Annotated in this window: 54 protein-coding genes and 1 tRNA gene (2 of these 55 only partly in view); 32 read left to right on the forward strand and 23 right to left on the reverse strand. The window is 71.7% G+C overall.

Going from position 1 to position 56,644, the window contains the following annotated elements:
• The 3 genes from IE069_RS11325 to IE069_RS11335 all read right to left on the reverse strand — a co-directional run.
• A protein-coding gene (locus IE069_RS11325; RefSeq protein WP_189350569.1) for a class II fumarate hydratase crosses the window boundary here: on the reverse strand, positions 1 to 291 show its beginning. It extends 1,125 nt beyond the left edge of the window; only the first 291 of its 1,416 coding nucleotides appear in the window; the start codon lies at positions 289 to 291; its stop codon lies beyond the left edge, outside the window.
• Between the two features lie 103 nt (positions 292 to 394).
• Positions 395 to 1,021: a carbonic anhydrase gene (locus tag IE069_RS11330; protein ID WP_189350571.1), complete on the reverse strand. Its 627-nt coding sequence runs from the start codon at positions 1,019 to 1,021 to the stop codon at positions 395 to 397.
• Between the two features lie 55 nt (positions 1,022 to 1,076).
• On the reverse strand, positions 1,077 to 1,655 hold the full coding sequence (locus IE069_RS11335) for a DUF4245 domain-containing protein (protein ID WP_189350573.1): 579 nt from the start codon (positions 1,653 to 1,655) through the stop codon (positions 1,077 to 1,079).
• A 54-nt stretch (positions 1,656 to 1,709) separates the two neighbouring features.
• Between IE069_RS11335 and glpX the strand changes: the two genes are divergently transcribed.
• On the forward strand, positions 1,710 to 2,789 hold the full coding sequence (gene glpX, locus IE069_RS11340; protein ID WP_189350575.1) for a class II fructose-bisphosphatase: 1,080 nt from the start codon (positions 1,710 to 1,712) through the stop codon (positions 2,787 to 2,789).
• Between the two features lie 9 nt (positions 2,790 to 2,798).
• On the opposite strand, the gene manA is transcribed toward glpX, so the two are convergent.
• The 4 genes from manA to IE069_RS11360 form a co-directional block, all read right to left on the reverse strand.
• Positions 2,799 to 4,085 carry a mannose-6-phosphate isomerase, class I gene (manA, locus tag IE069_RS11345; protein WP_189350576.1) on the reverse strand — a complete coding sequence of 429 codons (1,287 nt, stop codon included), beginning with the start codon at positions 4,083 to 4,085 and terminating at the stop codon, positions 2,799 to 2,801.
• Positions 4,086 to 4,126: 41 nt separating this feature from the next.
• Complete coding sequence (locus IE069_RS11350; protein ID WP_189350579.1) at positions 4,127 to 5,821, reverse strand: LCP family protein; 1,695 nt, start codon at positions 5,819 to 5,821, stop codon at positions 4,127 to 4,129.
• 10 nt (positions 5,822 to 5,831) lie between these two features.
• Positions 5,832 to 6,371, reverse strand: a complete 540-nt coding sequence (purE, locus tag IE069_RS11355) for a 5-(carboxyamino)imidazole ribonucleotide mutase (RefSeq protein ID WP_189350581.1) — start codon at positions 6,369 to 6,371, stop codon at positions 5,832 to 5,834.
• Between the two features lie 64 nt (positions 6,372 to 6,435).
• Positions 6,436 to 7,596, reverse strand: a complete 1,161-nt coding sequence (locus IE069_RS11360; protein WP_189350583.1) for a 5-(carboxyamino)imidazole ribonucleotide synthase — start codon at positions 7,594 to 7,596, stop codon at positions 6,436 to 6,438.
• Between the two features lie 188 nt (positions 7,597 to 7,784).
• On the opposite strand from IE069_RS11360, the gene IE069_RS11365 reads away from it, so the two are divergent.
• Complete coding sequence (locus IE069_RS11365; RefSeq protein WP_189350584.1) at positions 7,785 to 8,327, forward strand: GtrA family protein; 543 nt, start codon at positions 7,785 to 7,787, stop codon at positions 8,325 to 8,327.
• Positions 8,328 to 8,344: 17 nt separating this feature from the next.
• On the opposite strand, the gene IE069_RS11370 is transcribed toward IE069_RS11365, so the two are convergent.
• Positions 8,345 to 9,082 (reverse strand): TIGR03089 family protein, encoded by a 738-nt coding sequence (locus IE069_RS11370; protein WP_189350586.1) that lies wholly within the window; start codon positions 9,080 to 9,082, stop codon positions 8,345 to 8,347.
• A 307-nt stretch (positions 9,083 to 9,389) separates the two neighbouring features.
• On the opposite strand from IE069_RS11370, the gene IE069_RS15660 reads away from it, so the two are divergent.
• The 3 genes from IE069_RS15660 (at position 9,390) to IE069_RS11385 (ending at position 15,009) form a co-directional block, all read left to right on the forward strand.
• Positions 9,390 to 9,938 (forward strand): WhiB family transcriptional regulator, encoded by a 549-nt coding sequence (locus IE069_RS15660; protein ID WP_229791103.1) that lies wholly within the window; start codon positions 9,390 to 9,392, stop codon positions 9,936 to 9,938.
• Between the two features lie 68 nt (positions 9,939 to 10,006).
• On the forward strand, positions 10,007 to 13,357 hold the full coding sequence (locus IE069_RS11380; protein WP_229791115.1) for a glycosyltransferase family 2 protein: 3,351 nt from the start codon (positions 10,007 to 10,009) through the stop codon (positions 13,355 to 13,357).
• Entirely contained in the window at positions 13,354 to 15,009 is a 1,656-nt protein-coding gene (locus tag IE069_RS11385) for a DUF5719 family protein (RefSeq protein WP_189350588.1), read from the forward strand. Before IE069_RS11380 ends, IE069_RS11385 begins: the two co-directional genes overlap by 4 nt.
• Here the strand turns inward: IE069_RS11385 and IE069_RS11390 are convergent.
• Positions 15,006 to 15,536: a metallopeptidase family protein gene (locus IE069_RS11390; RefSeq protein WP_189350590.1), complete on the reverse strand. Its 531-nt coding sequence runs from the start codon at positions 15,534 to 15,536 to the stop codon at positions 15,006 to 15,008. The two genes, IE069_RS11385 and IE069_RS11390, sit on opposite strands and share 4 nt — an antisense overlap.
• Positions 15,537 to 15,605: 69 nt before the next feature.
• On the opposite strand from IE069_RS11390, the gene IE069_RS11395 reads away from it, so the two are divergent.
• From IE069_RS11395 to ahcY, 3 genes are all read left to right on the forward strand, one after another.
• Positions 15,606 to 16,043 carry a DUF3499 domain-containing protein gene (locus tag IE069_RS11395; protein ID WP_189350592.1) on the forward strand — a complete coding sequence of 146 codons (438 nt, stop codon included), beginning with the start codon at positions 15,606 to 15,608 and terminating at the stop codon, positions 16,041 to 16,043.
• A gap of 80 nt (positions 16,044 to 16,123) precedes the next feature.
• Positions 16,124 to 16,297: a Trm112 family protein gene (locus IE069_RS11400; RefSeq protein ID WP_189350594.1), complete on the forward strand. Its 174-nt coding sequence runs from the start codon at positions 16,124 to 16,126 to the stop codon at positions 16,295 to 16,297.
• A 34-nt stretch (positions 16,298 to 16,331) separates the two neighbouring features.
• The gene (ahcY, locus tag IE069_RS11405) at positions 16,332 to 17,801 is read left to right on the forward strand and encodes an adenosylhomocysteinase (protein ID WP_189350595.1); all 1,470 of its coding nucleotides are present in this window, start codon (positions 16,332 to 16,334) and stop codon (positions 17,799 to 17,801) included.
• Between the two features lie 73 nt (positions 17,802 to 17,874).
• Here the strand turns inward: ahcY and IE069_RS11410 are convergent, their stop codons facing one another.
• Positions 17,875 to 18,282: a VOC family protein gene (locus IE069_RS11410; protein WP_189350597.1), complete on the reverse strand. Its 408-nt coding sequence runs from the start codon at positions 18,280 to 18,282 to the stop codon at positions 17,875 to 17,877.
• A 99-nt stretch (positions 18,283 to 18,381) separates the two neighbouring features.
• Here IE069_RS11410 and IE069_RS11415 point away from each other — a divergent pair, with 99 nt between their 5' ends.
• Positions 18,382 to 19,314: a helix-turn-helix transcriptional regulator gene (locus IE069_RS11415; protein WP_189350599.1), complete on the forward strand. Its 933-nt coding sequence runs from the start codon at positions 18,382 to 18,384 to the stop codon at positions 19,312 to 19,314.
• Positions 19,315 to 19,417: 103 nt separating this feature from the next.
• Positions 19,418 to 20,548 (forward strand): lipoprotein intramolecular transacylase Lit, encoded by a 1,131-nt coding sequence (locus IE069_RS11420; RefSeq protein WP_189350601.1) that lies wholly within the window; start codon positions 19,418 to 19,420, stop codon positions 20,546 to 20,548.
• Between the two features lie 4 nt (positions 20,549 to 20,552).
• On the opposite strand, the gene IE069_RS11425 is transcribed toward IE069_RS11420, so the two are convergent.
• Positions 20,553 to 22,457: an AMP-dependent synthetase/ligase gene (locus tag IE069_RS11425; RefSeq protein WP_189350602.1), complete on the reverse strand. Its 1,905-nt coding sequence runs from the start codon at positions 22,455 to 22,457 to the stop codon at positions 20,553 to 20,555.
• Between the two features lie 83 nt (positions 22,458 to 22,540).
• The gene (locus tag IE069_RS11430; protein ID WP_229791104.1) at positions 22,541 to 24,295 is read right to left on the reverse strand and encodes a dolichyl-phosphate-mannose--protein mannosyltransferase; all 1,755 of its coding nucleotides are present in this window, start codon (positions 24,293 to 24,295) and stop codon (positions 22,541 to 22,543) included.
• A gap of 164 nt (positions 24,296 to 24,459) precedes the next feature.
• On the opposite strand from IE069_RS11430, the gene rsmI reads away from it, so the two are divergent.
• The 3 genes from rsmI to IE069_RS11445 all read left to right on the forward strand — a co-directional run bounded on the left by rsmI (position 24,460) and on the right by IE069_RS11445 (position 27,873).
• On the forward strand, positions 24,460 to 25,281 hold the full coding sequence (rsmI, locus tag IE069_RS11435) for a 16S rRNA (cytidine(1402)-2'-O)-methyltransferase (protein WP_229791116.1): 822 nt from the start codon (positions 24,460 to 24,462) through the stop codon (positions 25,279 to 25,281).
• A 99-nt stretch (positions 25,282 to 25,380) separates the two neighbouring features.
• Entirely contained in the window at positions 25,381 to 26,862 is a 1,482-nt protein-coding gene (locus tag IE069_RS11440) for an NAD-dependent succinate-semialdehyde dehydrogenase (RefSeq protein ID WP_189350604.1), read from the forward strand.
• A 57-nt stretch (positions 26,863 to 26,919) separates the two neighbouring features.
• Entirely contained in the window at positions 26,920 to 27,873 is a 954-nt protein-coding gene (locus IE069_RS11445; RefSeq protein WP_373287817.1) for a TatD family hydrolase, read from the forward strand.
• Here the strand turns inward: IE069_RS11445 and IE069_RS11450 are convergent.
• The gene (locus IE069_RS11450) at positions 27,870 to 28,997 is read right to left on the reverse strand and encodes a TlpA family protein disulfide reductase (RefSeq protein WP_189350608.1); all 1,128 of its coding nucleotides are present in this window, start codon (positions 28,995 to 28,997) and stop codon (positions 27,870 to 27,872) included. The genes IE069_RS11445 and IE069_RS11450 overlap by 4 nt on opposite strands.
• A gap of 272 nt (positions 28,998 to 29,269) precedes the next feature.
• Between IE069_RS11450 and IE069_RS11455 the strand changes: the two genes are divergently transcribed.
• The 4 genes from IE069_RS11455 to IE069_RS11470 all read left to right on the forward strand — a co-directional run bounded on the left by IE069_RS11455 (position 29,270) and on the right by IE069_RS11470 (position 34,297).
• Complete coding sequence (locus tag IE069_RS11455) at positions 29,270 to 30,448, forward strand: resuscitation-promoting factor (RefSeq protein WP_189350611.1); 1,179 nt, start codon at positions 29,270 to 29,272, stop codon at positions 30,446 to 30,448.
• A gap of 132 nt (positions 30,449 to 30,580) precedes the next feature.
• On the forward strand, positions 30,581 to 31,495 hold the full coding sequence (rsmA, locus tag IE069_RS11460; protein WP_229791105.1) for a 16S rRNA (adenine(1518)-N(6)/adenine(1519)-N(6))-dimethyltransferase RsmA: 915 nt from the start codon (positions 30,581 to 30,583) through the stop codon (positions 31,493 to 31,495).
• The gene (locus IE069_RS11465) at positions 31,492 to 32,412 is read left to right on the forward strand and encodes a 4-(cytidine 5'-diphospho)-2-C-methyl-D-erythritol kinase (RefSeq protein ID WP_189350615.1); all 921 of its coding nucleotides are present in this window, start codon (positions 31,492 to 31,494) and stop codon (positions 32,410 to 32,412) included. The genes rsmA and IE069_RS11465 overlap by 4 nt, the downstream gene beginning before the upstream one ends.
• Positions 32,413 to 32,467: 55 nt before the next feature.
• A complete protein-coding gene (locus IE069_RS11470) occupies positions 32,468 to 34,297 on the forward strand; it encodes an ABC-F family ATP-binding cassette domain-containing protein (RefSeq protein WP_189350617.1) in 1,830 nt (609 codons plus the stop codon).
• Between the two features lie 27 nt (positions 34,298 to 34,324).
• On the opposite strand, the gene IE069_RS11475 is transcribed toward IE069_RS11470, so the two are convergent.
• Positions 34,325 to 36,343, reverse strand: coding sequence for a beta-galactosidase (locus IE069_RS11475; protein WP_189350618.1), 2,019 nt, complete (start codon positions 36,341 to 36,343; stop codon positions 34,325 to 34,327).
• A 94-nt stretch (positions 36,344 to 36,437) separates the two neighbouring features.
• Between IE069_RS11475 and IE069_RS11480 the strand changes: the two genes are divergently transcribed.
• The 9 genes from IE069_RS11480 (at position 36,438) to IE069_RS11520 (ending at position 43,694) form a co-directional block, all read left to right on the forward strand.
• Entirely contained in the window at positions 36,438 to 37,451 is a 1,014-nt protein-coding gene (locus tag IE069_RS11480) for a LacI family DNA-binding transcriptional regulator (RefSeq protein WP_189350620.1), read from the forward strand.
• 54 nt (positions 37,452 to 37,505) lie between these two features.
• A complete protein-coding gene (locus IE069_RS11485; RefSeq protein WP_189350621.1) occupies positions 37,506 to 37,727 on the forward strand; it encodes a hypothetical protein in 222 nt (73 codons plus the stop codon).
• 174 nt (positions 37,728 to 37,901) lie between these two features.
• Complete coding sequence (locus tag IE069_RS11490; RefSeq protein ID WP_189350622.1) at positions 37,902 to 38,462, forward strand: helix-turn-helix domain-containing protein; 561 nt, start codon at positions 37,902 to 37,904, stop codon at positions 38,460 to 38,462.
• On the forward strand, positions 38,459 to 39,505 hold the full coding sequence (locus tag IE069_RS11495; RefSeq protein ID WP_189350623.1) for a heparan-alpha-glucosaminide N-acetyltransferase domain-containing protein: 1,047 nt from the start codon (positions 38,459 to 38,461) through the stop codon (positions 39,503 to 39,505). Before IE069_RS11490 ends, IE069_RS11495 begins: the two co-directional genes overlap by 4 nt.
• A gap of 148 nt (positions 39,506 to 39,653) precedes the next feature.
• Positions 39,654 to 40,223, forward strand: a complete 570-nt coding sequence (locus tag IE069_RS11500; protein WP_189350624.1) for a hypothetical protein — start codon at positions 39,654 to 39,656, stop codon at positions 40,221 to 40,223.
• Positions 40,224 to 40,357: 134 nt separating this feature from the next.
• Positions 40,358 to 40,429: transfer RNA gene (locus IE069_RS11505), tRNA-Gln, on the forward strand.
• Positions 40,430 to 40,514: 85 nt separating this feature from the next.
• Positions 40,515 to 41,969, forward strand: a complete 1,455-nt coding sequence (gene glmU / locus IE069_RS11510) for a bifunctional UDP-N-acetylglucosamine diphosphorylase/glucosamine-1-phosphate N-acetyltransferase GlmU (protein ID WP_189350625.1) — start codon at positions 40,515 to 40,517, stop codon at positions 41,967 to 41,969.
• A gap of 43 nt (positions 41,970 to 42,012) precedes the next feature.
• Entirely contained in the window at positions 42,013 to 42,993 is a 981-nt protein-coding gene (locus tag IE069_RS11515; protein ID WP_189350626.1) for a ribose-phosphate diphosphokinase, read from the forward strand.
• Positions 42,994 to 43,082: 89 nt separating this feature from the next.
• A complete protein-coding gene (locus IE069_RS11520) occupies positions 43,083 to 43,694 on the forward strand; it encodes an arsenate reductase/protein-tyrosine-phosphatase family protein (protein WP_189350628.1) in 612 nt (203 codons plus the stop codon).
• 78 nt (positions 43,695 to 43,772) lie between these two features.
• Here the strand turns inward: IE069_RS11520 and IE069_RS11525 are convergent, their stop codons facing one another.
• The 3 genes from IE069_RS11525 to IE069_RS11535 form a co-directional block, all read right to left on the reverse strand.
• A complete protein-coding gene (locus tag IE069_RS11525; protein WP_189350630.1) occupies positions 43,773 to 44,870 on the reverse strand; it encodes a tyrosine-protein kinase domain-containing protein in 1,098 nt (365 codons plus the stop codon).
• Positions 44,871 to 44,891: 21 nt separating this feature from the next.
• Positions 44,892 to 45,320 (reverse strand): YveK family protein, encoded by a 429-nt coding sequence (locus tag IE069_RS11530; protein ID WP_189350632.1) that lies wholly within the window; start codon positions 45,318 to 45,320, stop codon positions 44,892 to 44,894.
• 129 nt (positions 45,321 to 45,449) lie between these two features.
• Entirely contained in the window at positions 45,450 to 45,761 is a 312-nt protein-coding gene (locus tag IE069_RS11535) for a PqqD family protein (RefSeq protein ID WP_189350634.1), read from the reverse strand.
• 263 nt (positions 45,762 to 46,024) lie between these two features.
• On the opposite strand from IE069_RS11535, the gene IE069_RS11540 reads away from it, so the two are divergent.
• The 5 genes from IE069_RS11540 (at position 46,025) to lepB (ending at position 49,897) form a co-directional block, all read left to right on the forward strand.
• Positions 46,025 to 46,642, forward strand: a complete 618-nt coding sequence (locus tag IE069_RS11540) for a 50S ribosomal protein L25/general stress protein Ctc (protein WP_189350635.1) — start codon at positions 46,025 to 46,027, stop codon at positions 46,640 to 46,642.
• 14 nt (positions 46,643 to 46,656) lie between these two features.
• A complete protein-coding gene (gene pth / locus IE069_RS11545) occupies positions 46,657 to 47,238 on the forward strand; it encodes an aminoacyl-tRNA hydrolase (RefSeq protein WP_189350637.1) in 582 nt (193 codons plus the stop codon).
• A gap of 207 nt (positions 47,239 to 47,445) precedes the next feature.
• Positions 47,446 to 48,699: an aminotransferase class V-fold PLP-dependent enzyme gene (locus IE069_RS11550; protein ID WP_229791119.1), complete on the forward strand. Its 1,254-nt coding sequence runs from the start codon at positions 47,446 to 47,448 to the stop codon at positions 48,697 to 48,699.
• Positions 48,696 to 49,142 (forward strand): Fe-S cluster assembly sulfur transfer protein SufU, encoded by a 447-nt coding sequence (gene sufU, locus IE069_RS11555; RefSeq protein ID WP_189350641.1) that lies wholly within the window; start codon positions 48,696 to 48,698, stop codon positions 49,140 to 49,142. The genes IE069_RS11550 and sufU overlap by 4 nt, the downstream gene beginning before the upstream one ends.
• 8 nt (positions 49,143 to 49,150) lie before the next feature.
• Positions 49,151 to 49,897 (forward strand): signal peptidase I, encoded by a 747-nt coding sequence (gene lepB / locus IE069_RS11560; RefSeq protein ID WP_189350643.1) that lies wholly within the window; start codon positions 49,151 to 49,153, stop codon positions 49,895 to 49,897.
• Here the strand turns inward: lepB and IE069_RS11565 are convergent.
• Positions 49,894 to 51,027 (reverse strand): hypothetical protein, encoded by a 1,134-nt coding sequence (locus tag IE069_RS11565; RefSeq protein WP_189350645.1) that lies wholly within the window; start codon positions 51,025 to 51,027, stop codon positions 49,894 to 49,896. The two genes, lepB and IE069_RS11565, sit on opposite strands and share 4 nt — an antisense overlap.
• 1 nt (position 51,028) lies before the next feature.
• On the reverse strand, positions 51,029 to 51,529 hold the full coding sequence (locus tag IE069_RS11570) for a DUF2505 domain-containing protein (RefSeq protein ID WP_189350646.1): 501 nt from the start codon (positions 51,527 to 51,529) through the stop codon (positions 51,029 to 51,031).
• Between the two features lie 252 nt (positions 51,530 to 51,781).
• Here IE069_RS11570 and mfd point away from each other — a divergent pair, with 252 nt between their 5' ends.
• A complete protein-coding gene (mfd, locus tag IE069_RS11575; RefSeq protein ID WP_189350648.1) occupies positions 51,782 to 55,387 on the forward strand; it encodes a transcription-repair coupling factor in 3,606 nt (1,201 codons plus the stop codon).
• Between the two features lie 21 nt (positions 55,388 to 55,408).
• Here the strand turns inward: mfd and IE069_RS11580 are convergent, their stop codons facing one another.
• The 4 genes from IE069_RS11580 to deoC form a co-directional block, all read right to left on the reverse strand.
• Entirely contained in the window at positions 55,409 to 55,744 is a 336-nt protein-coding gene (locus IE069_RS11580) for a hypothetical protein (RefSeq protein ID WP_189350650.1), read from the reverse strand.
• Between the two features lie 136 nt (positions 55,745 to 55,880).
• Positions 55,881 to 56,150, reverse strand: coding sequence for a YtxH domain-containing protein (locus tag IE069_RS11585; protein WP_189350652.1), 270 nt, complete (start codon positions 56,148 to 56,150; stop codon positions 55,881 to 55,883).
• Between the two features lie 98 nt (positions 56,151 to 56,248).
• Positions 56,249 to 56,497, reverse strand: coding sequence for a hypothetical protein (locus tag IE069_RS11590; RefSeq protein WP_308425387.1), 249 nt, complete (start codon positions 56,495 to 56,497; stop codon positions 56,249 to 56,251).
• Positions 56,498 to 56,554: 57 nt separating this feature from the next.
• Positions 56,555 to 56,644 carry the 3' portion of a deoxyribose-phosphate aldolase gene (gene deoC, locus IE069_RS11595; protein ID WP_189350654.1) on the reverse strand. 582 nt of this gene lie beyond the right edge of the window, so 90 of the gene's 672 nt are visible here — the last part of the coding sequence; its start codon lies beyond the right edge, outside the window; it ends in the stop codon at positions 56,555 to 56,557.

A 56,644-nucleotide genomic window follows, 5' to 3' on the forward strand; every position in this document is an offset into this window, starting at 1 on the left:
GAAGACGTCGATGGGGAAGTGGGCGTCGAACTCGCCCGCGGCGACCCGGTCGGCGGAGGCGATGATCGCGTCCGCGACGTCGCGGTCGATCACGCCGAGCACCGCATTGGCCCCGGCCGCGGCCTTCTTCACGCGGGCGAGCGCCTCGATGTGCTTGCGTTCGAGCCGTTTTCCGGAGATGGGGAAGTTCTCCACGGCGCGCTGCGTCTGCGCGCGGTAGAGGGCGTCGGCGGGGACGCGCACCTCGCCCATGGTGTCGTGTTCGATCCGGTACTTGTCACTGGTGGTCATGCCCCAACCGTAGACCCGCCGGCGCGGGCGGCACCAGAGGCCCCGTCACAGGGTCCCGCGGTGCCGCCCACACGGATGTGTGACGCGGGCGACGCCGCCGGTGTCAGAGGGAGCCGTGTCCGGAGACCAGCTCCGCTTTGCCCTCGGCCAGACGGTAGGTCACGCCGATGACGGCCGTCCGGCCGGCCTCGACCGCGTCGGCGAGCGTCCGTGAGGACTCGACCATCCGGGCGGTCGTCTGCTTGACGTGCTCGACGACGGTCTCGTTGATGTCGGTGATGCCGGCCCGGTCGGCGGTCAGGACGCTCGGGGTGATGCGCTCGACGAGGTCGCGGATGAAGCCGGGCGGCATGACACCCGAGTCGTAGGCCTCGCGGGTCGCCGTCACGGCGCCGCACGAGTCGTGCCCCAGGACCACGATGAGCGGCACGTCGAGGACGGCCACGGAGTACTCGAGCGACCCGAGCACGGCGTCGTCGATGACCTGACCGGCGGTGCGGACGACGAAGACGTCGCCGAGCCCGACGTCGAAGATGATCTCGGCGGCGAGCCGGGAGTCGGAGCAGCCGAAGATGACGGCGAACGGGTTCTGGGCGTTCACGAGCTCGTCGCGCCGCGCGGCGTTCTGGTTCGGGTGGGCGGTGTCGCCGGCGACGAAGCGGGCGTTGCCCTCCTGCAGGAGCTGCCAGGCCTCGGCGGGGGTCAGCGCGGTATTCTTCACATCAGACATGGCTCCCAGATTACCGGCCGGCCGCCCGTGCGCGGATTTCCGTGACTGCGCGTCTCTAGCGCGGCTCCAGAACGGCCAGCGCCGCCGCCTCGAGGGTCTCGGGGCCGGAATCGCTGGAGAGCAGCACAGTCGTCCCGTCCACGGTGCCGACAAGCGTCACCTGGGGCGCGCCGTCGTCCTCGCGCACCGAGCGCTCCTCCCACGTGGTCCCGCCGATCTGCCGCTGTCCGGTCACGGGGGCGGACTCGGCGTGCTGCGCGATCCAGGTGGGGTTCGCGGCGTCGGTCTGCTTGAGCCAGACGAAGCCCTCCTGGTCCGTCACGTACCCGGCCTCCCAGTAGGCGACGCCGTCCGTGCTGCCGGCCTGCCAGCGGGCGAAGTTGGGGTACCAGCCCTCGGGCATGTCCGGATCGAGGGGCGCGAAATCCGCGGACTGCGCCGCCTGGGCGGCCACCGCGGAGACGTCCACGTCGGGTTCGAAATTATTCTCCTGGTTGAACGGGTTCATGAGCATGACGGGGATCACGACCGCCAGGGTGAGCAGCACCGAGATCACCATGCCCTTGAGGGACTGGTTGGCGCGCTTGGCCTGGGATTCGGTCAGGATCGGCTTGGGAAGCTGTTCGTCACTCACTTAACTATTGTGACTGATCCTCGTCCGCGTGGGCGACGCCGGGTCGGACTCGATATGATCGAATCTGCGGGGAGCGCCCGCAAACCTATCTCAAGGACGAGGACCGTAGTGACTGAAGACACGAATTTCGCCCAACTGTCCCCACGACTCTCGCTCGGCGACGCCGAGCCGGACCGCAACCTCGCACTCGAACTGGTGCGCGTGACCGAGGCGGCGGCGATCGCCTCCAGCCCGTGGGTTGGCCTCGGGGACAAGAACGCGGCAGACGGCAGCGCGGTCGACGCGATGCGCTCGCTGCTCTCGACGGTGAACTTCAACGGCGTCGTCGTCATCGGCGAGGGCGAGAAGGACGAAGCCCCGATGCTCTTCAACGGCGAGCACGTCGGCAACGGCGGCGGCGGGCCGGAGGTCGACGTCGCGGTGGATCCGATCGACGGCACCCGGCTGACGGCCCTCGGCATCAACAACGCGCTCTCCGTCCTGGCCGTCGCCGAGCGCGGCTCCATGTTCGACCCGTCCGCCGTGTTCTACATGGACAAGCTCGTCACGGGCCCCGAGGCCGCCGACCTGGTGGACCTGCGCCTGCCCACGAAGCAGAACCTGCACCTGATCGCCAAGGCCAAGAACAAGCCGATCAGCCAGGTCACCGTGTGCGTCCTGGACCGCCCGCGCCACCAGGGCCTCATCGAGGAGATCCGCGCGGCCGGCGCCCGCACCAAGATCATCCTCGACGGCGACGTCGCCGGCGCGATCGCCGCGACCCGCGAGGACACCGGCGTCGACGCGCTGATGGGCGTCGGCGGCACCCCCGAGGGCATCGTGACCGCGTGCGCCATCCGCGCGCTCGGCGGCGTCATCCAGGGCCGGCTGTGGCCGCAGGACGACGAGGAGAAGCAGCGTGCGATCGACGCCGGCCACGACTTGGACCGCGTCCTGACGACCACGGACCTGGTCACCAGCGACAACTGCTACTTCGCCGCGACCGGCATCACCGACGGCGACCTGCTGCGCGGCGTCCGCTACAAGGACAACACGATCCGCACCCAGTCGATCGTGATGCGCTCCAAGTCCGGCACGATCCGCTTCGTGGACGGCGAGCACCAGGCCCGCAAGTGGGAGCCCTACACCCGCTGATCGGAGCGGCTATCCCGCAGGCGGCGGCAGGGTCACGGCGAAGGCTGTGGCGCTGCCGCCGTCGTCGTCTCCGAACCCTGTCCGGGCGCTCTGCGCCAGGCGCGCGACAACCGGTGCCGCCGTCGCGGGCAGGAAGACGGACTCGCCGCGGTCGACCATGACGTCGCCGGTCGGCGAGTCGAGCACGAGCGCGCCCGCGGTCACCAGCACGACGGCGGGGCCGCGCTGGCCGACGGGCACGTCCGCTCCGGGGCGCACGTCGAGGACCTGGAGCTCGAACTCGTCGAAGCCGGGCCGGTAGACGCGCTGGCCGAACTCGGTCTCGACCGGCTCGACGTAGGGGACCGGCAGCGGACGGAAGTCCACGGTGGCGAGCAGCTCGGCGACGTCGACGTGCTTCGGCGTCAGCCCGCCGCGCAGCACGTTGTCCGAGCTGGCCATGACCTCGATCCCGAGCCCGCGCAGGTAGGCGTGGACGTTCCCGGCCGGCAGGGCGATCGCCTGCCCCGGGCGCAGCGTCACGTGGTTCAGCAGCAGTGAGATGAGCACCCCCGGATCGCCCGGGTAGTGCCCGGCGAGCGATTCCAGCTCGGCCAGCCCGGGATCGAGGTCCGGCGGGCCGGGCTGCAGCAGTGCGACGGCGCCCGGCGCCTGGTCGACCAGGTCGCGGATGGGCGGTGGGACGTCGCGTTCGCGCCCGCCCAGCAGCGCCGTGAACGCGCCGGCCAGGTCGCCCCCGTCGAGGAGGGCGCGGATCCGCTCCGCGGCGCCGCGGGCCGGTTCCGAAAGGCCTTGCGAGGCGGCCAGCCGGCCGAAGAGGGCGGACGAGACGCGGGGCTCGCGGAAACCGCAGAGGGCCGTGAGCTCGGTCAGTGCCAGAAGCATCTCCGGCTTGTGGTTGTCGTCCTTGTAGTTGCTCTCCGGCGCGGCCGGATCCAAGCCGGCGGCCTGCTGGGCGGCGAAGCCGGCGCGCGCCTGCTCGAGCGTCGGGTGCACCTGGAGCGACAAGGGGGCGGCGGCGGCCAGCACCTTGGCCAGGAACGGCAGCCGGCCGAAGCGTGCGCCGGCCTCCTCGCCGAGGCGCGCGGCGGGATCGGCGGCGATGAATTCGTCGAGGCGCGGGGCGCCGTCGTGCTGGGCCCCGTCCGCGCCGCGCAGACGCGAGGGGGCGCCGGGGTGGGCGCCGATCCACATCTCGGCCTCCGGGCCGCCGGAGGGGGCGCGGCCGAGCAGCGAGGCGATGAGATCCGTGTCCCCCCACGCGTAGTCCCGGACGGTGTTCTCGAGGTGGTACAAAACGCCTCCTTGGAGCCGGTCCTCACGGTGCGGGGGAGCGGTCAGGTCGTGCATTCGCTGTTGTTGGACGCGATCAGCTCGAGGAGCCCGGTCTGGCCGGTCTGCTCCAGGTAGATCAGGTACTCCTCGGTGAGCGGCGAGCCGTCCGGCTGCGTGGTCGGGGCCTCCGCGGCCCAGCTCTCGATCGCCTCCGACTCCTTCGACGCGTCGGCGCCGCTCGAGTCCTCCGGGGAACCGCCGCCGTCCGTCCCGCCGTCAGCAGTCTCTCCGGAGCCCGAATCCTCGGCGGGCGCGGCCGAGTCCTCCTCGGCGGCCCCGTCGTCGTCGGGCTCCGGCTGCTCCTCGGGTGCCGGCTCCTCGGCGTCGCCGGAGGCCGTGAGCAGGAGCTCGTCGACGCGTGCGGTGATCTGGTCGAAGTCCGGGTACGTCGAGAACCTGTCCGCGCTCGTGCCGAAATCGGGGGCGCCGAGGGTGAGGCGCTCGAACGGGGTATCGCGGGCCTTGTCCGCCAGGTTCAGGAAGCTGCCGAGCTGGTCCTGCGGGATGTTGGTCTCCACCAGCTGCTCGCCGGCCGACATGATGTCGCCGAACCGGGTCAGCACGGTCTGCGGGTTGAACTGCTTGATCATCGCCTGCTGCAGGCACTGCTGCCGGCGGATGCGGTGGTAGTCGGTGGTGAAGTAGCGGGAGCGGGCGAACCACAGGGCCTCCGCCCCGTCCAGGTTCAGCTCGCCCGGCTCGAACCAGCGGGTGCGCACGACCATGTCGTCGCGGGGCGGGCCGCGGAAGGGAACCCACCCGCCCGACTGGACGGTGACGCCGCCCATGGCGTCGATGAACTGCTCGAACCCCGCCATGTCGACGAGGACGTACCCCTGGACCGCGACCCCGGTGATGCCTTCGGCTGCGTCCATCATGGCCTCGGCGCCGGCGTTGGCCCCCTCCGGGTAGAGGTCGGCGTGGTTCTGCTGGACCGTCGGGTAGAGCGCGTTCAGGATGCACTCGTCGCCGCAGTCGTAGCCCGTCGGATAGACGTCTTTGAGGGGGGAGTCGTCCGGGAACGGGGCGTTCTGGAAGTTGCGGGGGAAGGAGATGACCGCGGTCTTGCCGGTCTCCGCGTCGACGCTGAAGAGCATCATGGTGTCAGGGCGCAGGCCCGTGCGGTTCTCGCCGGCGTCACCGCCCATGACCATGATGTTGTAGCGGCCGTCGACCGGTTCCATGTCCGGGCCGGAGGCGAAGACGTTCTGGATCGTGTCGCGGCCCGTGTTGAGCACGAAGGAGCTGTACCCGAGGGCGCCGGCGGTGCACACGAGGGCGAGCACCGTGGTGCCGACGAGGACGGCCCGGGCACCCGGCGCCAGCAGGGTCGGGCGGATGATCGCGAGGGTGTTGACGAACAGCAGCAGCCATCCGACGGCCAGGAGGAGCAGCACGATCGCGAGCGTGAGCTGGATCCCCGGCCGGGCGAGTACCGAGATCAGAATCGCCCGGTTGAGCACGAAGACCGCGGCGGCGACGATCAGCAGGGCCCAGCACGCCAGGGTGACGACGAGGGCGCGGCGGCCGACCTTGCGGTTGCCGGCGACCACCTGGGCTCCGCCGGGCACGAAGATCGTCAGCAGCAGGAGGAAGAACGCACGCTTGGTGCGGACCGGGGCGGGCGCCTGCTCGGGGTTGCGGACGGGATCGGTGAGACGGCTGCCGGGGTTCGGCGGGTTCGTTGAAGGCTGCATGGGGTCCCGGCTACCGCCCGTCGACCGGCCGTTGTTCGGCGATCTTCGCGCGGAGTGCGGCGCCCTTGTCCATGGCGATCCGGCGCAGGTCGGCGGAGAAGTCGACGAGCTTCGACCGCAGTGCCGCGGCCTCATCGCCTTCGCCGGAGGCCAGCATGCGGGCCGCCAGCAGGCCGGCGTTGCGGGCTCCGTTGATCGAGACGGCGGCGACCGGGACGCCGGCGGGCATCTGGACGATCGAGAGCAGGGAGTCCATGCCGTCGAGCGTCTTCAGCTGCACCGGGACGCCGACGACCGGCAGGGGGGTGACGGAGGCCAGCATGCCCGGGAGGTGGGCGGCGCCCCCGGCGCCGGCGATGATCACGCGCAGCCCGCGTTCGTGGGCCGCCTTGCCGTATTCGATCATGTCCTCCGGCATCCGGTGCGCGGAGACGACATCGGCCTCGTAGGTGATGCCCAGCTCGTCGAGGGCCTCGGCGGCGAGTCGCATCGTCGGCCAGTCGGAGTCGGACCCCATGACGACGCCGACCAGTGGCTGCGTGGTGCTCATGCTCAATCCTTCGTTGTTGGACCGGCCGTGGTGACGGTGGCCGGCCTGCGGAGTCGGGAGGTGCCTACTGCCCGTCACGGATGAGGGCGGCGACGCGGTTCGCGCGCTCCCGGAGGGACCCGATGGTCTCCCCGGGTTCGGCGACGACGTTGACGTGCCCGATTTTACGGCCCGGACGCACGGACTTGCCGTAGGCGTGCACCTTGGCGCGTGGCTCGGCGGCCAGGGCGGCGGCGAACATCGAGTAGAGGTCCTCGTTCGCACCGCCGAGGTAGTTCTTCATCACGGTGCGCTCGCCCAGCGGGGTCGTGTCGCCCAGCGGCAGGTCGAGCACGGCGCGCAGGTGCTGCTCGAACTGGCTCGTCACGCACCCGTCCATCGTCCAGTGGCCGGTGTTGTGGGGGCGCATCGCCAGTTCGTTGATGACGAACCCGGCGCCGTGGCCGGGGGTCTCGAAGAGCTCGGCGGCCATCGCCCCGGTCACGCCGAATTCGCGGGCGATCGTCAGCGCGGCCTCGCGGGCGGCCTTCTCGACTGCGGGGTCGAGCTCCTCGGCGGGGGCGATGACCTCGTCGCAGACGCCGTCGACCTGGATGGTGTGCACGACGGGCCAGGCGCTCGCCTCGCCACCCGGGGTGCGGGCGACCATGGCCGAGAGCTCGCGGGAGAAGTCGACCTTCTCCTCGGCGAGGAGGGCGTCGAAACGACCCGAGTCGAACCAGTCTGCGCAGTCGTCGGCGGCCGCGGCGGAGTCGACGATGCGGACGCCCTTGCCGTCGTAGCCGCCGCGGGGCGTCTTCAGGACGACGGGCCAGCCGGCCTTGTCGCCGAAGGCGACGAGGTCCGCCACGGAGGAGACCGCCGCCCAGCGCGGGTTCGGCAGCCCGAGCCGCTCGATGGCGCGGCGCATGACCAGCTTGTCCTGGGCGTGCACGAGCGCGCCGGGACGGGGCTGGACGTTGACTCCCTCGTCGATGAGGGTCTGGAGGTGCGCATTCGGCACGTGCTCGTGGTCGAAGGTGACCACGTCCTTGCCGCGGGCGAACTCCCGCAGCGTCTCCAGGTCCTTGTAGTCGCCCACGGGAGCGGAGGACACCGCCTTCACCGCGGACACGTTCGGGCCCTCGGCCAGGACATGCAGATCGAAACCAAGGTGGACTGCTTGCGGGGCCATCATTCGGGCCAGCTGTCCACCACCGACAACGCCAATCACAGGAAAACTCACCCGCCCAGCCTACCGAAGGCGACGGCCCGGGCCCGCCCGGTGACGTACGACACCGGGGATTCGGCCCGGATTCACAGAAAACGTGCAGTGGACGCCCCTAGACTGTTCGCTAACGTGCCCTCCGGCTGTCACGATGGTCCACCCACCGCGGCAGGGTCCCGGTCGGGCGACCGAATGCGTGGAGGAACATGTTCAACGGACTCGTCGATCGCGTCCAGGGCCTCGTCTCGATGCTCTGGCGCGAGGTCATGAAGTTCGGCGTCGTCGGGGCGGCGGCGTTCGTCGTCGACACCGGCATCTTCGTCTGGCTCATGGGCGGCCCGATGACCGGTTCCGAGGTCAAGGCCAAGATCGTCGCCGGCGTGGTCGCCACGTTCTTCTCGTGGGGCGCCAACCGCTACTGGACGTTCCGCCACCGCCGCCAGGCGAACATCGCCCGGGAGCTCGTGCTGTTCCTCGTGATGAACGCGATCGGACTCGGCATCGCCGCGGCCTGCGTGTGGGTGACCAAGTACATGCTGCACCTGACGGACACCACCAGCCTTTTCATCGCGGGCAGCGTCGTCGGCCTGATCCTCGGCACGATCTTCCGCTTCTTCGCATACCGCTTCTGGGTGTTCACCGCGGAACTGGACGAGGAGCCGGAGTTCGCCCACGACCACGAGCTGCTGCACCACCAGGAGCAGGGCTCCGCGGCCGACCTTCCCGCAGCAGGCGGCCGGGGCGCCTGACGTCCCGTCCGGCGCGCCTAGACGCGCCGGACGGCCCGCTCCTGGGCGAGCAACCGCTCGCTCGCCTCGACGCCCCGTCCGAACAGGACCAGGGCGTCGCCCTGCTTGAACAGCACGACGGCGGCGCGCAGCGCGGCGCCCAGCGCCGGCTCGTCCCCGGAGGCCTCGTGCTCGTCGGCGACGAACGCCGCGGTGCCGGTCGCGCCGGCCCGCTCCGGGGCCAGCAGCTCGCCGAACGTCGTCGTGCCGCAGCTGGTGGACAGCGCCTCGGCGTCGGCAGCGACTTGCTCGGGGAAGGCGACGTCGGCGAAGCTGCGCACCTCGGCGGCGTAGTCGAGGGCTCCGGCCGGCAGCTCCGCCCCGAAGTCCAGGGCCAGGGAGCCGAGTGCGACGGCGAGGATCTCGTCGGCGACGACCTGGTCCGGCGCGTCCGTCACCACGACGTCGGCGGCCGTGCCCGCCGCCTCGGCGGCCTCGACGACGCTCACGCGGGCCCCCAGCTGCCACGCGGCGAAGGCGAGGGCCAGGGTCTTCCAGTGGGCCGGGGCGGCGAAGGCGACGGAGGTGCCGGGGCCGGCGTCGTACTCCTCCGCGAGGAGGTTGGCCGATTTGGCGACCCAGTTGTCGAAAACCCGCCCGGAGAGCTCCACGCGCTCGCCCGGGGCCCCGTGCCAGACGAGCAGGGGGGAGGCGCTGGCGCGCAGCGGACCCAGGATGGACTCGACACCGTGCAACGGACTGTTCTGTGACGACATCGGAAAACTCCTCGTGATGCTGTGAAAACCCTGAGAATCCGCGGAAGTAGCGTCTACCGTGGTCTGGCGGGCATTTCGCCCGGCGTGGCGTGCGACGACACGCAGTCATGTGGTCTATAAAATCACCCGCCCGCTTGACGGAAGGCGAGTTACACAAGTGTAATTAGATCCGTGGAACACTTATGAGCTTCCCTCATACGTTCTCACGACATGACTCGCACTCGAGTTGATGGCCAAGGCGCCCCCGTGCGCCAGCAGCACATACGAGAAGCAAGTACAGCCGAACAGCACGTCGAAGGGCTCAACAATGGGGACACCAGAACGCATTCACGAGCACAACACCAGCCAGGCGCAGGCCTCCAAGCACTACGGCTCCCGAGGGGTGCCCGCGGATTGGTTCCTCGATCCGGCGGACGACGCGGCGGCGGAACGCTTCCGAGAGGCCTCGAACTTCAAGCTCGAGGACCAGGCGACCGCCTTCCTCGCCGCGCACCAGGCCGACGAGCCCGAGCCGGCCGTCGAACCCGCCGAGGGCCTCGTCGCCCCGGTGCGCGAGCTCCCGGTCGAGAAGGACGCCGAGAGCGCCCCCGACCGCGGCCTCTGGCTCAACCTGCTCGGCTACGAGGAGGACGAGGGCGAACTCGGCTGGCAGACCGAGGCACTCTGCGCGCAGACCGACCCCGAGGCCTTCTTCCCCGAGAAGGGCGGATCGACCCGCGACGCCAAGAAGGTCTGCGGCGCGTGCAACGTGCGTTCCGAATGCCTCGAATACGCTCTGTCCAATGACGAGCGCTTCGGGATCTGGGGCGGGCTCTCCGAGCGCGAGCGCCGCCGCCTGCGGAAGCGAGCGGTCTAATTTACGAGCACGTCCGCGTCACCGCCGTCGTCGCGACGCGCGACGGTGCCGCTTTCCTCCCCCGAACGCTGGAGGCGCTGACCCGCCAGTCCCGCCCGGTCGACCGGTTCATCGGCGTCGACGCCGGATCCCGCGACGACTCCGCCGACCTCCTGCGCACCCACCTGCCCACGGACGCGACGATCGTCTCGACGTCGGCGCACGGCTTCGGCCACTCCGTCGCGGCCGGTCTCGAGTCCGGCCCGGAACCGTCCGAGAACCCCGCCGGCGAGTGGATCTGGCTGATCCACGACGACGCCGCGCCCGCAACCGACGCGCTGGAGCGGCTGCTCCAGGCCGTCGAGGCGAGCCCGTCCGTGACGATCGCCGGCTGCAAGCAGCTCGACGCCGACCGGCCGCGGCACCTGCTCGACGTCGGGTTGTCCATGAGCCGGACCGGCGAGCGCCTGACGATGGTCGAACCCGACGAGCTCGACCAGGGCCAGCACGACCGCCGCTCCGACTCCTTCGCCGTCAATTCGGCCGGACTCCTGATCCGCCGCGACGCCTGGGAGGCTCTCGACGGCTTCGACCGCGCACTGCCCGGGATCGGCGACGACCTCGACCTTTGCTGGCGCAACCGGCTCGCCGGCCACCGCGTGGTCGTCGTGCCGCAGGCCCGGATGTACCACGTCTCCGACGCCGTCAAGCACCTGACCGGGCCGGTCGCGGCGCGCCGGTCGCAGGTCTACCTGCGGCTCAAGCACGCGCCCCTGCCGCTGGTCCCGTTCCTCACCGTCTACGCCGTCCTCGGCGGCATCGGCCGCTTCCTGGCCGCGCTGGTCACGAAGGACCCCGGCCACGGGGTCGGCCAGCTGGGCGCCTCGCTCGCGGCCGTGCTGAGTCCCGTCAGCCTCTTCTCCTCCCGGCGCTCGGCCGCGCGGACCCGCAAGCAGCGCCGCTCCGCGGTCGCGGCGCTCATGACCGGCCGCCGCGACGTGCGCGAGCACAAGCGCCACCTGCTCGCCGGGTCCGAGCCCGAGCCCGCCGGCGAGGAGCCGATCGCGCACAGCGAGGCCTCCAACCCCTCGGGCGACGACCGCGACGACTTCGCGGCCCTGGCCACCCCGAACCGGACCAGCCCCGCCGTCAGCGCCCTGATCGCCGTCGCCGTCGCCGTGGGTCTCTCGCTCCTCGGTCTGCGCCACCTGATCGGCGCGCAGGCACTGACCGGCGGATCGCTCCTGCCCGTCTCCGGACGGCTGGGCGAGATCTGGGCCAACGCGACCGGCTGGTGGCAGGCCACCGGCAGCGGCACCGCGGGTGCGCCCGACCCCTTCGACTACGTCCTGACCCTGATCGGGGCCGCGGGCGGCACCAACCCGAACACCGCCGTCACCGTCTTCGTCCTCGCGGCCATGCCGCTGGCCGCGCTCTTCGCGTGGCTCGCCCTCGGCGCTGTCACCGGCTCCCGCGGCATCCGCATGTTCGGCGCCGTCGCCTACGCGATCGCCCCCGCGCTGCAGGTGGCGCTGGGCAGCGGCAGGCTCGGCGCCGTCGTCGTGCACGTTCTGGCCCCGCTGGTCGCGCTCGGCGTGATCCGCAGCATCGGCGGCGCCCGCCGCCGCGGCCTGAGCACCCTCGACGACGACGACCGCGCAGGGGCGCGGCCGGGAGTCGCCGGAACCGTCTCGTGGACGGCCGCGGCCGGCGCGGGGCTGGCCCTCGCGCTCGTCGTCGCCGCCGCTCCGGCGCTCCTGCTGCCGGCAATCGTCCTGATCGCCGTGGTCGGCGCGTCCGCCGGCCGCCGCGCCAAGACCCTCTGGTGGATCCCGCTGCCGGCCCTGGCCGTGATGGCCGGGCTGGTCGTCGCCGCGTTCACCAACCTGCGGGTCCTCCTGGCAGATCCCGGCGTACCGCAGGCGTTCGACGCCGCGCCGTCGTGGCAGCAGCTGCTCGGTTTCCCCGTCAACCTCGACACCGCGTCGCCCCCGGCCGGCCTTGACCTGCTGCCGGCCGGCGTGCCCTGGCTCGTGGTTGCGGCGGTCCTCGTGGCCCTGCCGGGCCTCGTCCTGGCGGTTGTCGGCGTGCTGGTGCCCGACCGCGCCGGCTGGACCGCGCGCGGTGCGATGGCCGCGGTCCTGGTTCTGCTGGCCGGGGCGACCGCCGCCCAGCTGGTCGCCACGGGCATCGATTCGGGGGCGGTCGTCACCGCCTTCACGGGGCCCTTCGTCTCCGGCGTCGTCCTGGCTCTGCTGCTGGCCGCGGCCGTCGGGGCCGGCCAGTTGCGCTTCCGCGCGGCACCCGGCCGTGCCGCCCCGGCCCGTCCCGGGCGGGCCGTCCGCGCCGGGCTGTCCGCGGCCGGCGTCTTCGCGACCGTCTCCCTGCTCGTGGCGGGGTCCGGCTGGATCGCCGGCAGCGCCGGCTACGGCGCTGAGTCGCAGGTCGCCCCGACGGCCCCGCGCAGCCTCCCGGCCACGGCCGCCGACCGCGGCCAGAGCCCCCTCGAGGCCCGCACCCTCGTCGTCACGCAGCGGGAGGGCGGGGTCATGGAGACCGCGCTCATGAGCGGGGCGGGCTCGACTCTCGACTCGGTCTCGGCCGTGGCGGAGGCGGATCGCTACTTCGGGCCCGTGCTCGAGTCTCAGCGCAGGGAGGACGACGACGCCACCACCGCCCTGCGCGGAACCGTCGCCTCGATCGTGTCCGGCCAGGCGATCGATCCGCGCGAGGACCTGAGCGCCCTCGGCGTCGACTACGTGGTGCTGCGCAACGTGGACTCCTCGGGCGACTACGCCGCGTCGCAGATCGACGTCGTTCCGGGCCTGGCCTCCGTGGGCAAGACCGACGCCGGCTGGCTGTGGCGCGTCGAGCCCGTGCAGGTGGCGGGCGCCGAGGGGTCCGGTGATTTCACGGCCCGCGTGCGGATCGTGGACCGCAACCTGCAGAGCAGGCACCTGATCGCCTCCGAACGCGGCGAAGTCTCCGCGCAGGACGTTCCGAGCGGCTCGGACGGCCGGCGCGTCGTCCTCGCGGAACGCGCAGCGACGGGCTGGTCGGCGACCTACGACGGCCGCCCGCTGCGGTCGACGACGCTCGGCTGGGCCCAGGCATTCGAGCTGCCGGCGGAGGCCGGCGAACTGACCGTCGAGTACTCCGATCCGTGGGCCATCCCGGTCGCGACCCTGCAGGGGCTGGTGCTGCTCATCGCGGTGCTCCTCGTGCTGCCGGTGCGCGCCCGGCGGCGGGCCGCGCTCGCGCAGCCGCGCTGGCGGACCACGGACCACATCGCCGACGAGCCGGAGCCCGCACCGGATGAAGCGGGCGCAGAGCACGACTCGGGCGCGGCCGAGGCGCCGGCCGAGCCGTCGGCAGCCGAGGACGAGCCGCAGGCGCAGGCACCGCAGCCCGACGCGACGACACCGGAGGAGCAGCGATGAGCGACGCACCAGAGCAGACCACCAGCCGGGCCGCGCAGCGCGGCCCCGAGGTCGTCGAGGGGCGCCGCGCCCGGCGGGCCCAGCGCCGACGGATCCAGAAGATCCTCGCCGGCTCCGTCGGCGCCGTGCTCGTCCTCGGGGCCGGCGGCGGCGTCGCCGCGGCGGGGATCTTCGGTGTGCCCAGCGCCGCCGGGGACCTCGGCATCACGCGGTCCGAGGTTCCGGCCGGCGAGGCCGTGTTCTCCTGCCCCCCGGTGCCACGCGTGGTGGAGGGCAGCACGGCGGAGGGAACCGATCCCCAGTTCGCCGCCGACTCGGAGTCGGCCGAGTCCGCACTGCGGGCGGCCGTGGTCAGCGACGCCGCCGAGCGACTTCCCGGCAGCGCCATCACGACCCTGGAGGGCGAGGACATCGAGCGCCTCGCCCCGCAGATCGACCCGGCCGAGGCCGAGGAGGCGGCAGGTGCAAGCGCCGACGGCTACAGCGGGCAGCGGGCCACGGTGCGCAGCGGCGTGGACGAACCGGACTGGGCCGTCCTGCGCGCGCAGCCGCTCGGCGGGCTCAAGTCCCTGGCCGGGCAGAGCCGCGCCTACCAGGCCGAAGACGGCGACCTGGCCGGCTTCGCCGCCTCGACGTGCCGGCCGCCGTCGAACGACCAGTGGATCACCGGCGCCTCCACCGAGGTGGGGCGGACGGGCCTGCTGATGCTCGCCAACCCGTCCGCCTCGGCGGCGACGGTCAATCTCGACGTCGTCGGTTCGACGGGCCGCGCCGACGCGGGCAACCTGCGCGGGATCGTCCTCGGGCCCGGGCAGACGAAGAACATCGTGCTCGCCGGCTTCATCGCCGACGACCCCTCCGTCAGCGTGCGCGTCCGGTCCACGGGCGCACCGGTGAACGCCGTCGTGCAGCAGTCCGTGCTGCGCGGGCTCACCCCCGGCGGCGTCGAGTACCTCGAGGCGGGCGAATCCGCCGGCCCCGCACAGGTGGTCCCCGGCGTCATGGTGCCGGAGGAGTCCAACCTGCCCGCAGACGACGTCGCCGACGCCCGCCCCGAACTGCAGATCACGAATCCGGGCTCGCGCGAGGCCGAGGTGAACGTGCGGATCTTCCGGACGAGCGGCGAGGTCGACGTGCCCGGCGGCGCGACGGTGACCGTGCCGGCCGACTCCGTGGCGACGCTGCCGCTCGACGGGCTGGGGGAGGGGAGCTACACGGTCGCCCTGCAGTCGGACGAGTCGGTCGTCGCAGGTGCTCGTTCGGTGCGCGGCACCGAGGAGTCCGGACTCGACTTCGGCTGGGCGGCGTCGGCCAAGCGTCTCGGCAACCAGCACCTGCTGGCCGTGCCGCAGCTGGCCCCCGTCCATCTCGTCTTCGGCTCGGCCGGCGGAGCCTCCGAGGTGACGCTGCGCCCGATCGCCGCCGACGGCGGCATCGGCGAGGCCTCCACGATCGTGCTCGACGGTGCCACGACCAGGACCTTCGCCCTGGACGACCTCGAACCGGACGCCGTCGCCGTCCTGATCGACGCTTCCGGCGAAGCGGTCTTCGGGGCGCAGCTCGTGCTCGCGAGTGGCAACGGGATCTCCATCCCGTCCATCCCGCGGGCGAGCGAGGGCCAGCGCAGCATCGCCGTCGACGTCACGCGTTAGGGTCCGCGCAGGTTGCTGCGGCCGTAGGTCGAGTCGACCTGCTCGGGACTGAGGTTCAGCAGCTCGGCGACGAGCTCGATCACCACATCGTGGACGAGCTCCGGCAGTTCGGCGGGGGAGGGCGAGAGCTGCTCCACGGGCTGCCGGTAGACGACGATCTGCTGCAGCCCGGCCACGTCGCGCTCCCCGGCCGACGTGTCGACCGTCTGCGGCCTGACGCGGAGGCTGCGCCCCAGCGGCGGGGACTCGCCACGGGCGGCGGCCCGGTCCAGGCCGTCCTTCTCCGGAGCGAAGGACACCATGAACTGGATCCCGGCCACCCGCGTGCCCTGCAGCTGCTCGAGCCGCATGCTGGACTCGGCGACCAGGTCCTCGAACCGGTCCTGGCGCGTCCTGGACCCCGGCAGCGACGGCGGCATCATCGGCCCCCGCATGCCGCGGCCGTGCCTGTTTCTCCGGCGCCGGCTGAACCCCCGGTCGCCGCCGGGGCGGTGCTCGGGACCGGAATCGAACGTGAATGAACCCATCTGACGAGCCTATCCCGCCCGCCGTGCCGGTCCACCGTTCCGTCGCCGGAGGCGGTAGGGTGGGGGCTCGTGGGATCAAATCGTCTGTGTTCGCGTACGGGCTGCCAGCAGCCGGCCATCGCTACTTTGACGTACGTGTACGCCGACTCCACGGCGGTGCTCGGCCCGTTGGCCACGTACGCGGAGCCGCACTGCTACGACCTCTGCGCGATCCACGCCGGCCGCCTCACGGTGCCGCGCGGCTGGAACGTCCTGCGGCTGGAGATCCCCGACGCCCCGCGCGTCGCCCCCGACGAACTCTCCGCCCTGGCCGACGCCGTCAGCGAACGGCCCGGAACCCCCGGCCGCGAGAACGCCGCGCCGCCGTCGGACGCGGCGGAGACGGCGGACGAGGACCACCGCACGTGGGGCCAGGCACTGACCCCGCCGGAGGACGCCGGCGTCGACGGTACCCCGCAGCCGGGCGAGAAGCCGCGCCTGCGCATGCTGCGCGAACCCAACCAGTAGAGCCCCGGCGCGCGTCGCGGTGTGACGCGCGCCGCCGCGCGGGGGCACGCGGCGCGCAGCCGACGACCTAGACTGGGGCCATGTCCCACATCTCTGCCGACCTGCTGAAGATCCTGCGCTGCCCGGTCACCGGTTCCACGCTCGAACGCCGCGGCGACGAACTGGTCTCCGCGCGGACCGACGACGACGGCGAACGCATCGCGTACCCGGTGCAGGACGGGATCCCCGTGCTCCTGCCGCCGACCGCATCCTGATTCCCTCTCTCACCCCATCCACGGAAGAGGCCCCATGACATTCGAGTACAAGATCGCCGACATCTCCCTCCACGAGGCCGGGCGCCACCAGATCCGCCTCGCCGAGCACGAGATGCCGGGCCTGATGAGCCTGCGCGCCGAGTACGGCGCGGCGCAGCCGCTGGCCGGCGCCCGCATCGCCGGTTCCCTGCACATGACCGTGCAGACCGCCGTGCTGATCGAGACCCTCGTGGCGCTCGGCGCCGAGGTGCGCTGGGCGAGCTGCAACATCTTCTCCACGCAGGACGAGGCCGCGGCCGCCGTCGTGGTCGGCCCGGCCGGCAGCCCCGAGGAGCCGCGCGGCGTCCCCGTGTTCGCGTGGAAGAACGAGTCCCTCGAGGACTACTGGTGGACCGCGGAGCAGATTCTGACGTGGCCCGGCGCCGAGAAGGACCCGGCGCTCGGCCCCAACATGATCCTCGACGACGGCGGCGACGCGACGATGCTCCTGCACCAGGGCGTCGAGTTCGAGGCCGCCGGGGCCGTGCCCGAGCCCGGTGAGGACGACCCGCACGAGTACACGATCGTGCTCGCCCGCCTCCGCGCGTCGCTGGCGGCCGACCCGCAGAAGTTCACGCGCCTGGCCCCTGGCATCAAGGGCGTCACCGAGGAGACCACCACCGGCGTCATGCGCCTCTACCAGCTCGCCGAGGCCGGCCAGCTGCTCTTCCCGGCGATCAACGTCAACGACTCGGTCACCAAGTCCAAGTTCGACAACAAGTACGGCATCCGCCACTCGCTGCCGGACGGCATCATGCGCGCCACCGACGTGCTCATCGGCGGCAAGGTCGCCGTCGTCTGCGGCTACGGCGACGTCGGCAAGGGCGCGGCCGAGGCCCTGCGCGGCCAGGGCGCCCGCGTCGTTGTCACCGAGATCGACCCGATCTGCGCGCTGCAGGCCGCCATGGACGGCTACCAGGTCGCGCACCTGGACTCCGTGATCGGACAGGGCGACATCTTCATCACCACCACCGGCGGCAAGGACATCATCATGGCCGCCGACATGCTGAAGATGAAGGACAAGGCGATCGTCGGAAACGTCGGCCACTTCGACAACGAGATCGACATGGCCGGGCTCGCCGCCATCGACGGGGTGCGCAAGGTCGAGATCAAGCCGCAGGTGCACGAGTGGGTGCTCGACGCGGGGACCGCCGCCGCACGCTCGATCATCGTCCTCTCGGAGGGCCGCCTGCTGAACCTGGGCAACGCCACCGGCCACCCGAGCTTCGTCATGTCGAACTCGTTCGCGAACCAGACGATCGGCCAGATCGAGCTCTTCACGAAGGACGGCACCGGCGAGTACGCCAAGGACGTGTACGTGCTGCCGAAGATCCTCGACGAGAAGGTCGCCCGGCTGCACCTCGACGCCCTCGGAGTGGAGCTGACGGAGCTCAGCGGCGAGCAGGCCGCCTACCTCGGCCTCGACGTCCAGGGCCCCTACAAGGCCGCGCACTACCGCTACTGAATCCACCCCGCCGGCAGGCCCGCGCCCCGCACGGGGTGCGGGCCTGCCGTCTGCCCGGGCCCCTGCATACGGCTCACGCGGCGCCGTTCGGGTGGGCGGCCGCCCAGTGCGGGCTCTGGATGAGACCGAGGAGGTTGCCGAAGGGATCGGCCACGGAGGCGCTCCACCAGCCGTCGCCTCGCTGTACGACCGGATCGAACGTCCGCGCGCCGAGTGCGACGAGCCGGGCGGACGCCGACTGGATGTTGTCGACGTGCATCGACACCAGTGCGCCGCCCGGGGCATCCAGTGCCGGCCGGTAGGAGGCGTGCATCAGGGCGAACTCGTCCTCGTCGTCGCCGAAGCGCCACTCCGCGTACTGCGGATTGCCCGCCTCGGGGCGCACGAAGTACGGCGGGGCGCCGAAAACGGCCGAATACCACTCGATGGCCGCCGTCATGTCCTCGGCGACGAAGTTGAGGTTTGCGAGACCTCGCAGCATGGCTTCCTCCTCATGTTCCCGGCGGTCGATCCGCCGTGAACACGACGATTCCACGTGAAGTGCTCACCAATTGAGCACTTTCTGTGCGAGACTTCCGCCATGCGGGCAGACCGACTGATCCGGGTCCTCCTCGTGCTGCAGTCTCGCAGCACGGTGACCGCCGCGGAACTCGCCGACGATCTGGAGGTCTCGATCGCGACGGCGCGCCGCGACCTCGCAGCCCTTTCCTCCGCAGGCGTCCCGGTCTACCCGCAGCGGGGCCGCGGCGGCGGCTGGAGCCTGGTCGGCGGGGCGCGCACGAACCTCACCGGGCTGACCGAACCCGAAGCGACCGCCCTCTTCGCCCTGATCGGCCAGATCCACGGCGTGCCGGGGGAGGCCGCCACTGCGATTCGCAAGCTGGTGCAGGCCCTGCCCTCGACGTTCCGCAGCGGGGCGGAGCGCGCCATCGGATCGACGGTGCGCGATGACGCGCCGTGGGGCGCGGTGCACCAGGGGCCGCCGGAGACCGTCGCCGAACTGCAGGCCGCGATCGCCGCGGAGAGCGCGGTCGTGATCTCGTACGCGGACCGCGGGCCCGTCGGACTCACTCCACTGGGCGTCGCCGCCCGCGGCGGCACCTGGTATCTGCTCGCTTCGCGCGACGCAGGCGAGCCCCGGCTCTACCGGGCCGACCGCATTCGCGACGTGCGGCGGTCCGGACGGGCCGCGGTGCGCCCGGCGGGCTTCGACCTGACCAAGGCGTGGGCCGCGGCGGTGGCGCGCGTGGAGGAACTGCGCGGCGTCGTGTCCGCGCGGGCTCTGGTCCATGCGCACGCCGTGGCAGCTCTGGGACGTGCCTTCGGGGCGCAGATGACGCCGATGGGCGCGGCGGCCGACGGCCGGGTGCGAGTGGAGCTGCGGGCGCAGAGCGCCGAGGCCCTGGCGGAGCAGGTTGCCGGATGGAGCGCGGCGGCCGAAGTCGTCGAACCGGCGGAGGTGCGGTCCGCCATCGCCGCGCTGGGGGCCCGGCTCGTCTCGACCTACGGTTGATGAACGCCGCACTACTTCGGTCGGGGGCGGCGCGGGTCATTCGGAGCCAGGGGCCTGCCCGCCGACTAGGGTGGGGAAGGACGTCAGCCACGAGAGGAACTGCATGAGCGAGAAGGCGAACAGCGCAAGCGCGAGCGAGTCGGCCACCGAGCCGATCGAGCGCCCGTCCGGTCTCCGTTCCGACGCGGCGCCGGACGCGCAGAAGGCCTCCGGCCCGGGCACGGCTCAGCCCGCCGCCGACCCGGCACCCGAGGAGAAGACGGAGACGGCCGCCCTGCCCACCTCCGAGCCGCGCCGCGGGCGCCGCTCGGCGGAGTCGGCCGGCGAGGCCTCCGGCGGCGGCACGGCAGCCGACGACCCGGTCGCGGGCGCCGCCGCCGAACGTGAGAAGAGCCCCGCCTCCGCGACGAAGGTGCTGCGCTCCGCCGAGGCGGCTGCCGCCCGCGCGACCCCGGAACCCGTGGCCGCGCCGGTCGCGGACCCCGCGGACAGCAAACGGCGCGGCGACGCCCGCGAGGCCGCCCTGCGCGCCAAGCCGCTCGGGCCGCGGATCGTGCAGACCCTGCTCGCCGTCGTCTACCCGTTCCTGCTGGTCATCGGCGCGCTCAAGGCCGTCGCCAGCCCCTGGTTCCTGTGGCTGGAATACCACCGTCCGGGCTTCCCGGCGGACGAGTTCGGGTGGGACACGGCCCAGCGGCTGACCTACGGCTCCTACGGCGTCGACTACCTCAACAACGCCGCGGGAGCCGGGTTCCTCGGCGGCCTGGTGGGTGCCGACGGCGCCCCGCTCATGACGGATTCCGAGGTCTCGCACATGGCCGACGTGAAGGCCGTGATCGCCACGAGCTTCGCCGCCGGATTCGTCCTGCTGGTCCTGGCCGCCCTCATGGTCTGGTTCCTGGCCAGGCGCTACCCGGGCGGGGTGCGCCGGGGTCTGTTCGCCGGCGCCGTCGCCACGCTGGTCGCCGCCGTCGCGCTCGCGGCGCTGGCGATCCTGAACTGGGGCGCGTTCTTCACGGGCGTGCACGGGCTCTTCTTCGCCGACGGTACGTGGACGTTCCAGTACTCCGACACGCTGCTGCGGCTCTACCCCGAGCAGTTCTGGGTCGACGCCGGCATCGGCGTGGGCGTGCTGGTGCTGCTCGCCGTCGTCGCCACCCTGATCGCCACGTGGCCGACGCGCAGCCGCCGCGACCGCTCCCGCATCCGGGTCAACGGGCGCCGCTCCGCCTGACGGCCTAGCGCCGGTAGAGCTCCTCGATCTCCCCGGCGCAGGTCTCGACGACGGCGGCGCGCTTGAGCTTCATCGACGGCGTCAGGTGGCCCGAGGCCTCCGTGAACTCGCGGTCGACGATCGTGAACTTCTTGACCCCCTCGGCGTGGGAGACCGTCTTGTTCGCGGCATCGACCGCCGCCTGGATCTCGGAGAGGACCTCGGGGTGCCCGGCGGCCCGGGCGACGTCGAGGCCCTCGAGCCCGCGGGCGGCGGCCCACTGGGGCAGTTCGCCGGTGTCGAGCGTGACCAGTGCGGCGACGAAGGGGCGCTGGTCGCCGACCAGGACTACCTGGTCGACGATCCGCCACGCGCGGATCAGCTCCTCGAGCGGGCCGGGGGAGACGTTCTTGCCGCCGGCGGTGACGATGAGGTCCTTCTTGCGGCCCGTGATGGTCAGGAACCCGTCCTCGTCCAGCTCGCCGAGGTCGCCGGTGGCGAAGAACCCGTCCTCGGTGAAGGCGGCCGCGGTCGCCTCCCCGTTGCCGTGGTAGCCGGCGAAGACCCCCACGCCGCGCAGCTGCACCTCGGAGTCGTCGGCGATCCGCACGGTCGTCCCGGGGGTCGGGAAGCCGACGCTGCCGACCCGCACGTAGTCGGGCTGGTTCACGGTGGCGGGCGCGGTCGACTCAGTCAGCCCGTAGCCCTCGAGCAGCTGCACCCCGGCACCGCGGAAGAAGTGGGCCAGGTCCTCGCCCAGTTCGCTGGCGCCGGAGATCGCGAACTTCGCCTCACCGCCGAGGACGGCGCGCAGCTTCGGGTAGAGCACCCGGTCGAAGAACGCGTGCTGCGCCCGGACGGACAGGGGGAGCCTGGTGCCGGCTCCGCGGCCCACCGCGTCCCGGTGCCGGGACACCTCGATCGCGATCCGTTCGGCGCGCGCGAAGAGCCGGCCCCTGCCGGACTCCTCGGCCTTGGAAAGGGCGCCGGCGCGCACCTTCTCGAAGATCCGGGGCACCGCGAGCAGGAACGTCGGCTTGAAGCCCGCCAGGTCGCCCATCAGGTCGGCGACGTCCGGGCCGTGGGCCACGGTCGTGCCGGAGTGCACGCAGCACTGCTGGACGGCCCGCGCCAGCACGTGCGCGAGCGGCAGGAACATCAGGGTCCGCGAGCGGCCGTGGACGACCTCGCGCATGTGCGGGACGAGGTTCACGGCGACGCCCGCGAAGTTGCCGTGCGTCATCACGCAGCCCTTGGCCCGCCCGGTGGTCCCGGACGTGTAGACGAGGGTCGCGGTGTCGCTGTAGCCGGCCGAGGTGCGCGCGTCCTCGACCTGCGCGTCGGAGACCCGCGAGCGGGCTCCGGCGGCCAGGAGCAGCGCCAGGTCGCTGCCCGCGGTCAGGCCCGCGGGCACGACGCCGCCCGTCGCCTCGCCGGCGGCGCCCCCGCCCACGCTGTGCGCGGCATCGAAGCAGAAGATCTGGACGTCTTCGCCCAGCTTCTCGACGGCGTCCTCGACCACGGCGGCGCGCTCGGCCGACTCCGCGAACACGTGCCGCGCACCGGAGTCCCGCAGGATCCACTCGACCTGGACGGCGGAGCTGGTCTCGTACACGGGCACGCTGACGGCCCCGGCGAACCAGACGGCCTGCTCGACGAGCGCCCACTCGTAGCGGGTCCGGGACATGATCGCCACCATGGAACCCGGCTCGACGCCGCGGTCGATGAGGGACTTGGCGAGGCGGCGCACCAGCGCCACGTACCGGGGCGTGCTGATCTCCGTCCACCGGCCCGAGGAGTCCTTGACGGCGTAGAGCGGCGAGGCCGAGTCCGGGTCGGCGTTCTCGCGGTTCATCCGGTCGATGAGCAGCTGGGTGGTGTTGTAGGACTTGGGGAGCTCGACCAGCAGGTCGGTCCTGGCTTCGCGCACGGTTCTCTCCTGACGAGGCGGTCTTCGGTCAACAGTCTAGTCAGCGGCGCGCCGTGCCCCGGCCGCCGGTCCCGACCCGGGGCCTATCCCCAGCTGGGCAGCCAGACCCTCAGGTGCCAGGCCTCGTAGCTGATGGTCTGCCCGGTCCAGACCGGCCAGAAGAACGCCGAGAGTGCGATCGCCAGCGCCATGAACACCCCGACGACGGCGAGGCCGGCGCGGCGGCGCTCGGACGCCACCGCGGTGCGGGCGTCGTCGTGCTCCGGGGGCGCCGCGGACGGCGGCAGGTGGCCCAGCGGCGGGCCGGCCGGCGAGCCCGGCAGCAGGCGCGGGCGCCGGCCGGCGGTCGGCGCGCCGAGCGCGAGCCCCAGCACGTAGGCGAGGGCGAGCATCATGAACGGGTGGAAGGCGATCGTGTAGAAGAAGAACATGGTGCGCTCGGGGTAGAACCACCACGGGACGAACCCGGCGGCGACGCCGGCGAGGATCGCGCCGGCCCGCCAGTCGCGGGCCCCGGCCCAGAAGAACAGGACGACCAGCAGGGCCAGGGCCGCCGACCACCAGATGAGCGGGTTCGGCAGGTCCGTGACGACGCGGCTGCACGTCTCGAACGCGCAGCCGTCGGCGGCGGTGGGGGAGTCGTAGTGGTAGAGGACCGGCCGGCCCGCGAAGAGCCAGGTCTCCGGGCCGGACTCCCAGGAGTGCTCCGACCCGAGCCCCCGGTGGAAGTCGTAGGCGCTGCGGTGGTATTCGGCGAGCGAGCGCAGCGCATCCGGGACCAGCGGCCACGCCGCCTCCGGGTTGTTCTCCGCCCACTGGCGGTGGTAGCCGCCCGCCGTGCGCAGCCATCCAGTCCACGTCGCCAGGTACGTGGCGGCGGCCGCGGGGATGATGGTGAGGAACGCCGGGATCCCGTCGCGGAAGAGCCCCGCGGCGCCCCAGTACCGCACCCCGGCGGCACGGCGCGCGCCCACGTCCCAGAGGACCGTCAGCAGGCCGAACGCCGCGACGTACGCGAGCGCCGACCACTTGGTGCCCACCGCCGCGCCGAGCATCACGCCGGCGACGAGCCGCCACGGGCGCCACGCGTTCCACGGCCCGTAGAGCAGCTGCGCCGCACGCTGTCCCGGCACGACGGCGGCCGCGGCCAGCGCGGCGAGGCGGCGGCGTCCGTCGTCGCGGTCGAGGAGCAGCACGTAGAACGCGGCGAGGCAGAAGAACATCGTGAAGATGTCCAGCAGGGCGGTGCGCGACATGACGATGTGGTGGCCGTCGACGGCGGTGAGCAGTGCCGCGATGCCGCCGAGCAGGATCGAGCCGAGCAGCTTGCGGCCCACCAGGTAGACGAGGAGAACGGAGAGCGTCCCCGCCACGGCCGGGGCGAACCGCCAGCCGAGCCCGTTGTCGGTGCCGAACGCGAGCATGCCGAGCCCGATCAGCCACTTGCCCAGGGGCGGGTGGACCACGTAGGAGCGCTCGTCGAGGGGCTGCGGGTCGCCCGCGAGGAAGGCCTCGTCGGCACCCTCGTCGGGCCACTGCCGCTCGAAGCCCGACTGGAGCAGCGTGAAGGCGTCCTTGACGTAGTAGGTCTCGTCGAAGATCAGATCGTGCGGGGTGGACAGGTTCACCAGCCGCAGCCAGGCCGCCAGGGCCGTGATGAGCGCAGGAACGAGCCAGAAGGCGTGGCGGGTGGCGAAGGCCCAGACGGCCGCCGGCGTGCCCGGGATCCGCGTCCGCGGCGGCCCGCCGGTGCCGGGCGGCGCGGACGGACCCAGCAGCCGCTCGCGCAGCGCGGTCCGGCTCGTGGCGGCCTCGGGCGATCGGATCCATCTGGTCACGATGGCCACTCTAGCGGCCGACCCGAACCACCGTGGGCACCCCGCGTCCGCGATAGGCTGGGCGGGTGGCACAGCGCAGCAGTGGAGAGACCGAAGAGAACGCCTCGAGCCCCGCGGAAACGGCGGCCCGGGCGCTCGTCGAGCAGACCCCGGGGAACGGGCAGATCGTGCTCGCCGCGACCCCGATCGGGAACCTCTCCGACGCGTCGCCGCGGCTCATCGAGCTGATGCGCTCGGCCCACGTGGTCGCCGCCGAGGACACCCGGCGCCTGCTGCACCTGGCCAACGCCCTCGGCGTGCGCGTGCCGGGGCGGCTGGTCAGCTACCACGAGCACAACGAGGCCTCCCGCATCGCCGAGCTGCTCGAGATCGTCGAGGCCGGCGCCACCCTGCTGGTCGTCTCCGACGCGGGCATGCCGGCCGTCTCCGACCCCGGTTTCCGGCTCGTCGAGGCCGCCGTCGCCGCAGGAGTCACGGTCACCGCGGTGCCGGGCCCGTCGGCGGTGCTGACGGCGCTCTCCCTCTCCGGGCTGCCGACCGACCGCTTCACCTTCGAGGGCTTCCTGCCCCGCAAGACGGGCGACCGGGCCTCCCGCCTGGCCGACCTGGCCGACGAGCGCCGCACCATGGTCTTCTTCGAGGCCCCCCACCGGCTGCACGCCATGCTCAGGGCGCTGGGCGGGGCGTTCGGCGGATCCCGTCCGGCCGCCGTCGCCCGCGAACTGACCAAACTGCACGAGGAGGTCAGGCGCGGACCGCTCGACGAGCTGGCCGCCTGGGCGGAGGAGGGCGTGCGCGGCGAGATCGCCGTCGTCGTCTCCGGCAAGACGGAAGCCGACGCCGAAGACGACGTCGACCACGTGGCCGCGGTGCAGTCCATGATGGACTCGGGGATGCGCCTCAAGGATGCCGTCGCCGCGGTGGCCGAGCGCGACCGGATCTCCAAGCGCGAGCTGTACGCCGCCGTCGTGGCCGCGCGACAATGAGTCACGAAGCGACGTGCATCGTAGTCCGATTTTCGCGGCTCTCGGGCGTCGCCTAGATTTAGCAGCTGTCCAGCACTATCGATTCCCGGGAGTTAAACAATGACGATTACGCCCGAACGCGAAGCCGAGCTCCTCGCTTCCGTCCCCACCGGACTTCTCATCGGCGGCGAATGGCGCGACGCCTCCGACGGCGCCACCTTCGACGTGCACGACCCGGCGACCGGCAAGGTGCTCGCGACCCTCGCCTCGGCCACCAGCGAGGACGCCCTCGCCGCCCTCGACGCCGCGGATGCCGCGCAGGCCGAGTGGGCCCTGACGCCGGCCCGCGAGCGTTCGAACATCCTGCGCCGCGCCTTCGACCTGATCAGCGAGCGCTCCGAGGACTTCGCGCTGCTCATGACGCTGGAAATGGGCAAGCCGCTGCCGGAGGCCCGCGGCGAGGTCGCCTACGGCAACGAGTTCATGCGCTGGTTCTCCGAGGAGGCCGTGCGCGACTACGGCCGGTACATCACCACGCCCGAGGGCAAGAACAAGATCCTCGTCCAGAACAAGCCGGTCGGCCCGTGCCTGCTCATCACCCCCTGGAACTTCCCGCTGGCGATGGCCACCCGCAAGGTCGGCCCGGCGATCGCCGCCGGCTGCACCATGGTCCTGAAGCCGGCCAAGCTGACGCCGCTGACGAGCCAGCTCTTCGCGGCGACCCTGCTCGAGGCCGGCCTCCCGGCCGGCGTGCTCAACGTCGTCTCCGGCAAGAGCGCCTCGGCCATCTCCGGCCCGGTCATGGCCGATCCGCGGCTGCGCAAGGTCTCCTTCACCGGGTCGACGCCGGTCGGCAAGCGCCTGCTGAAGGACGCCGCCGACAACGTGCTGCGCACCTCGATGGAGCTCGGCGGCAATGCCCCGTTCCTGGTCTTCGAGGACGCGGACCTGGACAAGGCCGTCGAGGGCGCCATGGCGGCCAAGATGCGCAACATGGGCGAGGCCTGCACGGCCGCGAACCGCTTCCTGGTACAGGACACGATCGCCGAGGAGTTCACGCGCAGGTTCGCCGAGGCCATGGGCCGGCTGACGCCGGGCCGCGGCACCGAGGACTCCTCGACTGTCGGCCCGCTCATCGAGTCCTCCGCCCGCGACGACGTGCACGCGCTCGTCTCCGGGGCCGTCGACTCCGGTGCGGTGGCCGTCACGGGCGGCGAGCCGCTGGCCGGCGACGGCTACTTCTACGCCCCGACCGTGCTCGGAAACGTGCCCAACGACGCGGCGATCCTGCGCGAGGAGATCTTCGGCCCGGTCGCCCCGGTGACGACGTTCGCGACCGAGGAGGAGGCCATCAAGCTCGCCAACGCCAGCGAGTACGGCCTGGCCTCGTACCTCTTCACGTCCGACTACGCGCGCATGTTCCGGGTCGCGGAGCAGATCGAGTTCGGCATGATCGGCTTCAACGCCGGCATCATCTCGAACGCGGCCGCCCCGTTCGGCGGCGTCAAGCAGTCGGGCATGGGCCGCGAGGGCGGCACCGAGGGCATCGCCGAGTACAGCACCGTGCAGTACATCGGCATCGCCGACCCGTACGCGAAGTAGCACGGGAGGCGCCGGCGGGCGGGTCTGGCTAGGATGGAACGCGTGTCTGATTCGCGCGTGACCCCCGGTTCGACCCCGCCCGCCTTCGTGTCCGAGGAGGCCGACGACGTCGTCGTCCCCGAGGGGGCGAGCCCGCAAGAGGCCGAGCGGCTGGCCGCCCAGGCGGCCCGGCGCCGTCGTCGTTCCGAATACCCGCCGGCGCCGGAGCCGCTGCCCGTCCCGGTACCCGACAACCACACGCACCTGGAGGCGCGGGCAGTGCGGAGCGCGGTGTCCGTCGCGGACGCGCTCGACACGGCGAACGCCGTCGGCGTCCCGGGCGTCGTGCAGGTCGGCTGCGACGTCGAGTCCTCGAGGTTCGCCGTCGAGGCCGCCGCCGCGGATCCGCGCGTGCTCGCCGCCGTCGCCATCCACCCGAACGACGCCGCGCCGCTCGCCGAGGCGGGCGGGCTCGACGCGGCGATCGTCGAGATCGACGTGCTCGCCGGGCACGAGCGCGTGCGCGCGGTGGGGGAGACCGGGCTCGACTACTTCCGCACCGGCCCCGAGGGGCACGCCGACCAGCGGGCCTCGTTCGAGGCGCACCTGGACATCGCCGTACGGCGCGGCAAGGCGCTCCAGATCCACGACCGCGACGCGCACGACGACGTCGTCGACGTGCTCCGCAGCGCTCCGCGGCTTCCCGAGCACGTGGTCTTCCACTGCTTCTCCGGAGACGCGCAGTTGGCGCGGATCTGCAACGACAACGGCTGGTACATGTCGTTCGCCGGCACCGTGACCTTCAAGAACTCGACGGGACTGCACGAGGCGCTCTCGCTGGCGGACCCGGAGCTGGTCCTGGTCGAGACGGACGCGCCGTACCTGACCCCGCACCCCTACCGCGGCCGGCCGAACGCCGCCTACATGACCCCCTACACGGTGCGGTTCATGGCCGGGCACACCGGGCGCGATCTGGCCGGGCTCTGCACGCAGCTGGCGGCGAACACGCGCCGCGTCTACGGGGAGTTCTAGGACTCCACCGAGTCGGCGACGACGCCGGCCAGCGCGGAGATGTACTCGGCCCCGGTGGTCGGGCCCGCGGCGATGGAGCCGTCCGGCGCCACGAGCAGCGCGGACGGCGTGTAGCGGACGCCGAGCAGCTGCTGGATCGCGAGGCTGTCGTCCACCAGCACCAGCTCGCGCACCTCGGGGTGCTCCTCGGCGAACTGCTCCGGCGCCCGCGAGACGAGCAGACGCACCCCGACCCGGTCGCCGAACCGCTCCCGCCAGTTGTCGAGGGCCTCGAGCACCTCGTCGCACGCCCGGCAGGCGGGGCGCACCAGGATCAGCAGGGTCGCCCCTCGGGGGAGCGACTGGCGCAGACCGCGCGTCTCGGCGGATCCGGCGGCGCGGACCATGACCTTCGGCAGCGCCACGCCGGTCAGATCCTCGGGCTGGGCGTCGTCCAGCGACGACGGCGCGGGACGCTCGCTCAGCAGCCAGCGCACCGGGGTCCCGCCCGCGGGCTCCTCTGCTTCGCCGCCTGCCGGATCCCCGGCCGGCTCCGGGGCCGTCCGGCCGGCCCCGGCCGGGGCCGCGACGATCGTGCCGGCGCCCGGGCCGCGGCCGGTGAGCTGCTGCCACGTCAGGGGTACCGCTGCGGCGACGACGACGGCAGCGAGCCACCACCAGTCGCCGGGGGCGAAGGCGAGGAAGTCGGAGGGCACGGAGCGTCCGGAGCCCGCGAAGACCACCGCGCCGAGTCCCAGAACCACGAGGCCGAGGTTGCGGGCCAGGTCCCAGCGGGTGGTCGCGCCCCGGCCGAATCGGCCGAAGCAGGCGCAGTCCTGCGCCTCGCCGCTGCGGAGCACCGCCGCGATGAGCCACGTGTAGAACAGGCAGAGAGCGAGGGCGAGAGCCGCGACGACGAGGGCGGCCGGCCAGGGGGTGGTGACCAGCCCGATGGCCAGCAGGATCTCGAGCCAGGGGTGGAGCCGGCGCACCAGCGGGTGGTTCACGATCCGGGGCACGCCTGGCCCCGATAGCGGAGTGGCCGTTACCTTTTCTTGAGATTCCGTCATGATCTTCGCCACGCCAGCGACGGTGAGGATCAGGGCGAGGGTCAGAGGTGTGGTGACTAGTGCAAACGTCGTCATGTCGACCATTGTCGCACCCGCGGTCCCGCCCCGTTCGAGGCGGCGCCGGGCGGTGCGGACGCCGTCAGCTGTTTGTGACTTGATAACGGAACGGTTACGGTGGAAGTGACACAGCCGGGATCGGGGAAGGTTTCGGGTATGCCGCGCTCCACGCGCGGCATCAGCATCATTCGCATCAACCATCGGTGGTTTGGACATTCCGTTCGTATGTCCAACCTTGCCTTCTGCCGCCGAGCTCCCCGTACCTGGACGGCAGAACAGTTGGGAATTTCATGAAGAACGCTTTTCGGAACCGCTGGGTGAAGGTCGCAGCCCAGGGACTGGTCCTCGCCGCGCTGATCGTCGGCGTGGTCTCCTACGTCGGCGCATCCAAGACCCTGGCGGTGACCGTCGACGGTGAGACCCAGTCGGTGACCACCTTCGGCAACACGGTCGCCGACGCCCTCGCCTCGTCCGACATCGACGTGGCCGACCGCGACGAGGTCTCCCCCTCCCTCGACGCGGCCATCGAGGACGGCACCGAGATCTCCGTCAGCCGCCACAAGAGCGTCGAGCTCGTGCTCGACGGCGAGGCGCGCACAGTAGGAACCACCGGTGTGACCGTGGCCGACGTCCTCGCGCAGCTCGGCCTGGCCGAGGACGCGGAGGTCTCCGAGGGCAAGGACATGGAGCTCGTCGCGCTGAGCAGCGCCATCGAGATCCAGACGCCGAAGGACATCAAGTTCGTCGTCGGCGGCGAGGAGAAGCCCTTCACGACGACGGCGCAGACCGTCGAGGAGGCCCTCGCCGATGCCGAGGTCGAGGTCGGCGAGAGCGACATCGTCGGCCCCGAGGATCTCAGCACCGAGACCGAGGACGGCATGACCATCAGCGTCATCCGCGTCACCACCGAGAACCGCACCGAGACCAAGTCCATCGCCCACGAGGTCGAGAAGGTCAACGACTCCTCCATCGACAAGGGTGAGACCGAGGTCTCGACCAAGGGCAAGAACGGCGAGCGCGAGCTGACCTACAAGGTCGTCCTCCACAACGGCGAGGTCGAGAAGTCCGAGCTCGTCGCCGACGAGGTCGTCGCCAAGCCGGTCACCGAGGTCGTCAAGGTCGGCACGCACGTCGAGGAGAAGGCCCCCGCGCCCTCGACGTCCAGCTCGTCCGACTCGAGCTCCTCGAGCTCGGGCGGCGGCACCACCGCGTCCGGCCCGTCCTCGGGCACCTGGGCCGCGCTGGCGCAGTGCGAGTCCGGTGGCAACTGGTCCATCAACACCGGCAACGGCTACTACGGCGGCCTCCAGTTCAGCGCCTCCAGCTGGGCCGGTGCCGGCGGCACGCAGTACGCTCCGCTGCCGCACCAGGCGAGCCCGTCCGAGCAGATCGCGACCGCCGAGGTCCTGCGCTCCAACGGCGGCTGGGGCCACTGGCCCTCCTGCTCGTCGCAGCTCGGCCTGCGCTAAACACTCCGACCGGTTCGCTCCGGCCGCGCAGCCTCCGGCCCCGCGCGCAGTCCTCCTCCGGGATGGACCGCACGTGGGGCCTCTGCGTGCACCCGGGCGGCGGACGGACGAGGACGAACTAGGATGGACTCCGTGACTTCTGATGCAGCCCGCCCCGCTTCCGGTTCGCCGGCCCCGCTTCTCGGCGCGACCGAGATCCGCCGACTGGCCGACGAACTCGACGTGCGCCCGACGAAGACGCTCGGGCAGAACTTCGTGATCGACGGGAACACCATCCGCCGCATCGTGGCCGCCGCCGACCTCGGCCCGGACGAGGTCGTGCTCGAGGTCGGTCCGGGGCTGGGATCGCTCACGCTCGGCCTGCTCGACGCCGCCGAGCGCGTCGTCGCCGTCGAGATCGACCCGAAGCTCGCCGAGCGCCTGCCGCGGACCATCGCCGAGTTCCGCCCGGAGCGGGCCGGCGCCCTCGACGTCGTGCTCTCCGACGCCATGCGGGTCACCGAGCTGCCGCACGCCCCGACCGCCCTGGTCGCCAACCTGCCCTACAACGTGGCCGTGCCCGTGGTGCTGCACCTGTTCGAGCACTTCCCCACACTGCGGCACGGGCTGGTCATGGTCCAGGACGAGGTCGCCGACCGGCTCGCCGCGACGCCGGGTTCGAAGATCTACGGCATACCGAGCGTCAAGTCCACCTGGTACGCGGACATGCGCAAGGCCGGGATCATCGGCAAGAACGTTTTCTGGCCGGCCCCCAAGATCAACTCCGGCCTCGTCGGCTTCGAACGCCACGAGCCGCCCGCGACGCCCGCCAGCCGCGAGCAGGTCTTCGCCGCGATCGACGCGGCCTTCGCCCAGCGCCGCAAGACGCTGCGCGCCGCCCTGGCCGGCTGGGCCGGCAGCGCCGCGGCCGCCGAGACCGCCCTCCGCGCCGCCGGCGTCGACCCGCAGGCCCGCGGCGAGAAGCTCGGCATCGAGGAGTTCGCCGCCATCGCGGCCCACCACCCCGACGTCGTGGGCGCGCCCGCCGCGGGGGAGGGCGGCGCGTGAGGCCCAGCGTCACGGCCCGGGCACCGGGCAAGATCAACGTCTTCTTCCGCGCCGGGCCGGCGCGGCCGGACGGCTACCACGACGTCGCCAGCCTCTACCTGGCGGTCAGCCTCTACGAGGACGTGACCGCCACGGCGCGCGACGACGACGGGGTGACCGTGCGGCTGTCGGCCGACTCGACCGCCGTGCGGGACCCCGAGGACTTCCCGCTCGACGCCGACAACCTGGTCGTCCGCGCCGCCAAGCTCCTCGCGGCGCACACCGGCGCCGGCCGGGGCGTCGACCTCGAGGTCGTCAAGCGCGTGCCGATCGCCGGCGGCATGGGCGGCGGCTCCGCCGACGCGGCCGCGACGCTCGTGGCGTGCAACGCGCTCTGGGGGACCTCGCTGACGCGCGAGCAGTTGTGCGAGCTGGGCTCCGAGCTCGGCGCCGACGTCCCGTTCGCCATCACCGGCGGCGCCGCCGTCGGCCTCGGCATCGGCGACGAGCTCTCACCGCTGCTCCTGCGGGACCGCAGCGACTGGGTCGTCCTGCCGGCCAGCTACGGCCTGTCGACTCCGGCCGTGTTCAAGCAGCTCGACGCCCTGCGCGCCGACGAGGCCGTGGAGACCCCGCGGCAGGTCGACGCCGACGTCGTCCAGGCCCTCGTGGCCGGCGACCACGAACGCCTGCCCCGACTGGTGCACAACGACCTGGCCCGCGCGGCGATCAGCCTCGCCCCCGAGCTGGGCGACGTGCTCGAGGAGTCCCTGCGCGCCGGAGCACTGGCCGCGATCGTCTCCGGCTCCGGTCCGACGGCGGCGCTGCTCGCCGAGGACGCCCACCACGCCGACCAGCTGGCGCTGCAGCTGCAGGACGAGCCCGGCCTCGCCGCGCATCCCGTGCACGGCCCGGTCCCGGGTGCCGGACTGATCTAGCGCGGCGGCGTCGTGCCCCGAATTTCGAAGAACCAACAGCAGATGTAAGGACAGAATGGCTCACTTGCTCGGCGCGCAGAACCTGCGCGTCTCCTACGGAACCCGCACCGTGCTCGACGGCGTCAGCCTCGGCGTGGACGACGGCGACCGGATCGGCATGGTCGGCCGCAACGGCGACGGGAAATCGACCCTCATGCGCCTGCTCGCGCTCGAGCAGAGCCCCGACGAGGGGCGGGTCACGCAGCGGGGCGGGCTGCGCGTCGGCTACCTGAACCAGGTGGACGTCCTCGACGGCGACCTGCCCGTGGGCGAGGCGATCGTCGGCGACGCCGCCGACCACGAGTGGGCGTCGAACCCGCTCGTCCGCGAGGTCATGGGCGGGCTCGTCGAGGAGGTCGACTGGCACGCCAAGGTGTCCTCGCTCTCCGGCGGGCAGCGCCGCCGCGTCGCCCTCGCCAAGCTGCTGATCGCCGACGACGACGTCGTCATGCTCGACGAGCCCACCAACCACCTCGACGTCGAGGGCGTCGCCTGGCTGGCGCGGCATCTGAAGACCCGTTGGCGCGCCAACCAGGGCGGGCTCCTGCTCGTCACCCACGACCGCTGGTTCCTCGACGAGGTATGCACGCGCACCTGGGAGGTGCACGACGGCGTCGTCGACCCGTTCGACGGGGGCTACGCCGCGTACACCCTCGCCCGGGTCGAGCGCGACCGGACTGCTGCCGTCGTCGAGAACAAGCGCCAGCAGCTGGCCAAGAAGGAGCTCGCGTGGCTGCGCCGCGGCGCCCCCGCCCGCACCTCGAAGCCTAAGTTCCGAATCGACGCCGCGACCGCGCTGATCAACGACGTGCCGGAGCCGCGCGACACGGTCGCGCTGGCGAAGATGGCCACGGCCCGCCTCGGCAAGGACGTGATCGACCTCGAGGACGTGTCGCTGGGCTTCGACGGGAACGCGCCGCTGTTCGACGAAGTCACCCTGCGCCTGGCACCGGGCGAACGCGTCGGCATCGTCGGCGTGAACGGGGCCGGCAAATCGACCCTGCTGCGCCTGCTCGACGGCCAGATCGAGCCGACGAGCGGGAAGATCAAGCGCGGCAAGACCGTGCAGACCGCCGTGCTGACCCAGGAGGTCACGGAGCTCGAGCCGCTGGCGGAGAAGCGCGTGATCGAGGTGGTCAACGACGAGAAGAGCCGGTTCGAGGTCGGCGGCAAGGAGATCTCGGCCGGGCAGCTCGTCGAGCAGCTCGGGTTCACCCAGCAGAAGCAGTGGACCAGGATCAAGGAGCTCTCCGGCGGCGAGCGGCGGCGCCTGCAGCTGCTGCGCCTGCTGATCGGCGAGCCGAACGTGCTCATGCTCGACGAGCCGACCAACGACCTCGACACCGACACGCTCGCCGCGGTGGAGGACCTGCTCGACGGCTGGCCGGGCACGCTGGTGGTCGTCAGCCACGACCGCTACCTGCTCGAGCGCGTCACCGACCACCAGCTGGCGCTGCTCGGCGACGGCAGGATCCGCTTCCTGCCCGGCGGCGTCGAGCAGTACCTCGAGCTGCGCGAGGGCGGGGACACCGCGGCCCAGAGGGCGGCGACCGGAACGAACTCGCCCGCGGCGGGCGACCAGCCCGCCCAGGGGACGCCGTCGTCCGCGCCAGGCCACAGCGAGGCCGAGAAGCGCGAGGCGCGCAAGAGCGTCAATCGTCTCGAGAAGCAGATGGGCAAGCTGGACGCGCAGGTCGCCGAGGTCGAGCACCAGATGGCGGCCGCGTCGGAGGCGATGAGATTCGACGAGCTGAAGGCCCTCACGGCCAAGGCGGGTGAGCTCCGGGCCGCGCACGACGACCTCGAGACGGAGTGGCTCGAGGCCGCGGAGATCGCCGAGGGCTAGGCGCGCTGCCCGGCGCCGCGGGGCCGCTCAGCCCTCCAGACGCACGACGGCGGCGCCGCCGGCCTCCAGCGTGAGCGACCCGCCCGTGGCGGCGCCGGTGAGCAGATCGACGCCGTCCACCGGAACGTCCGCCGCCGTGTCCGTGTGGTTGAGGAGCGTGAGGTAGTCGGCCGCCTCGCCGACCCGGCGGACCGCCTCCACGCCCTCGGGCAGGCCGGCGGGCGCGATCCCGGCGTCCGCGTAGACGTCGCCCATGACGGTCTCCAGCGCCCCGGCGTCGAGCCGGGTGGAGAGGTACCAGCCGGTCCCGTCGCCGTGCGCGTTGCGGGTGATCGCCGGCTTGGACGCGCCGGGGCCTTCGGCGTAGGTGCCGCGCACCTCGGCGGTGGTGATCCGCAGGTCGTCCTGCCAGTCGTCGGCGCTGAGCCGGTGCGCCCCGCCGTCGGCTGCGGTGTAGTCGACGGCGGCCCGGGCGCCGGCGCGCAGTGGCAGGAACTCCTCGACGTCGCAGCCGAGCACCTCGCGCAGCGGGGCCATGAACCCGCCGGCATGGACGGCGTCGTGCTCGTCGACGATCCCGGAGAAGTAGGAGACCGCCAGGGTGCCGCCGCCGGCGACGTAGCGGGTCAGGTTGGCGGCGTCGTCGCGCGTGAGCAGGTACTGCGAGGCCGCGATGACCAGCTTGTAGCCGGAGAGATCGGCGCCCGGGAGGGCGAAGTCGACCGTGATGCCGTCGCGCCAGAGGCGCTCGTAGAAGGCGCGGATGCGCTCGCGCGGGTCGAGGTCCTGCGTGGGGCGCCACTCGAGCGACTGCCCCCAGAAGGACTCGAAGTCCCACAGGATCGCGACGTCGGCCTGCACCCGGGCGCCCCGGGCCTCACTCACGCGTCCCAGCTTGGCGCCCAGGTCGACGACTTCCCGCCAGATGCGCGAATCGGTCCCCGCGTGCGGCAGCATCGTCGAGTGGAACTTCTCGGCGCCGGAACGGGAGGCCCGCCACTGGAAGAACATGATGGCGTCGGCGCCGCGGCCGAAGTGGGCCAGCGAGTTGCGGGCCATCTCGCCGGGGCGCTTGGCCACGTTGCGCGGCTGCCAATTCACGGCGGACGTCGAGTGCTCCAAGAGCATCCACGGTTTGCCCCCGCCGACGGACCGCGACAGGTCTGCCGCGATGGCCAAACCGATGTGCGCCTCGGGATCGGCGGCGGTGAGGTAGTGGTCGTCGGAGACCACGTCGACCTCCTTCGCCCAGGCCCACAGGTCGGTGGTGAACTCCTGGTTGGCCATGAAGTTGGTGGTCACCGGCTTGTCGGAGTGGGCGCGGATCGCGTCGCGCTCGGCGATGTAGCAGGCGCGCAGCTGGTGGTCGCTGAAGCGGGCGAAGTCGAGGCGCTGGGCCGGATTCACGGTGCTCGCCGCGGCGGCGGGCGCGCCGACGTGCTCCCAATCGCCGTAGTGCTGACCCCAGAACGCCGTGCCCCAGGCCCGGTTCAGCTCGTCGAGGCTGCCGTAGCGCTCGCGCAGCCAGGTGCGGAAGGCGCGCACCGCGTGCGGCGAGTAGTCCTCGGCCACGGGCACGCCGTACTCGTTGTGCACGTGCCACATGAGTACCGCCGGGTGGTCCGCGTAGCGCTCGGCGAGGGCGGAGGCGATCCGCACGACGGCGTCGCGGTATGAGGCGGCCGAGTGGGAGACCATGCCGCGGGACCCGAAACCCAGGACCCTGCCGTCCCGGTCGATGACGCGGGCGTCCGGGTATTCGGCGAAGAACCACGCGGGAGGCGACGCGGTGGGCGTGCCGAGATCGACGGCGATCCCGTTCTCGTGCAGCAGCTCGATCACGGTGTCCAACCACTCGAAGTCGAAGACGCCCTCCTCGGTCTCGAGCAGCGCCCAGGAGAAGATGCCGATGCTGACCATGTTCACGCCGGCTTCGCGCATGAGCCGCACGTCCTCGTGCCACGTCTCGCGGGGCCACTGCTCCGGGTTGTAGTCGCCCCCGTAGGCGATCTGATCCAGCTGCGGCCAGCGGTGCTGCTCGGGCATCGGGTTACTCCTTCGAGGACGTGCGGCCGCGCGGGGAGCGCCGACCTGTGACCGGTCACAGGCTACGGCAGCCGGGCTGGTAATGTCCATGCTCATGGAACAGGACAGCCGGGCGCCCAGGCCCACGATCCGGGACGTCGCCGCCGCGGCGGGAGTCTCGCGGGGGACTGTCTCGCGTGTCATCAACGGCGGCCACTGGGTCTCGCCCGGGGCGCGCGGGCTGGTCGAGGCCGCCATCGAGCGGACCGGCTACACCGCCAACCACCACGCGCGCAGCCTCGCGACCGGACGAGCGAACTCGCTGGCCTTCCTCGTGACCGAACCCCAGCACCTGCTCTTCGACGACCCGACCTACGCCCTGCTGTTGCGCGGGGCCGCCGAGGCGCTGGCCGAACGGAACATGACGCTCGTGCTGCTGATGGCGGGCACGGACCGGGAGAAGGAGACGACCCTCGAGTATCTGCGCGCCGGACACGTCGACGGGGTCCTGCTGATCTCCTCCCGCGCCTCCGATGTGTACATCGGAGAGCTCTCGGCGGCTGGGATCCCGGCCGCGTGCAGCGGCCTGCCCGCCGCGCCCGCCGCGGGCGTCCCGTCCGTGTCCATCGACGAGGACGCCTCGACCCGTCGGATGATCCGCCATCTGCGCGCGCGGGGTCGGCACCGGATCGCCCACCTGTCCGGGCCGGAGGACACGCCCGGCGGGCGCCTCCGCCTGGCCGCGTACCGCGACGAGATGGGCGCGGAGTTCGACGGGCGCCTCGTCGAGTCCGGTGATTTCGGCCGGGCGTCCGGCGCCGCGGCCATGGAACGGCTGCTGGCGGGCGGGGTCCGCTTCGATGCTGTATTCGCCGCCTCGGACGCGATGGCCGCCGGCGCGATCGCGACCCTGCGCCGCGCGGGCCTGGGGGTGCCCGACGACGTCGCGGTGGCCGGATTCGACGATTCGGGCCTGGCCGAGTCGCTCGACCCGCCCCTGACGACCATTCGCCAGCCGTGGGAGGCGATCAGCCGGGCGATGGTCGGGCTGCTGCTCGAGGCGGTCGACGGGGCGGAGGGGCGCAGCGTCACCCTCCCGACCACGCTGGTGCAACGCTCCAGCACGTGAAGGTACTGTCTAGAATGACTCCCGAGACAGGGGTCGACGTCGAGGGTGGGGGAAATGCCGACAGCAGTCCAGAGCCGCGTGCAGCGCAGACGAATCGTCCTGACCTCCGACCACGTCATCTCCAACGGCGAGGTGCGCCCCACGAACGGCGCCAGCGTCTACGGCCTGACGGCGCCGCGCCAGCCGGCCTGGGGCGCGACACTCGAGCGCGTCGACTTCGGGGCTGTGACGGTCGCGCGGGCGGACATCCGTGAAGGGCGGGGGATTCTCGAATAGGACGGGCAGCGGGGCCGGATACTGCACGCGGCCTTCGTCGAGTCGGGACGCGTCTCGCTGATCTCGCCGGACGGGTGCCGGCTCGAGGCGCGCGACGGCGACGTCGTCCTCTACCGCGGGACTCAGACGTACGACGTCGAATGGCACGACGACGTCAGCCTCCTGGTGATCGGTGTGCCGCTGGAGCTGGCCGACGACTTCGGCATCCCGCACGACGCCATCGACGGACTCGTACCCGAGGCCTCGGCGCTGACCAACCCCACACGCGCCTTCTTCGACACGGCGACGGGAGTCGGCGACTCGGTCAGCGCACTCGACGCGTACTTCCTGGAGAAGATCGTCATCGAGCTCATGGGCGCGCTGCTGCTCTCGAGCCGCGGCGTGGGGCACGCGATGCGGGCCGGCGAGGCGTCGCTGCACGACAAGGCGCTCGCCCTCATGACCGCGCGCCGCGCCGATCAAGAGCTCAGCCCCGCCAAGATCGCGCAGGACCTGAACGTCTCGCTGCGCCACCTGCAACGCGACTTCTCACGGAACGGGGCCTCCGTGGCCGACACCCTGCGTCGCCTGCGCGCCGAGCACGCCGTCCAGCTGCTCGGCGACCCGCAGTACGACGTCCTGTCCATTCCGGAGATCGCCCACTACTCGGGCTTCTCCAGTCCGCAGCTGCTGCGCCGGGCGCTGGCGACCTTCGGCTGGGGCTCCCCGGCCGACGTCCGCAGGGGGCGCGTATGAGCGCCCGCCTCGGCCGGATCGGCGCCCTCGACGCGGCGCGCGGCGTGGCCATCCTCGGGATGCTCTACGCGCACGCGGCGCCGGTGCTCGGCACCAGCCCGCTGCCGGTCAAGGCGCTCGCCGCCGCCACACAGGTCACCGCACCGCTTTTCGTGGTGCTCGCCGGCATGTCGATCGGGCTCATGACCGGCGGCGCCGAGCCGCCCGCTTCCGGGGCGGAGCGCCGGGCGATGCGCCTCCAGCAGCTGCGCCGCGCCGTGGCGCTCGTGGTCATCGGGGTCCTGCTCTGGTGGATCGGCTCGCCGATCGCGGTGGTCATCGACTCCATCGGGATCGTGCTGCTGCTGGCGATCCCGCTCCTCTTCTGCCCGCGTGCGGTCATCGCCGGGGTCGGGGCGGCCGCCCTGGTCCTGTCCCCGCTCGCGCAGGGGTGGGCGGCCAGCCCCGACGTCGTGGTCTTCCTGACCGGGAATCCGGTCCTCGAACGGCTGGCCTCCTGGCTCGTCGCGGGACCGCACTACTGGGCGCTCCTGTTCCTGCCCTTCCTCGCTGCAGGGCTGGTCGCCGCCAGAACGGACCTGCGGCGCAGCTCGGCGCCCGGGCGGCTCGCGGCCGCCGGGGGAATCGGCGTGCTGGCGGGCGCCGCGGTCGGGGCCTGGGGCGGAATGTCGATCCATCCCGGATCCACCACGGTGGCCGGCAACCTGGTGGCCCTCGGCTGCGCGCTGCTGGTGATCGCGGCCCTGCTGCAGATCGAGCGCCTGCCGGCAACGGCGGGCCTCGTGGGCAGATGGAACCCGCTGGTGGCCGCGGGGCGCATGCCGCTGACCGTCTACTCCCTGCAGATCATCCTCTTCGAGGCCGCACGGCCGTGGGTGGACGTCACGGACTCGTGGCTCTTCCTGGGGGCGATCACGGCGTTCCTGCTGGTCATCGCGTGGTCGTGGCGGCGCTGGGCGCCGTTTTCGGACGGTTCAGGACCCCTCGAACTACTGGTCGCACGCGTCTCGGGCAGGGGATCGACCAAGCGAGTGTTCGTATAGCGCCACGATCGGGACCTTTTCGCGACAAACTGGGAGTTTCTTGAGGATCTGCGGACTTTTGTGTATTTGACTGGGGAACGACCGCGGCGGCCGGACGGAGTTCCGTTGCTGCGGCAGAAAATACTTCGGAATTCAATGGAGGGGAACTATGACCGAGCAGAACATGAAGAAGCAGGGTTTCGACCGTCGTACCGTGAACAAGGCGGCCGCCTGGTCGGTGCCCGTCATCGCCGCCGCTGTGAGCGCGCCGATGGCCGCCGCCTCGGTCGTGACGCAGTTCGATGTGGCCATCTCGAGCGAGTGCGTCGGCGGCATCACGATCCCGCTGACGAGCATCAATGCTTTCGGCGATCCGACCTTCGAGATTGCGGCAGCTACTGGCACGATCCCGGTCGGCACGACGTTCACCCTGTCGAGCGCCGCGGTGCTGAGTGCAGGCGTCATCGACACCGGCGGCAACCTGCTCGACGTGTCGCTGCTCGGCGACGGTTCGCTGCTGATCACCACCCAGGCCGAAATCGTTGCGGGCTCGCCTGTCACGATCGCGGTGCCGATCTCCGACGGCGCGATCAACACGGACCTGCTCGGCGACTACTCGCTGACCTTCACCTCGGCACCGTCCGGGTTCGAGGAATCGGGCCCGGGCGCCAACTCGGCGTCCGTCAGCAACACGCAGGTCACCGCCGCCGGCGCTCAGGTCAGCGTCTGCGCTGCCTAGCAGAGCCTCGTCGCTTCGCTTGACCGCGGGCCCCGTCCTCTTCGCGAGGGCGGGGCCCGCGGTGCGTGCGCGGGGGTCCGCGAGCATGTGGCAGAATGGATGATCGTGTTCGACGGTAGCCCGCACGGACACGGTCCGCCTTGGTGTAACGGCAGCACGCCGGCCTTTGGAGCCGTGCAGTCTAGGTTCGAATCCTAGGGGCGGAACACAACGCGCGGACGATCAACCGATAGACTGAGTCGTCCCGGCCGCAGCGCCGGGCTCTACGCAGTCGACCGCAGGGAGTAGAACTTGAGCGTGGAAGCCAACGCACCGGCAGCCGTCATTGTCCTCGCAGCCGGGGCAGGCACCCGGATGAAGTCCGCCAAACCCAAGATCCTGCACGAGATCGGCGGCAAGTCCATGGTGGGGCACGCCATCGCAGCAGCCCGCGGCATCGACCCCGAGCGCCTCGTCGCCGTCGTGCGCCACGAACGCGACCGCGTGGTCGAGCACCTCCTGCAGATCGAACCCGACCTGACGATCGCCGACCAGGACGACGTCCCCGGCACCGGTCGCGCCGTCCAGCAGGGCCTCGAAGCCCTCCCCGAGGACATCGAGGGCACCATCGTCGTCACTTACGGAGACGTCCCGCTGCTCACCGGCGAACAGCTCGGCGAGCTTGTGGCCGCCCACGACGCCGATGCCAACGCCGTCACGGTCCTGACCGCCCGCCTGGGCGACCCGACCGGCTACGGCCGCATCGTCCGCGACGACGACGGCTCCGTCGCCGGGATCGTCGAGCACAAGGACGCCACCGACGCCCAGCGCGGCATCGACGAGGTCAACTCCGGCATCTACGCGTTCGACGCCGCCGTGCTCCGTTCGGCACTCGCGCAGGTCACCACGGACAACGCCCAGGGCGAGATGTACCTCACCGACGTCCTCTCCATCGCCCGCGGCGACGGCGGCCGGGTGGCCGCCGTCGTGACCGGGGACCCCTGGCAGGTCGAGGGCGCCAACGACCGCGTCCAGCTCGCGGCCCTGGGCAAGGAGATGAACCGCCGGACCTGCGAGAAGTGGATGCGCTCCGGCGTGACCATCGTCGACCCGGACAGCACCTGGATCGACGTCGACGTCGCACTCAGCTCCGACGTCACCCTCAAGCCGGGCACCCAGCTGCACGGCTCGACGGCCGTCGGAACTGACGCGGTCATCGGCCCGGACACCACCCTCACCAACGTCCAGGTGGGGCAGGGCGCGACCGTCAAGCGCTCCGACGCCACCGACTCCACGATCGGCCAGGGCGCCAGCGTGGGGCCGTTCGCCTACCTGCGTCCCAAGACGGACCTCGGCGAGTCCGGCAAGATCGGCGCCTTCTACGAGACCAAGAACGCCAAGATCGGCAAGGGCTCCAAGCTCAGCCACCTCGGCTACTCGGGCGACTCCGTCATCGGCGAGTACACCAACATCGGCTGCGGAAACATCACCGCCAACTACGACGGCGAGAAGAAGCACCAGACCGTCATCGGATCGCACGTGCGCACCGCATCCAACACCGTCTTTGTCGCCCCCGTCTCCGTGGGCGACGGCGCGTACACCGGTGCCGGCGCCATCGTCCGCAAGGACGTGCCGGCGGGCGCCCTGGCCCTCTCCGTCGCTCCCCAGCGCAATTCCGAAGGTTGGACGCAGGCCAAGCGCCCCGGCTCCGAGTCGGCCGCGGCCGCCGGCGCCGCACCGGGCGCCCCGGTGGCGGACAACTCCTAGATCCCCTCTCAAGCACCCACCACCCATCCCAGGAAGAGGACCCATGACGGAACTGCGCCGCACCGACGACAAGAAGATGGTCGTTGCATCAGGCCGAGCCCACCCCGAGCTCGCGGAAGAAGTCGCATCGGAGCTGGGAATCGACCTCCTCCCGATGAGCGCCTACGACTTCGCCAACGGTGAGATCTACGTGCGGTCCGGTGAGTCCGTCCGCGGCAAGGACGTCTTCCTGCTCCAGTCGCACCCCGCGCCGCTGAACAACTGGCTCGTCGAGCAGCTCATCATGATCGACTCGATGAAGCGCGCCTCGGCACGGCGGATCACGGTGGTTTCCCCGTTCTACCCGTACGCGCGGCAGGACAAGAAGGGCCGCGGCCGCGAGCCGATCTCGGCCCGGCTGATCGCCGACATGTACAAGACCGCGGGCGCCGACCGCGTCATCAGCGTGGACCTGCACACCGCGCAGATCCAGGGCTTCTTCGACGGCCCGGTCGACCACCTCGTCGCCATCCCGCTGCTGGCCGACTACATCCGCGGCCGTGTCGGATCGGACAACGTCACGGTGGTCTCCCCGGACACGGGCCGCGTCCGCGTCGCCGAGCAGTGGGCCGACCGCCTGGGCGGCGTCCCGCTCGCATTCGTCCACAAGTCCCGCGACCTGACGGTCCCGAACCAAGCTGTCTCCAAGACCGTCGTCGGCGACATCAAGGACCGCACCTGCGTGCTGATCGACGACATGATCGACACCGGCGGGACCATCTCGGGCGCCGTCCGCGTCCTGAAGGACGCGGGAGCCAAGGACGTCATCATCGCCGCCACGCACGCCGTGTTCTCCGACCCGGCGGCGCAGCGCCTCTCCGAGTCCGGCGCCCGCGAGGTGGTCGTGACCAACACGCTGCCGATCCCGTCCGCCAAGCGGTTCAACAAGCTGACGGTCCTCTCCATCGCGCCGCTGCTGGCCCGGGCCATCAAGGAGGTCTTCGAGGACGGCTCGATCACGAGCCTCTTCGACGGCAACAACTGACCCGCGCACAGCCGCTCCACGCCAGAGGGCGCCACCAACCGGTGGCGCCCTCTGCGCGTTCGATACCCGGCAGCGGATAAGCTGGTCGCGTGGTCACACTTCTCACCGTCTGCACCGGAAACATCTGCCGTTCCCCGTACGCGCACCTCCTGCTCGGCAACCGACTCGACGAGATCGCCCCGGGGGCCTTCTCCGTGGCGAGCGCCGGCACCATGGGCCTGACCGGCAAACCCATGGACGAGCGCAGCGCAGCCCGCCTCGCGGCGACCGGGGTGAGGGAGCGCGCCTACACCGTCGACTCGTTCTCGGCGCGCCGGCTCGGCGATGCTGACGTGGCCGGGGCCGACGTCGTGCTGGCGCTGACCCAGGAGCACCGCGACGCGGTGATCCAGATGAGCCCGCGCATGCTCAAGCGGGCCTACACCGTGCGTGAGTTCGCCCGGCTCGTCGCGCACGTCTACCGCGAGGCGGGCGACTCGATCCCCGGCGGGGCGGGTCCCGAACAGGTCGCCGCGCGCTGGAAGGCGCTGATCAAGTACGCGACGCTCTACCGCTCGGGCCTGAGCGCGCCCGCAGCCGATGACGACGTCGTCGACCCCTACCGCCGCGAGGACGCCGTGTACGACGAGATGGTCGACCAGCTGCTGCCCGCGCTGGAGGCGATCATCGACCTCGAACGAGCCGCAGCGGCGCGCGCGTAGCCCGCAGATGCGAAGAAGGCGGCCAGTCGAAAATCGACTGGCCGCCTTCTGCTGTGCGAGATCCTGGTGGCCGGGGCCTCAGGAGGGACGGCGGGCGTGGCGCACCGGCCGGCCGCCGATCGCCTGCGCGAACTCGTCCTCGTCGGGGGCGGCCTCGGCCGGCACCACGTCGGCTGCCGCGGCCGTCGGCTTCTTGTCGTCCGAATTCGTGTAGTAGTAGTACTTCCCGTAGTACCCGTACTGCGCCGAATCCGCGCCCTTGGTGGGAACCTGGTTGAGGATCGTGCCGAGGATGTGGGCGCCGACCTTGGTCAGGTTGCCGGCCGACTTCTCCAGCTCGTCGACGGTCGTGTGGCCGGCCTTGATCGTGATCAGGGCGCCGTCGGCCGCCTTCGCCAGGATCGCCGCGTCCGTCACGGGCAGCAGCGGCGGGGCGTCGATGAGCACGACCGCGTCGCGCGAGAGCTCCGCGAGCAGGTTCTTCATGGCCTTGGAGCCGAGCAGCTCCGACGGGTTCGGGGGGACGCGGCCGGCGGCCAGGAGTTCGAGCGCCGGGGCGTCCGTGTAGGGCATCAGCACGTCGTCCAGTTCAGCTGCGCCCGAGAGGACATCCGTCAGGCCGGCGCCGGCCGGCAGGTGGAACAGGTCGGTCAGCACCGGGCGGCGCAGGTCGGCATCGATGAGGACCGTGCGCCGGCCGGTGGCCGCGATGGCGACGGCGAGGTTCGCGGAGATCGACGACTTGCCCTCGCCCGGAACGGAGGAGGTCACCACGATGATCCGCGGCGGGTTGTCCACGTCCATGTAGGAGAGGTTGGTGCGCAGCTCCCGCAGGGCCTCGGCGAAGGCGTGGGCGGCGCGGTCGCTGGTCTTGGCGTTACCGGACTCGACGACCTGGCGGCCGCCGGAGAGGCGGTTGTCGGCAGGGATCGTGCCGACGACCGCCTGGCCGATTCGTTCGACGGCCTCGACCGAGCGGATGCGGCGGTCGAGGTGCTGGCGGATCAGCGCGTAGCCCAGCCCGAAGGCCAGACCGGCGACGCCGCCCACGGCGAGGGCGAGCTTGGTGTTGGGGGAGACCGGCGCCGTCGGCAGGGCCGCACGGCCGAGCGGGACGATGCGCACCAGCGAGGGCACGGCCTGGTCCTCGAACCCGGCGGATTCGATCTCCTCCACCTCGGAAGCCAGGACCTCGACCTAGGCGTTCGCGATCTCCTGGGCCTGGGCGGGATCGGTCGACTGGGCGCTGATGCGGATCTCGGCCGTGTCGGACGGAACCTGAACCGTCACGTCGTTGAGCAGCTGGTTCTCGCCCGTGTCGAGGCCCAGGTCCTCCTTGACCGCGACCGCCACCGGACGGGTGCCGGCGATGCTGGAGTAGGACGTGGCCTTCGACTTGGCGAGGCTGTCACCGGCGGAGGCGAGCCCGACGTTGTCGGCTCCGCCCGTCGTCACGAGGCCCGAGGACGAGGCCTGGTAGATCTTGGGCTGCGTGAGCGTCCACACGAAGGCGAGCAGGACGGCGGCGAGCAGGATCGCGAGGATGCCGCGCCAGTAGCTGCGCACCACGGAGAAGTAGTGGCGCAGGTCGGGGCCGGCGGTCGTCTCGACGTCTTGTGTATCCAATATGTCAGTCCCTCGGGAGAGTTCGCCCGTCCAGACCGCCGCGCGGCGAGGGACCCGCAATCCCCCCGGACCGGCCACGGCCTCGACGCGCAACGAAGTGAGCGTGAAAGCGTGTCTTAGTTGAAGAGTCTAGACGGGTCTGGAAACCGAAAAGATCAGGTGACGTCCCGCGAGTTCGTCGAGGAACGCGCAAACCTGTTCGAAGATGGCCTCCGGGGCCACGTTGTAGCGGCCGGCGAGCCGGCCGACGAGCTCGTCGGTGGTGCCCCCGGCCTGAATCTCCTCCCAGACCGCGCCGCCCGTCTCCACGAGGATGAGCGGTGCCTGCTGCCCGGTGCCGAGCGGGAGGACGGCGTAGCGCCCCTCGTCCGGCGAGGGGACCTCGGCGACGTTCTCGGACCGGACCCACCCGGTCCCGGGTTCCATGGTGGCGGCTGTCATGGACCCATCTTAGGGGGACGGGTGCCCGGCGCACACCGCACGCCGGCCGCGCTGGTAGGATGGTCTCGAATGCCCAGGCGAGGGAGCGGAACCACCCGGTACCGCTCCGTGATCGACGAGGTCGGCGGCCGCACCCGAGTGTGCGCCCCAGAATTTCGAGAACGTCACCCGCGCAGCCAGAGCCGTCCTCGGCTCCGCGCGGACCACGACGCAACTGATCTGCACCCGGGCGTGAGAACAGACCACGCACAGATGGAGTCACCATGACTGATCAGATCAAGCTTCCAGTAGAGGTCCGCACCGAGTTCGGCAAGGGCTACGCCCGCCGTGCACGCGCCAACGGCCAGGTCCCGGCGGTCATCTACGGCCACGGCACCGACCCGATCCACATCCTGCTGCCGGCCCAGGAGGCCTCGCTGGCTCTGCGCCACAGCAACGTCCTGCTGAACCTGGACGTCGAGGGCGCGCCCCAGCTGGTCCTGACCAAGGACGTCCAGCGCGAGCCGATCCGCGGCTTCCTGATGCACGTCGACCTGCTGGTCGTCCGCAAGGGCGAGAAGGTCTCCGTGGACGTCAACGTCCACGTCGAGGGCGAGATCGCTGCCGGCGGCCTGCTCGAGCAGGAGCTCTTCACGGTGTCCATCGAAGCCGAGGCGACCCACCTGCCGGAGTACGTCACCCTGAACGTCGAGGGCAAGGAGGTCGGCGACGTCATGCACGCTTCCGACCTGATCCTGCCGGAGGGCACCGAGCTGCAGATCGAGGGCGACGCCGTCGCCGCGACCGTCCACGCTCCGCGCGCCGAGACCGCTGCGTCGGCCGACGAGGCCGCCGAGAGCGCGACTTCGGGGACGGCCGCCGAGGCCAAGTCCGCCGAGTAGGACCCCTCTTCTAGATGTCTCAGGACACCTGGTTGGTAGCCGGGCTCGGGAACCCCGGGCCCGGCTACACCCATAACAGGCACAACATCGGCCAGCACGTCGCCGATGAGCTCGCCGACCGCCTCGGTGCCAACTTCAAGACGCACAAGGCCCGGGCGCAGGTCGCCGAAGGACGGCTCGGCATCGGCGGGCCGCGCCTGGTCGTGGCCAAGCCCATGACCTACATGAACCTCAACGGCGGCCCCGTGTCCGCGCTGAGCAAGTTCTACTCGATCCCCCCGGCGAACATCATCGCGCTGCACGACGAGATCGACATCGACTTCAACACCGTCAGGCTCAAGCTGGGCGGGAGCGAGAACGGCCACAACGGACTGCGCGACATGTCCAAGGCACTCGGGACCAAGAACTACCTCCGCGTGCGCATCGGAGTCGGCCGGCCCCCCGGGCGAATGGACGCGGCCGCCTTCGTCCTGAAGGACTTCAACGCCGCCGAGAAGAAGGAGCTGCCCTTCCTCCTCGACGACGCGGCCGACGCCGCCGCACTGCTCGTCACCGACGGGCTCGAGGCCGCCCAGGCCCGCTTCTCCGGCAGGTAGGGGCCCGCTCCGCGCCCCTCGGCCGGGTAGTTAGGGTGCACTGACGTGTCAGCTGCGCCGACAAGTGGGATGATAAGGGCACAAGTTTGTAGCGGAATTATTTTCCAACCGAAGGGCAGACCCGTGGCCGCAGCACAGAACGTCCCCCAGCCGTCCGCCGGTCCCGGAGCCGGACAGCAGCACGCGGAGGCCCTCGACGCCGCCGAGGTGTCGCGGCTGCGTGCCGACTTCCCGATCCTCGAGACGCAGGTCGGCGACCAGCCCCTCGTCTACCTCGATTCAGGGGCCACCAGCCAGAACCCGCGCTGCGTGATGGAAGCCGAGCAGCAGTACTACGAGCAGTTCAACGCGGCCGTCCACCGCGGCGCGCACACGCTCGCCGTCGAGGCGACGGACCACTTCGAGGCGGCGCGCGCCGCCGTCGCACGGTTCATCGGCGCCGGAGACGACGAGGTCGTGTGGACCTCCAACGCCACGGAGGCGCTTAACCTGCTCGCCTACGCCTTCTCCAACGCGTCCGCGGGGCGCGGAGGCAGCGCGGCCGAGCGTTTCCGCCTGGGCCCCGGCGACGAGATCGTCGTGACGGAGCTCGAGCACCACGCCAACCTCATCCCGTGGCAGGAGCTGGCCTTCCGCACCGGCGCCGCACTGAAGTACATCCCCGTCGACGCCGCTGGTGCGCTGCGGATGGATCTGGCCCCGGAGGTGATCGGCCCGCGGACGCGCGTCGTCGCCTTCACCCACGTCTCCAACATGCTCGGGACGATCACCGACGTCGCCGCGCTGGTCGCGCTGGCCCGCGAGGTCGGCGCCCTGACCGTCCTCGACGGCTGCCAGTCCGTCCCCCACCTGCCCGTCGACGTGAAGCGGCTCGACGTGGACTTCATGGCCTTCTCCGGTCACAAGATGCTCGGCCCCACCGGCATCGGCGCGCTCTACGGGCGCCGCGAGCTGCTCAACGCGATGCCGCCGTTCCTCACGGGCGGCTCCATGATCACGACCGTCACCATGGAGCGGGCGGAATTCCTCGAGGCACCCAACCGGTTCGAGGCCGGCACGCAGCGCATCTCGCAGGCAGTCGGGCTGGCGGCCGCCGTCGGCTACCTCGACGAGGTCGGCATGGGCCGCGTCGCCGCCTGGGAGGAGCGGCTGGGCGCCCGCATGGCGGACGGCCTCGCGCAGCTGCCGGGCATCCGCCTGCTCGGCCCCGACGGCGTCGCGCGGATCGGCACGGCCACGTTCGACGTCGAGGGCGTCCACCCGCACGACGTCGGCCAGTTCCTCGACGCCCGCGGCGTCGCCGTCCGCGTGGGCCACCACTGCGCCCAGCCGCTGCACCGCGCGCTCGGCGTGACCGCCTCGACGCGCGCGAGCACGTACCTGTACAACACCGAGCAGGACGTCGACGCGATGCTGAACGCGGTCGCGGACGTCCGCGGATTCTTTGGAGCAGAAGCATGAGCGGCCTCGAACAGCTGTACCAGCAGATCATCCTCGACCATGCCAAGCGCCGGGTCGGCGACGGATTGCAGGAGCCGGCGCCGGGCCACGCGAGCGGGGAGTCGCACCAGCACAACCCGATCTGCGGCGATCAGATCCAACTGCGCGTCGAACTCGACGGGACCCGCATCGTGCGGATCTCCTGGGACGGAACCGGCTGCTCCATCTCGATGGCGGCGGCGTCCGTCCTGACCGAGCTCGCCGAGGGCGTCGAGCGGGACGAGCTGATCGGGCTCATCGACCAGTTCCGCGAAGTGATGCGCTCACGCGGTAGCGTTGAGGCAGATGAAGAGGTTCTCGGCGACGGAGCGGCCTTCGCGGGGGTCGCGAAGTTCCCCGCCCGCGTGAAGTGCGCGATGCTCGCGTGGGTCGCGGCCGAGACCGCACTGCTCGCAGCTGCCTAGGGAGACTCATGGAACAACGGCCGGACGAAGCCCTCGAGCCGGCTGCCGCCGACGCCAGGACGTCGCGGGGGGAGGGGCGCCAGTGGCCCTTCTGGGCCAGCTTCGGGCTCAATCTGGTCGTCGCCCTGCTGGTGGTCTCGCTCTTGCAGGGGTTCGTGATCAAGGTCTTCAACGTCCCCAGCGGCTCCATGGAGCAGACCCTCAACGTCGGAGACCGCATCCTGGTGAACCGTCTCGCCTACGCGGGAGGCGAACCTGAGACGGGCGACGTCGTCGTGTTCGAGGCGGAGGGCGACTGGGAGGAGGCGGGCGCCGCGCCGGGCGGGCCGCTGCGCCGCGCGGCCGAGTTCTTCGGGGACCTCACCGGGATCGGGCCCTCCAGCCACCACTACCTCGTCAAGCGCGTCATCGGCACCGGCGGGGACACGGTGGAGTGCTGCGGAGAATCCGGAAGCGTCCTGGTGAACGGGGACCCTCTGGAGGAGCCGTACATCCACAACGACTACCCCTTCGTGCGCGGCGCCCGGGACTGCACGAGCACGGGACGTTCTCTGCGCTGCTTCGGTCCCATCGACGTGCCGGAGGACTCCCTCCTCGTCATGGGGGACCACCGCTCCAACTCGGCGGACTCCGTCATCCGCTGCCGAGGGCGCGAGCCCGACGGCGGTGCGTGCCTGCGTCCCGTCGACGACGATGCGGTGCTCGGACGCGTCGTGTTGACGATCTGGCCGCTGGGACGCGAGGGGCTCGACTAGTCGACTTCTCGACTGGCCTCGAGCAGGCCGTGGCCCACCAGGTCCGCCACGTGCGCGTCCAGCAGCTCGCGTGCCTGCGGGTGGTCGCCGGCGGCCGCGACGACTGTCTCGAGCAGTTCCTCCGTGGTTCGCCAGGCAGATGCGGCGCCCCAGAGCAGCGGCCCCAGGCCGTGCAGCACGGTGAGGGCCTCGCCCTTCAGGACGGCCACGGCCTCCGTCGAGCCGGTGCTGATCCGCACCGCATCGGCCGGGACGATCCGGCGGTACTGCAGGAGCGCCGGATCGGCCGGTGTCTCACTGCGGGAGAGGTCGAGCGGCGCCCACGCGTCCCCGGGCTCGTCCGCGGGCGGGGCGGCGAGCAGGTCGCGGGCCAGTTCGGCGAGCTGGGTCGCCTCGCCGTACTCCAACCGCAGCGCCCCGCCGCACGCGTGCAGGGTGCTGCAGAGCCGGACCAGGCCGCGGTCGAGCCAGGCCAGACCGGAGATCTGCGGGCTCAGGTGTTCCAAGGCCTCGGCCAGGGGAAGCCGGCGGGCGACGGCCCGCTCGCGTCCGGCGAGGCGGTCCAGCACGGCGACCCGCCACAGCACGCTGCGGTCGACGGCGGGCAGGAGGCCGAGCTCGTCGGGCGCGGCCTGGTCCTTGGGGCGCCGCCCGGAGGCGGGCAGGATGGACAACGGCTTGGGGAAGGGGCGGATGCCGCGGGCGGCGTCGACGGCCACCGTCTCGTCCGTCAGGTAGGCGAACGAACGGCCCAGCGTCCGCGTCGCCGTCGTCTTGCCCGTGCCGCTCTCGGCAACCAGGGCGATGGCGCGGCCCGTGACCGGATCGGCGAGTGCCGCGGCATGGAACATCAGCAGCTCGCCGCGACCGGATGCGATCGCCCGGCTCGTCGCCGTGTAGACCAGCTCCTCGTGGAAGCTGGCCCAGCCCTGCTGGGGCCGGCGCGCCAGCGAGCCGTGCCGGTCCTCGGCCGCGACGGCGTCGGCGGCGGTCAGCCGGGGATCGCAGCGGGACCACGCGGCCGCCAGTGCCTCGGCCTCGGCACGGGAGAGGTCCGTCGCGGTGATCCTGCCGTCCAGCACCCGGGCCGTGAAGGCCAGCGGCCCCGACGGGGCGCTGCGGAGCTCCACGCTAGTTGCGGGCGTCCAGCCAGGCCTTCGCCTGGGTGGCCTGGAGGTTCAGGGCCTTGCCGAGGTACGGCTCGGCAGCGGAGGCGATCTTGCCGCCCATGAAGGGAATGCTGGAGGTGACCTGCCCGTCCAGCTCGACGACGGTCTCCCCGCCGCGCGCGACGAGCTTCTGCGTCGCCTTGACGTCCACGGGGGCGCCGGCGACCTCGATCGTGATCGAGGCCGTGCGGCTGCCGTCGGCGGCGGGGGCCGACCAGACCTCGCGCTGCGTGACGGTCATGGTGGCGCCGACGAACTTCCGGGCCAGATCCGGCAGGCGGTCGGTCGGCACGGCGCGAACGGACGTCACGTCGAAGGCGCCGGTGATGGGGCCCGTGACCTGGAAATCGGTCAGCCGGCCGCCGGCCTTGGCGCTGACCTCCTGCACGAACTCGCGGTCGGTGAAGACCGAAGCCACGGCGTCGGCGGGGTACGGCAGAGTGGTGCTGGCGTTCAGGGCCACGGGGTGCTCCTTCGATCGATTCGGCGGTTGGGTTGCCCGCCGCCCGCGCGGCCGGATCCGGGCCGCGCTGGGTTGCTTCGTCCATGCTATGCGAGCCGGACGGACTTTCGGGCACGCGGGCCCGTGGCGCGGTAGGCTGGGAGGGCTTCCCCGGTACCGCAGCAGCAGTGCGGGCGCGACTCGTCGCCCCCGCCGATGCGTGGTCACCGGGTTTTCGTGCTGCGCACACTGGCCTCTGTGAAAGGTGAAACCATGTCCCTGTCCGGTCTCCGCGCCGCGCTGTCCGCCGACTCCACCTACGCGAAGATCCGGCAGTACGCGTCGCGGCCGTTCGACTCCCGGAGCCGGACCCTCGAGGTCTCCGCGCCGACGGGCCTGCGCGCAGCGGTCGTCGCCGAGGCCGTGGACGGCCTGGCCGCCGGGGGAGCGGACGGCGGCGACGCCGTCGTGCTGGCCGTGACGGCCACCGGCCGCGAGACCGAGGACCTCGCCGCCGCGCTGGAGGCCTACCTGCCGGCGGGTTCCATCGCCCAGTTCCCCGCGTGGGAGACCCTGCCGCACGAGCGCCTCTCGCCGCGCTCGGACACGGTCGGCCGGCGCCTCTCCGTGCTGCGCCGGCTGGCGCACCCGGACGGGACGCTGAAGGTCGTCGTCGCGCCGATCCGCTCCGTGGTCCAGCCGCTCGTCGAGGGGCTGGGCGATCTCGAGCCCGTGCACCTGGAGGTGGGTCAGGAGCGCCCCTTCTCCTCCATCGTCAAGGCGCTGGCCGACGCCGCCTACTCCCGGGTCGACATGGTGACCCAGCGCGGCGAGTTCGCCGTCCGCGGCGGCATCCTCGACGTCTTCCCGCCCACCGAGGACCACCCGCTGCGCATCGAGTTCTTCGGCGACGAGATCGAGCAGATGCGCTGGTTCTCCATCGCCGACCAGCGCTCGCTCGAGGCCGAGGGCGAGGACGCCCCCACCCGCCTGTACGCCCCGCCGTGCCGCGAGCTGCTCATCACGCCGGACGTCATGTCGCGGGCCGCCCGGCTGAAGGACGCGATGCCGGCGGCCGCCGACATGCTCGAGAAGATCGCCGGCGGCGTCGCCGTCGAGGGCATGGAGTCGCTCGCCCCCGTGCTGGTGGAGCGCATGGTCCCGTTCGTGGACCAGCTCCCGGCCAGCTCGATCGCCGTCGTCATGGAACCGGAGCGCGTGCGCTCCCGCGCCCACGACCTCGTCGCCACCAACGAGGAGTTCCTGGCGGCGGCGTGGTCGACGGCGTCCGACGGCGGCAGCGCGCCCGTCGACCTGTCGCAGGCCGGGGGAGTGGCCGAGGCCCTCGACGCGGGCGGCTTCGCCGACCTCTCGGCGACCTTCGACGCCGCGCTCGAGGCGGAGGTCTCCTGGTGGGCGATGACGTCCCTCGAGCGGGACGCCGACGTCGTGCTCGACATCGACTCCCTCGCCGTGAACGCCCGCGAGCCGCGCGGGTACCGCGGCGAGGTCGCCGAGATGATGGAATTCATCGGCTCCCGGATCCGGGACGACTGGCGGATCGTCGTGGCGACCGACGGCCCGGGCCCGGCCCAGCGCCTGGCCGAGCTGTTCCACGACGCCGACATCCCGTGCCACCGCGTCGACTCCCTCGACGCGGACCCGACGCCGGGGCTCATCGAGATCACGACGGCGGTCGCCGGGCGCGGCTTCGTCTTCGACGGGCTGCGCCTCGGCCTGCTGACCGAGGCGGACCTGCTCGGCCGTTCGAGCGCCTACGCGCAGGGCAAGAAGGGCCGCAAGCTGGCCGCGAAACGGCGCAACGCCGTCGATCCGCTCCAGCTGGCCGAGGGCGACTTCGTGGTGCACGAGCAGCACGGCATCGCCCGCTTCGTGGAGCTCATCCAGCGCAAGGTCGGCGGCGGCCGGGACGCCCCGATGCGGGAGTACCTGGTCCTCGAGTACGCGCCGTCCAAACGCGGGGCGCCGGGTGACCGGCTCTTCGTCCCCACCGACCAGCTCGACCAGGTCACCCGCTACGTCGGCGGGGAGGCCCCGGTGCTGTCGAAGATGGGCGGCTCGGACTGGTCGAACACCAAGTCCAAGGCGCGGCGCGCGGTCAAGGAAATCGCCTCCGAGCTGATCCGCCTGTACTCGGCGCGCATGGCCAGCCGGGGCCACGCCTACGCGGCCGACACCCCGTGGCAGGGCGAGCTCGAAGCTGCCTTCCCCTACACCGAGACCCCCGACCAGCTGACCACGATCAACGAGGTCAAGGAGGACATGGAGAAGTCGATCCCCATGGACCGCCTCGTCTCGGGCGACGTCGGCTTCGGCAAGACGGAGATCGCCGTCCGCGCCGCTTTCAAGGCGGTCCAGGACGGCAAGCAGGTCGCCGTGCTGGTGCCGACGACCCTCCTGGCCCGGCAGCACCACGAGACGTTCACCGAGCGCTTCGCCGGCTTCCCGATCCGGGTCGAGGCGCTCTCGCGGTTCCAGACGCCCAAGGAGTCCAAGTCGATCCTCGCCGGGCTGGTGGACGGCACGGTCGACGTCGTCGTCGGAACACACCGCCTGCTGAGCAAGACCATCGAGTTCAAGGACCTCGGCCTGGTGATCGTCGACGAGGAGCAGCGCTTCGGTGTCGAGCACAAGGAGGCGCTCAAGCACATGCGCACCAACGTCGACGTCCTCGCGATGTCGGCGACGCCGATCCCGCGAACCCTCGAGATGAGCCTGACCGGCATCCGGGAGACGTCGACGCTGGCCACGCCGCCGGAGGAGCGTCACCCCGTCCTGACCTACGTGGGCGCGCACACCGACCGGCAGGTCACCGCCGCGATCCGGCGCGAGCTCATGCGCGAGGGGCAGGTCTTCTTCGTCCACAACCGGGTCTCCTCCATCGACCGGGTCGCCTCGCAGCTCCGCGAGCTCGTCCCCGAGGCCCGCGTCGAGGTGGCCCACGGCAAGATGAGCGAGACGCAGCTCGAGCGCATCATCGTCGACTTCTGGGAGCGCAAGTTCGACGTCCTCGTCTCCACCACGATCATCGAGACCGGCCTGGACATCTCCAACGCCAACACGCTCATCGTCGACCGGGCCGACGCCTACGGGTTGAGCCAGCTGCACCAGCTGCGCGGCCGTGTGGGACGAGGCCGGGAGCGCGCCTACGCCTACTTCCTCTGGAACGCGGAGAAGCCGCTCGGCGAGGTCGCGCTCGAGCGGCTCAAGGCAGTCGCCGCGCACAACGAGCTCGGCTCCGGCTACCAGTTGGCGATGAAGGACCTCGAGATCCGCGGTGCCGGCAACCTGCTCGGCGGCGAGCAGTCGGGGCACATCGCCGGGGTCGGCTTCGACCTGTACCTGCGGCTCGTCGGCGAGGCCGTGGCCGACTTCCGCGGCGACGCCGAGGAGAAGCCGGTCGAGATGAAGATCGAGCTGCCCGTCAACGCGCACCTGCCGCACGACTACGTGCCCGGCGAGCGGCTGCGCCTGGAGGCCTACCGCAAGCTCGCGGCCGCCCTGGACGGCGAGTCGATCGACGCCGTCGTCGAGGAGCTCAAGGACCGGTACGGCGAGCCGCCGGCACCGGTCCAGCACCTGCTCGCGGTGGCCCGCTTCCGCGTCAGGGCCCGCGCCGCCGGCCTGACCGACGTGGCGAGCCAGGGCAATTTCATCAAGTTCGCCCCGGCCGACCTGCCGGAGTCCAAACAGATGCGCATGGAGCGCATGTACAAGGGCGCGCAGGTGAAGCCGGCCCTGAACAACGCGCTGCTGATCCCCAAGCCGAAGACGGCGCCGGTCGGCGGCAGGGACCTGGCCGACGGCGAGATCCTCGACTGGGCGTCCCAGGTCCTGAAGGCCCTGTTCGAGGACTGACCCGGTCGGGCGCCGCGCGGGTCAGTCGCCGATCGTCTCGACCCCGTCCTTGCCGCCCCACTCCGCGAGGAACTCCTCGCGGGTGAGGTTCTCGAGGTCGCGCCGCACCAGGGCGAGCAGGCCCTCGGCCTCGTCGATGTTGTTGCCGGTGATGCGCAGGATCTCGGCGTCGTTGTCGATCCGGCGGACGACGACGGTGGCGCCGAGCGCGTCCGAGCCGTCGCCGCCGAGGAACGCGTCGGCCACGCCCGCGAACCAGCGGCCGGCCGCCATGAAGGGACCGTCGTCGGCCTGCTCGTAGGCGGCGTCGTAGTTCTCGGACGCGTGGTGCTCCTCAGGCTGTGCGGACGATGTCACGGTGTTCCCCTTCCTCACACGGGCCCGGGGTCCCGGGCCTGCGTCTCAGTCTATGACCGGAACGGGCAAACGGGGAGGGTATTAACGACGAAGGGCCCGCGATGCGTATCGCGGACCCTGACGTCAGAGCTCGGTTCTAGCCGACCGAGTCGGCCTGCTTGGCCGTCCGGGAGCCGGCCCCGCGGACCTTCTCGGCCACTTGCGGGGACTTCTCCCTGACGTAGGAGGCGACCTGCGGGGCCTTCTCCTCGACGGCGGACGTCACGCGGGAGACCTGCTCCTGCGTCCGCGGGTCGTCCCACAGCTCGGAGGCCTTGTTGCGGATGGCCTCGTACTTCTCACGGCCCGCACGGGCACCCAGCACGTAGCCGAGGGCTGCGCCGGCGATGAAAGTCAGAATGCGCATGGTGGCCTCCTAAAGACCGATCGGTTCAACGGCGCTAACTGCGCCGCATCGCCTCTACAGTAGTCACACCTGCTGTGCCGGGCGCAACAGAAAGCGCGTCAGCGCTGTTCCTGCTCCTCGACCTTGATCTCGGAGCGGCCCATGATGCCCTGCGGGATCAGGAACGCGGCGGTGGCCAGCACGAGGCAGGCGAGGCCCGGAAGCCAGCCGTTCTCCAGCGTCCAGAAGCTCAGGGAGTAGAGGGATCCGAGGAACAACACAAACATCACGGCGAAGGCGGCGAGGCTCGAGCCGAGGTTTCCCTGGCCCGAGTAGGCCTTGTTCTTGCTGTCCGAGTACACTGTCACGCTCCTTGTATTGCCCGTTCCCGTCCGTCCGGGTGGGCGCTGACCTGTGACGGCCGTCTAGTAGGCGGCCGAAGACTGTTCGCCTTCTACAATACCAACTCCCGAGCTCGCTCCGAGCCGCGTGGCGCCGGCCTCGATGAACGCCAG

Source organism: Zhihengliuella salsuginis, from assembly GCF_014651715.1.
In the GTDB taxonomy this organism is placed as follows: Bacteria; Actinomycetota; Actinomycetes; order Actinomycetales; family Micrococcaceae; genus Zhihengliuella; species Zhihengliuella salsuginis.

Bases quoted from the DNA above. Each gene is read 5' to 3' on its own strand.
- IE069_RS11390 (WP_189350590.1), bottom strand. From the start codon at position 15,536: ATGGGTTCATTCACGTTCGATTCCGGTCCCGAGCACCGCCCCGGCGGC.
- ahcY (WP_189350595.1), top strand. From the start codon at position 16,332: ATGACATTCGAGTACAAGATCGCCGACATCTCCCTCCACGAGGCCGGG.
- IE069_RS11470 (WP_189350617.1), top strand. From the start codon at position 32,468: ATGGCTCACTTGCTCGGCGCGCAGAACCTGCGCGTCTCCTACGGAACC.
- IE069_RS11440 (WP_189350604.1), top strand. From the start codon at position 25,381: ATGACGATTACGCCCGAACGCGAAGCCGAGCTCCTCGCTTCCGTCCCC.
- mfd (WP_189350648.1), top strand. From the start codon at position 51,782: ATGTCCCTGTCCGGTCTCCGCGCCGCGCTGTCCGCCGACTCCACCTAC.
- purE (WP_189350581.1), bottom strand. From the start codon at position 6,371: ATGAGCACCACGCAGCCACTGGTCGGCGTCGTCATGGGGTCCGACTCC.
- IE069_RS11495 (WP_189350623.1), top strand. From the start codon at position 38,459: ATGAGCGCCCGCCTCGGCCGGATCGGCGCCCTCGACGCGGCGCGCGGC.
- IE069_RS11415 (WP_189350599.1), top strand. From the start codon at position 18,382: ATGCGGGCAGACCGACTGATCCGGGTCCTCCTCGTGCTGCAGTCTCGC.
- IE069_RS11370 (WP_189350586.1), bottom strand. From the start codon at position 9,082: ATGTCGTCACAGAACAGTCCGTTGCACGGTGTCGAGTCCATCCTGGGT.
- IE069_RS11385 (WP_189350588.1), top strand. From the start codon at position 13,354: ATGAGCGACGCACCAGAGCAGACCACCAGCCGGGCCGCGCAGCGCGGC.
- sufU (WP_189350641.1), top strand. From the start codon at position 48,696: ATGAGCGGCCTCGAACAGCTGTACCAGCAGATCATCCTCGACCATGCC.
- IE069_RS11450 (WP_189350608.1), bottom strand. From the start codon at position 28,997: ATGACGACGTTTGCACTAGTCACCACACCTCTGACCCTCGCCCTGATC.
- IE069_RS11515 (WP_189350626.1), top strand. From the start codon at position 42,013: ATGACGGAACTGCGCCGCACCGACGACAAGAAGATGGTCGTTGCATCA.
- IE069_RS11330 (WP_189350571.1), bottom strand. From the start codon at position 1,021: ATGTCTGATGTGAAGAATACCGCGCTGACCCCCGCCGAGGCCTGGCAG.
- IE069_RS11410 (WP_189350597.1), bottom strand. From the start codon at position 18,282: ATGCTGCGAGGTCTCGCAAACCTCAACTTCGTCGCCGAGGACATGACG.
- IE069_RS11480 (WP_189350620.1), top strand. From the start codon at position 36,438: ATGGAACAGGACAGCCGGGCGCCCAGGCCCACGATCCGGGACGTCGCC.
- IE069_RS15660 (WP_229791103.1), top strand. From the start codon at position 9,390: ATGGGGACACCAGAACGCATTCACGAGCACAACACCAGCCAGGCGCAG.
- pth (WP_189350637.1), top strand. From the start codon at position 46,657: ATGTCTCAGGACACCTGGTTGGTAGCCGGGCTCGGGAACCCCGGGCCC.
- IE069_RS11365 (WP_189350584.1), top strand. From the start codon at position 7,785: ATGTTCAACGGACTCGTCGATCGCGTCCAGGGCCTCGTCTCGATGCTC.
- glpX (WP_189350575.1), top strand. From the start codon at position 1,710: ATGATCGAATCTGCGGGGAGCGCCCGCAAACCTATCTCAAGGACGAGG.
- IE069_RS11455 (WP_189350611.1), top strand. From the start codon at position 29,270: ATGAAGAACGCTTTTCGGAACCGCTGGGTGAAGGTCGCAGCCCAGGGA.
- IE069_RS11400 (WP_189350594.1), top strand. From the start codon at position 16,124: ATGTCCCACATCTCTGCCGACCTGCTGAAGATCCTGCGCTGCCCGGTC.
- IE069_RS11350 (WP_189350579.1), bottom strand. From the start codon at position 5,821: ATGCAGCCTTCAACGAACCCGCCGAACCCCGGCAGCCGTCTCACCGAT.
- IE069_RS11420 (WP_189350601.1), top strand. From the start codon at position 19,418: ATGAGCGAGAAGGCGAACAGCGCAAGCGCGAGCGAGTCGGCCACCGAG.
- IE069_RS11500 (WP_189350624.1), top strand. From the start codon at position 39,654: ATGACCGAGCAGAACATGAAGAAGCAGGGTTTCGACCGTCGTACCGTG.
- lepB (WP_189350643.1), top strand. From the start codon at position 49,151: ATGGAACAACGGCCGGACGAAGCCCTCGAGCCGGCTGCCGCCGACGCC.
- IE069_RS11475 (WP_189350618.1), bottom strand. From the start codon at position 36,343: ATGCCCGAGCAGCACCGCTGGCCGCAGCTGGATCAGATCGCCTACGGG.
- IE069_RS11585 (WP_189350652.1), bottom strand. From the start codon at position 56,150: ATGCGCATTCTGACTTTCATCGCCGGCGCAGCCCTCGGCTACGTGCTG.
- IE069_RS11540 (WP_189350635.1), top strand. From the start codon at position 46,025: ATGACTGATCAGATCAAGCTTCCAGTAGAGGTCCGCACCGAGTTCGGC.
- IE069_RS11535 (WP_189350634.1), bottom strand. From the start codon at position 45,761: ATGACAGCCGCCACCATGGAACCCGGGACCGGGTGGGTCCGGTCCGAG.
- IE069_RS11485 (WP_189350621.1), top strand. From the start codon at position 37,506: ATGCCGACAGCAGTCCAGAGCCGCGTGCAGCGCAGACGAATCGTCCTG.